This is a genomic window from Brevibacterium linens (assembly GCF_003999335.1).
In the GTDB taxonomy this organism is placed as follows: domain Bacteria; phylum Actinomycetota; class Actinomycetes; order Actinomycetales; family Brevibacteriaceae; genus Brevibacterium; species Brevibacterium linens.
In genome coordinates this window covers 2987125-3044795 of the sequence record NZ_CP026734.1, presented here as the reverse complement: position 1 = coordinate 3044795, position 57671 = coordinate 2987125, and the positions used below count along the sequence as shown (strand labels likewise).

Below are 57671 nucleotides of genomic sequence, written 5' to 3'. Positions count from 1 at the left end.
GCTGGACCGGTTCGCATCCGCCACCCACGCGGCGCTGCGCAACGGCATCAGTGACAACCTCGTCATCCATGCCTTCGCCCGGACCGCCCGCGCAGCCGGCATCGACGCGGAGCTCATCGACCCGTTCTTCGCCTCCATGCGGGCAGACCTGGAATCTGCGGACACAGGTTCCGGTCGTAGGACCGAGGCGGCGACCGCGTCGCCGGTCCGCGGCTTCGACGCGAAGGAACATGCCGAGTACGTCTTCGGGTCCGCCGAGGTCGTCGGACTCATGTGCCTCAAGGTCTTCCTCATCGATCTCGACCGCACCCCCGCCGAGGTCGCCCGGCTCGAGTACGGCGCACGGCAGCTGGGAGCGGCATTCCAGAATGTCAACTTCCTGCGCGACCTGGCCGATGATGATCAGCGCCTCGGCCGCAGCTACCTCACCTCCGGACACCGACTCACCGAGGCTGAGAAAGCCGAATGGGTAAACACGATCCGGGAGCAGCTCGACGGCGCCCAGGATGCCATCACCGGACTGCCGAAGGACGCGCGCACCGCGGTCCGCTGCGCCTGCGCGCTCTTCACCGCGCTCACCGAGAGGATCGCCTCTACTCCCGTCGCCGAGCTCTACCGACAGCGGGTGCGGGTCCCGAGCGCCGTGAAGGCTCGACTGACAGCCCACGCAGTCATGACTTCAGCCCGCGAAGGTCGGAAGTGAACCGGCGGAGCGGCTCCGGTGCCGACAGCAGCCCGCGCACCGGCATCATCGGCGGGGGAGCCGCCGGACTGGCCACAGCGATCCTCCTCGCCCGCGAAGGGCACTCGGTCGACCTGTTCGAGAAGAACACCGAACTCGGCGGACGCATCGGCGTGTTCGAGCGTGAGGGCTTCCGTTTCGACACCGGGCCCTCTTGGTATCTCATGCCCGAGGTCTTCGAACACTTCTTCGCTCTCGCCGGCACCAGCGCTGAGGCCGAACTCGACCTCCGCACGCTCGATCCCGGCTACACCGTATTCAGCCCACCGGGGCCGGTCGATGAGAGCACGGGAGCCCCGGGGCGCACGCGAGAACTGACGATCCCGCAGGGCAGGTCCCGGGTGCGGGCGACCTTCGAAAGCGTCGAGCGAGGCGCGGGAGATGCCCTCGACGACTATCTCGTCTCGGCCGAGCACACGAAGGAGCTCGCGCTCGCCCACTTCCTCTACAACCCCTTCACCTCGCCGCGGTCACTGCTCCATCGGGACATCCTCGGCGGCCTCCCGAAACTGGTCCGGCAGATGGGGACGTCGCTGGCCGGCTTCGCGGAAGCCTCGTTCGACGATCCGGTGCTGCGCCAGATCCTCCAGTACCCCGCGATCTTCCTCGGCACCGACCCGAGACGGGCACCGGCGATCTACCACCTCATGAGCACGCTCGACCTCGCCCAAGGTGTCAGTTACCCCATGGGCGGGTTCCATACGATCATCGACGCCCTGGTCCGGTTGGCCGAACGCTCCGGGGTGCGCCTGCACACGGGAGCCGATGTCACGCACATCGACACCGAGGCAGCAGGGCGAGGTCGAGCCGAGCGCGGGCCAGCCGGGCGCGGCCGAACCAGACGTCGAATCACCGGACTGAACTGGACCGACGAGGACGGACGCGCACACACGCATTCTGCCGATGTCGTCGTCTCCGCCGCTGACCTCCACCACACGGAGACGAGACTGCTCTCTCCCGAGGACCAGAGCTTCCCCGAACGCTCCTGGACGTCGGTGACGAGCGGTCCCGGCGCGGTGCTCGTCTTCCTCGGCATCGAAGGCGAACTCGAGGCGCTGCCGCACCATTCGCTGTTCTTCACCGAGGACTGGGCGGCGAACTTCGACGCGATCTTCGGGTCCAGGCAGAAGATCCCCTCGCCGGCCTCGATCTATGTCTGTCGTCCCAGCGCCACCGATCCCACTGTCGCTCCGCCCGGGCACGAGAACCTCTTCCTCCTCATCCCCGTCCCCGCCGATGCGGGACTCGGGGCCGGGGGAGACGACGGCGGAGGGGACCCGCGGATCGAGACGGCCGCCGACCGTGCGATCGACCAGATCGCTCGCTGGGCCGACATCCCAGACCTGCGCCGGCGGATCAGAGTGCGCAGAACCCAGGGCCCGACGGACTTCGCCGAAGGATTCAACTCCTGGCTCGGCGGAATGCTCGGTCCTGCGCACACACTGCGACAGAGCGCGATGTTCCGATGGCAGAACTCCTCGAAAGCAGTCGATGGGCTGTTCTATGCCGGCGCCACGACGACGCCCGGCGTCGGTGTGCCGATGTGCCTCATCAGCGCCGAGCTCGTCCTCAAACGCCTCCGCGGAGACTCCAGCCCGGGACCGCTGCCGACCTGAGCCGGTGAGGGGGGGGCTTTGAGACCAGCAGTCAGCCCCCGGCCGGTGCTCCACGCCTGTGCCTCGTTGCCCTGCGTCCGCGCAGTACGCCGAGGAGGCCCCGCCGGAGCAGACCGCGCCGAGGCGGCGACCAGATCTCGGTTCCCTCCACCCGCCAACCGGCGAGCAGTTCGTTCGCGGCCATGAATCCCGTCGTCGCCGCGCGTTCCATGAGCGCCACGGGCGCTTCGCAGGCGACGGCGTCGCCGGCGAGCACCAGTCCGGGAAACGCAGTGGTGACCCCGGGACGGTCGTTGTACGCCCGCGTGTCGGCCAGAGCGCAGTCATCGGCGATGAGCAGCTCCTGGGCGGTGATGGCGATGTCGGCTGTCTCTGGGTAGACAGCGTGGAGGTCGGACAGCAGTTGGCGTGTCACGGCTTCCCGGTCGACGTCTTCGGGCTCGAGCATCGCTCGCGCGCCGCCCCGATGCGCGGTACCGAGCGCATAGGCGTGGAGTTCGACGACGGAACCGCCGTGCTTGTGCCGCCATCTCTCCGCCCCGGCCTCGAAGCGTTCGAGGACCGAGATGTTGTCGAGCAGCACATAGCCGGTCGTGCCGAGGAAGGCCGGGCGGCTCGGATCCACCTCGTCTTGCAGCCACAGTCTCAGCACCGCGAACGGCGGGGCGTTCCGCTGCGAGGTGACGCTGCTCAGCCACCGCTCGCGAGCTCCCGTGCCCGCTGCCAGTGAGCCGGCTGCGTGTCCGAGTGCGTCGGCGTCGATCGAGTCCTCGAGTCCTGCCAGCAGCGTCCGAGTGCTCCGCGGATCGGCGGCGAGCACGAGCGCATCGCTCTCGAGCGTCCCGCCCGTCGTCTCGACGCGCCACCCGGTGCGGCCCGCTCTGTCCGGAGGGCGGAGCGCGCTGACCGCGGTATCGGTCTCGATCCGCACCCCCGCCTCGGCGAGGTATTCGCTCAGGGGCGACCACAGTGCGGTGTCGTAGTCGTCGTCGGGGACGTCGAAGAGCAGCCCTTCGGCGGAGCCAGTGAAGTATGTGTGGAACATCGCGACGAGCTCCCCGGCGGAGAAGTCCGCGGGGTGGGCGAAGAACGAGCGGGCGAAGACCTCGAGCGCGAGATGCCGCGCCCCGACCGGGAACCGCAGCCGGTCGAGGAACTGCTCGGCCGACTCTCCGTCGTAGCGTCGATAGGAGTCCGGGAAGTCGACGTCGATGAGTTCGAACGCCGTCGTCAGGTCGACGTCGGCCAGACCGCGCAGCGGGAAGGACGGGCTGGTGAGCACGAATCCCGCGAGACTGAGCGGGGGAGTCCGCGGAATCCGGGCGAAGGAGTCGCGCAGACCGTCCCGACCCACGAGCGGATAGTCCGTGACCGGGACCAGCCGGTCGAGGCCGGGATCGGTGCGTGCGAGCAGGCTGCGGAGGTTGTAGTACTGGCGGAAGAAGGCATGGAATCCGCGGCTCATAGTCCGGCCCCCGTCGAGGCTCCAGGCCCGGACCCGTCCGCCGAGGCTGGATTCGGCTTCGACCAGGTGCACAGTGGCCCCGTGCTCGGCGAGGACCGTGGCCGCGGCCAGTCCGGCGATGCCTCCGCCGACGACGGTCACCCGCTTGGGCCGCAGCAGTCGCGGACGGCCAGGGTGGGAGGGGGTGAGGATCGCGTGCCGGTCGCGGGGGCGCGGCTGGGAGGCAGGACGGCTCATGTGTTCTCCTCTCCGGTAGCGGACATTGAAACAGTCTGTCGGTTGAGGCGCCACTGCCAGAGCATGAGGACGGCGGTGATCATGGCGAAGCCGAAGCCGAAATCCTCGATCGGGATGTCCCACGGGAACCGGATGCCGCTCAGACCCTGCGGATTGTAGATGACGATGGGATCCGAAAGCTTCGTCAGCCAGCCGTCGACGAAGCACTGGAAGACCAGGCAGATGCTCAGCGCCGCCCAGTACTTCGCCCGGCGGAAGACGCCTGAGCGGAAGACGAACAGCTCGAGGCCGACGACGAGGATCATTCCGATGACGGTCATGATCGTGTATTCGGGGATACTCATCGTTCGTCACCTCCTCCGGACTCGGAGCGCCTGCCAGTGTGCTCCTGTGGCCGGGGCTGGCCGGCGGGCCGGGGCGAACTGTCTGGGCGGGGCGGACTTTCGGGCCTGACGCGCTTGCGTACAGCTGTGAGCACGGTGCCGACCGCCTCATAGCTGAGCAGGGCGCACAGAGGGATGACGATGAAGAACACGAGCTCCTCGAGCGGCAGGTTGCCGAGGTGGATGCCGGTGACGAACCGCGGGTTGTACACCCAATGGTCGCGGGCGATGGCCACGACGTCCCAGAGACAGAAGACGACGATGACGGGCACGAGCGCCCACAGCACGGTTCTCCACCGGCGGTACACCCGAGCCCGGAAGAACAGCTCCAGGGGCAGGGTGACGAGCACACAGGCCCCCATCAGGAGCAGATACTCGAAGGCGCTCACGACAGTCTCCTCTCCGGGCAGGAGCCCTCGTCGAAGGCCAGCTGGAGTCCGCGCAGCCGGTAGCCGGAGATGACGCTGTCCCAGCCGATCTCCGGCTCGGCGACCAGTCGCGGGCCGCGGCCGAGCAGGCGGTGGACGAGCGCATCGGTCTCGAACAGCGCCAGCGACTGCCCCGGGCACTTGTGCGCACCGTCGCTGAAGCTCATGCCGACAGCCGGGACGGTTGCGGCAGGGTGCCGAGCCGGGCACAGGGAATGCGGCTCGGGCCCCATCGCCTCTTCATCGGTGTTCGTCGCGCGGACGCAGACGTCGATGAGGTCCCCGGCAGGGATCGTCACGGTGCGATCCGGTGCCGTCACCTCGATGTCGGTCTGCGCGCGTCGGAACAGGTGGCCGACGACGGGTTCGAGGCGGATGATCTCCTCGAGGATCTCCAAGCGCCGCGGCCGATCGGCCGCGAGGTACTCCGACCCGAGCCTGTCATCTGAAAGCAGGTGCCAGCACGCCATAGTGATGAATTCGCGGGTGGTGACCATCCCGGCCGTGCCGTAGGTGACGCACTCGACGAGGATGTCCGTCGTGCTGTGTCCGGCCCCGATGAGATGGGACAGGACGTCGTCGCGCTCCCTGCGGCGCCGGGCCCGAATCGCCGGACGGACGTCGGCGAGGAAGAACTGAGCGATCGGGACAAGACCATTGACCGCAGCCTGCAGCCACTGCTTCCGGGTCCGCCCCCAACCGGGAGCGGCGAGGTCGACCGGCGGCTGGGTGAAGAATCCCTCGAGCCGCCGCGACATGCCCGTGATGGAGGATTCGGTCAGTCCCACGACTTCGGAGGTCACGGCCACGGAGAAGTGCAGAGCCACCTCGTCGAGACGGCACCGGCCGGCCGTGGCAATCCGGTCGACCGTGTCCTGCGCGAGAGCATCGATGCGCTCGCCGTACCTGTCGGCGATCACAGCGGGGGCGAAGAAGCGGGCGAGCTCTCGGCGCTGCGAGTCATGGGGCTCCCCGTCGGAGATGAGGATCGGGTGGCGGCGGAAGACGCCGCGAGGGATACGCTCTGCGGTGAATCCGGCCTGCGTCGTGAGGTGTCGGGCCCGCAGCACCTGGCGGGCGGCGTCGAAGGAGCGGATGCGCCAGAGGTCGGGACCGTGATCGAGAAGCACCTGCTCGACCGGGGGACCGGCCGGCTCATCGCTGGGCACCGCCCGTCGGCTCGGCCGGCACCGATCGGCCCCGCTCATGCGCACCTCAGACTGCAGGCGGAGGTGAGGTCCGCGAGTCTGCCCGCAAGCGCCTGCGGAAGCTCCGCCTCGGCGAGGAGCCCAGTGATGGTCTCGCAGTGCTCGGCGATCATCGACTCGACGTATGCCCTCGCCCCGGACTCCTCGATGACCTGCCGCAGCCGGAGGCCACCCTCGGCGTCGAGGCCCCGGTCGCCGAAGAGATGAGCGACCTGGGACCAGGCCGAATGGGCTCGGGCCGTATTGATGAGCAGGGTCTCCTTGCCTTCTCGGAGGTCGCCGAGTACGGATTTGCCCGTCTCCTGCTCGTCGCCGAAGACTCCGAGGACATCGTCTCTGAGCTGGTAGACGATGCCGATGCGGCGGCCGATGGCGCGCAGCCGCTCGACCAGGCTGGCGTCGCTTCCGGCGAGGACAGCGGCGATGGCCAGCGGGGCTTCGAACGAGTAGGAGGCGGTCTTGCATCCGATCATCGTGAGCACGTCTTCGGAGTCGGCCTCGTCGAGGTGGAGGCTCAGCCACACGTCGGACTGTTCTCCGGCGACGCTCTCGGCGATCGTCTCATCGTAGATATCGAGCACGGCGAGTCGGCGCGGGGCGTCGAGGTCGAGACGCGCGAGGAGGGACTGGGCCTCGTTGAGCATGAGGTCACCGGCGAGCAGGGACGAGGAGATTCCCCAGGTCTGTGCTGCGGCGCTCGTGGCTCCGAGGAGCATGGCCTCGGAGGAGAACTGACCGGTGATGTTCATCTCCCCTCGACGCACGGTGTCGTTGTCGATGACGTCATCGTGGATGATCAGGCCGATGTGCAGCAGCTGCATCGCGCCGGCGGCGTCGATCGCGGCTGACGTCGCCGTCCCTCCGAGATCCTCATGGGCATCAATGAGCAGGCGGGGCCTGATCATCTTTCCGCCCAGCGCCATCCTCGACAGCGCTTGCCAGAGCTGCTCGTACTGCTGAGTTCGGACTTGAGAGCGTCGCCGAGCAGCGGCGAGGACTTCGACGAGGCGGGATTCGACGGTCAGGACGCTCTCCAATTTCTTTAGCCAGGCGAGAGTTCAATCTAACACGTCAGCGGTATGCTGTCAGCGTGCCGTCCGCAGACTCGAAGGCAGCTGGCCTGACTTATTTTTCGAATGAATCGGAGTTCTCCGATCGCTCGGCCCTGTCCGAGTCCGAGGTCGCGGAGTGCACCGCGCTGATGGAGGCCCTGCGGCAGTGGCACGAGGCCGAACGCGACCTCGCCGAGGCGTCGCGGCGGTACATGCAGCTCAACGACAGTGATATGCGCACCATCCGCCTGCTCGTCCGCGCACAGCGGCAGGGGCTCATCGTCACTCCCAAGGACATCGCTGCTGCTGTGGGGATCTCCAGCGCCTCGACGACGAAGTTCGTCGATCGCCTCGTCACCGGTGGGCACCTGATCCGGGTTCCCCACCCCCACGACAGGCGCACCACCAGCATCGAGGTGACGGAGGAGACCGCGCAGGCAGCTCACGAGTCGGTGGGCCGCCAGCATGCCCGTCGCTTCGACGTGATCGCGGCCCTGAACAGGCGGGAGCGCGAGACCGTGCTGCGGTTCCTCTCTGCCATGACCGAAGCCGACCGCCCGCAGGGCCCGCTGGCTGACGACGCGAACGGCCGACCGGGAGAGCACCGGGCCTAAGGGCAAATGCGGCGCTCCTCTCGCTTCGGGCCCCACCGCTTCGACGATCATCCCTGGAGCCGACGATCAGGGGGTGGGCTGGCCGCCGTTGACGTTGAGGGTCTCACCGATCACGTAGCTCGACTCCGACGAGGTGAGGAAGACGTACGCAGGTGCGAGCTCAGTCGGCTGTCCGGCCCGGCCCAGCGGAGTGTTCTTGCCGAAGTGCGGCAGCGCCTCCTTCGGCTGTCCGTCGGAGACCTGCAGCGGGGTCCAGATCGGCCCCGGTGCCACGGAGTTCACCCGGATCCCCTTCGGGGCTAACTGAGTGGCCAGACCCTTCGTGAAGTTGTTGATCGCCGCCTTCGTCGATGCATAGTCGACGAGATGCGCGGAGGGCGAGTAGGCCTGGACGGAGGTCGTGTTGACGATCGTCGCCCCGGGTTCGAGGTACTCGAGCGCGGCTTGGGAGATCCGGAACATCGCATGGATGTTCGTCCTGAACGTGTTCTCCCACTGCTCGTCCGAGAGCTGGGTGATGTCGTCGACGGCGATCTGTCGGCCGGCGTTGTTGACCAGAGCGTCGAGTCCGCCCAGTTCTTCGGCAGCCTGTCGGACCACCTCGCGACAGGTGTTGCGGTCTGCCAGATCGCCCGGCAGCGGCACAGCTCTGCGGCCGGCTCCTCGGATGATCTCGCAGACGTGCTGGGCGTCTTCCTCCTCGGCGGGCAGATAGGACAGGGCGACGTCGGCTCCCTCTCGGGCGAAGGCGATCGCAACCGCGGCTCCGATGCCGGAGTCAGAGCCGGTGATGAGTGCCCTGCGGCCGCGGAGCCTTCCTGTGCCGGTGTAACTATCCTCACCGCGATCTGTGCCGGGGATGAGTTTCGCGTCGAGGCCCGGTTCGGCTTGATCCTGCTTCGGCGGCGTGATGTCGGGAAAGCGAGTGGTGGGGTCCTGGAAGGTCAGCTGGTCGCTCATCGTCTTCCTCCTTTATCGTTGACGGTCGTTTCCGCGGGTGTCGCAGGCAGCTATGGGAATCTCCTTACCGGTGGGTGAGTCATCGGCGCCGTTGCCGGGGCAGCGGTGCCGAGGCCCCCACGCTAGTACCGGCGTTCGCCTGTCGGAAGATCTCCTCATGCCGCTTCGGTTTCGCCGCTTCGGGGCGGTTTCAGGAATTCTGCTTCGTCTTGCGCTTGCTCTCCTGCTCGAGCGCTTCCACGAGTTCGTTCTTCGTCATCGACGAGCGTCCCGAGATGCCGAGCTTCTTCGCCTGTTCGTAAAGGTGGTCCTTCGAGGCGTTCGCGTCGACTCCGCCGGCGGTATTGCGGTCGGTGTTCTTGCCGCCGGAGCTCTGCGCGTCCGACGGGCCGGAGGAGGCCTTCGCTTCCCATTTGTCCCCGATCTTCTCATAGCTGTGCTTGAGTGCGTCGTAGGCGACCTGGTGAGCGCGCTTCTCGTCTCCGTATTGGTCGATGGCCGAGTCGTAGGCTTTGGTGAAGGTCCGCTGCGCCTTCTTGCTCGACTTCTCCAGTGTCGAGGGCAGCTCGTTCACCTTCGGTTTTCCTGTCTTCGTCGTCTTCGGCATAGTGGAACAGCTCCTTCGCGATCGGTTTGTCGTTTCGGTCAGACGGGTGTTGTGTCTCCGTCGGCGGGTCTCTGGACGGATGCATGGGGTCTCCTCCTGCAGCTTCCTCGGGCGAGTCTCCTCATCCGGTGCGCTTCTTCGCGGATGACGACTTCTTCGATTCCGATTTCTTCGACGAGGTCTTCTTTGTGCTCGCCTTCGCGCTCGACTTCTTACCCGATGACCCCTTCTTCGATGATCGAGAACTGTCCACGGACTTGCGCAGGGCCTCCATAAGGTCGATGACGTCGCCTCCGGAGTCCTCCTCGGCGTCGTCCTCGGCGAAGGTCTTCTCGACATCGAAGCTCTCGCCCGATTCGATCTTCGCGTCGATGAGTTTGCGCAGTTCGACCTGGTAATCGTCGCTGAACTCCTCGGGGGTGAAGTCCTCGGAATACGATTCCACGAGCTTCTTTGACATCTCGAGTTCTTTGCCCGAGATCTTTGCCTTCGAGTTCACGCCCCTGAAGTCGACGTCACGGAGCTCATCGGCCCAGCGCAGGGTCTGAATCATGAGGACTTTTCCGCACACTCGCAACACGGCCAGGCGCGTCCTGGTGCGCAGGGTGAGTTTGACGATCGCGGTCCGCTCCGTGTCCTCAAGCGTCTGGCGCAGCAAAAGGTAGGCTTTCGGCGTCTTCGACGTCGGCTCGAGGAAATAGGACTTCTCCAGCATGATTGGGTCGATGTCGTCACTGGGCACGAACTGGAGGACGTCGATGTCGTCGTTGTCCTCTGCGGGAAGGGCCTCGAAGTCTTCGTCGGTGAGGACGACCCGATGTTCGCCGTCGTCATAGGCCTTGTCGATGTCGTCGTATTCGACGGTCTTCCCGCACTTCTCACACCGATGCTGATTGCGGATCCGCCCGCCGTCCTTCGCGTGGACCTGGTGCATTCTCACGTCGTGGTTCTCCGTGGCCGAGTACAGCTTCACGGGCACATTCACGAGGCCGAAGGCGATGGATCCGGTCCAGATAGCTCTCATTACCCCATTGAAACGCAGGTTTCGAGCACTGGCTAGGCCCCTTGGCGATCTGCAGCGGGTCGGTGGCGACTTCTGGCCGCCGGAGACACCCAGTTGCTTCGCGTTGGACTTCACCCATAGTGATCACCTCCGGACCTACTGGTGAGGCACCGCCGTCCGGCTGCCGATTCCGTCCGTGCAGCGCAGGGGTGTTAGATTGGCGGTTCGAACGCGAACTGGTTGCCGGACAGCGGCCTTCGCAATCATCGAGTAAAGGAGTACTCATGGCAGTCATTCTCTGGATCCTCGCAGCGATCCTCGTCATCTCAGGAATCTTCGCCATCTTCAGGAAGCAGATTCTCTGGGGTGTTGTGCTCATCGTGGTCGGCTGCCTCGTCGGGCCCGGGGGAGTGAGCATCTTCACCTGAGACAGGCGGACGGGCCCGGAAGGGATAGAGTGAGCGGATGTCTGCTCTGAAAATCCCGTCCCTCCGCCATCTTGGCCGTCTGCGGCGAATCGTGCCCTGGACGGCCGCCGGCCTGGCCGCTGCAGTGCCGACGACCGTCGCGGCCTCGATGGCCATCGACCTCATCCAACAGCGAGGGCGGAAATCGCGCCCTGCGCCGCGGCCGGGCACGTTCAGCTCGACGGTCGAGCAGTCAGAGCTCGACATCTACACCGACGGCGCCACCCTCTACGACGCTATGGTCGATGCGATCGACTCCGCACGTGAGTCGATCCTCATGGAGACGTTCATCTGGAAGAACGACGAGGTGGGGCAGAGATTCATCGACGCTTTCAATGCAGCGTCCGCCCGCGGCGTAGAGATCCACCTGATCTACGACGGCTTCGCCAACCTTTCGGTCCCGGCCTCTTTCTATCGTAGGCTCTCGGCGGACATCCACGTGCTCCGGATGCCGACTCTGAGGCGCAAGTTCTGGAGAGGACCTCTGCGTCATTCGGGATTCAACCATTCGAAGATCCTCGTCATCGATGACGATGTGGCCTTCGTCGGTGGCTTCAACATCGGATCGCTCTACGCTCGCCATTGGCGCGACACCCATCTGCGCTCGATCGGGCCCGGAGCGTGGGCGCTGCGACAGTCCGTCGCGGAAGTGTGGAACGCGTTCCACGACTCGGACGAGCAGATCTCCTGGGTCCCGCCTGCGGCCTGGGAGTCGCAGCTGCGCGTCTCTGCGAACCTTCCTGTCCACCTCGTCTACCCGATCCGCAACACGTACCTCAACGCCTTTGCTCGCGCGCGGGAGCGGATCTGGCTGACGACTCCCTATTTCATTCCCGACCAGCAGCTGCTCCGCTCTCTGATCGAGGCGGCGGAGCGTGGCGTGGACGTGCGTGTCATGGTTCCCCAGCAGTCGAACCACATCCTCGGCGATTGGCTCTCCCGGGGATTCTTCGAGCAGATGATCAATTCGGAGGTCACGGTTCTGCTCTATACCGCGAGCATGATCCATTCGAAGGTCGCCACGGTCGACGGCGAATGGTCGACGGTGGGCACAGCGAACATCGATCGACTGTCACTGTCATACAACTACGAGACGAATGTCGAAGTCATCGACCCGTCGTTCGCGGCCGAGATGGAGAAGGTGTTCGAAAGCGACTCCACGCACTGCGTCGAACTCGGAGCGGGTTGGCTCAACCGCCATCGACTGGCGAAGCTTGCCGAACGTGCCCTGGTGCCGATGCGCCCCTGGCTCTGAGAAGATTTCCTCGCTCTTCGTACCTGTCTTCGTGTGCGCTCCCATCCCGGTCACTTTCAGGGTAGCGTGAACGAGAGGACCTGCCAGCAGAGAGGGCCGATGCATGGACGCATCAGGAGCATTCACCGTGGAAACGTTCACCCCCGTCGATCTTCCGCGAGAGGAGACGCCGACCACGGCCACCCCGGTCGGTCTCGCGCGGATGGAGAAGCATTTCACCGGCGAAGTCAACGGGCACTCGACGACGTTGTTCACCTTCGCTGTGGACCATTCGACCGACGTCGGCGGCTATGTCGCCATGGAGTCGTTCGCAGGGAAGCTGCACGAACGCACGGGCACCTTCAACTTCACCCATTCGGCGACGACCACCGGTGAGGACCGGGCCAACGAATCGTTCGTCATCATCCCGTCGAGCGGCACCGGAGATCTGGCCGGGATCACTGGGACCGGCGGACTGAGGAACGAAGCCGACGGCACCCATCGTGTCTGGCTGACGTACGAACTGCCCGAATAGTCCGTTCGCGTCAAGGCTCTGTCGGTGACGTTCCCGACGGTATAGTCTCGGCCCATGCTCGACGTTCTCTCCGCCGCTGCGACGCGGCTCTTCGACTCGCAGGAGCCGCAGGATGTCGCCGTCGCGACGATCATCGCGACCGAAGGGTCGGTTCCGCGCCCGGCGGGGACCTCGATGCTCGTCGATGCCGTCGGCGGAATCGTCGGCTCCCTCACCGGGGGATGTGTCGAAGGAGCCGTGCTCGAGGCGTGTCAGGACGCGCTCGCCACCGGGGACGCCTCGGTGCAGAGGTTCGGCTACAGCGATGACGATGCCTTCGCCGTCGGTCTGATGTGCGGTGGCCGCATCGATGTGCTCATCCAGCCCTTCCGGTCAGGTGATGACTGCCTGCGGCCTGACGCCGGCGGAAGCGAGCCGGCTGCCATGGTGCTGCGGCTGCCCTCCGCCGACGACGCTCGTGCCCCAGTGGCGCTCATTGCTGCCGACTCGGGAGACGAACGCAGCGTGACCGGCATCGACGATCTCACCCTCGGCCTCGACGCCCTGGTGCCGACTTCGGTGCTCGATACCGCCGCCCACCGTGTCGGAGCCCGCATCCGCAAAGGACGCACGGGACCGGTCCGTCTCGCCCCGCCCGAGGGCGGCAGCGAACCGATCGAACTGTTCGTCGAGACCCGCACCTTGCCGGCCCATCTCCTCGTCGTCGGCGCCAACGCTTTCAGTCTCGCCCTCGTCGAGGCGGCCAGGCCCTTGGGCCTGCGCATCACCGTGTGCGACCCCCGTCCGGCCTTCGCCGACCCGGCATCGTTTCCCGGCGCCGAGGTGGTCCGAGCGTGGCCGCACCGATTCCTTGCCGAGGCGGTCGAGACCGGGGACGTCGACGAGCGCAGCATGATCTGCGTCCTCAGTCACGATCCGAAGGTCGACGTCCCCACCCTGACCGCCGCGCTCGACCTCGATGTGGCGTATGTCGGGGCGATGGGCTCGCGCCGCAGCGACCGTGACCGGCGTGCGGCGCTGCGTGAAGCAGGAGTGGCGAGCCCAGCACTGGCACGGTTGCATTCGCCGATCGGTCTCCATCTGGAGACGTTCACCCCGGCCGAGGTGGCTGTGTCGATCCTCGCAGAGATCCTCGCTGTACGCGGTGGCCGCCGACAGGTCGTTCCCCTCAGCGACGAACGGGAAGATTCGCCTCTTCACTGAGGGGAAACGAGTCGCCAGTCGCTGGCAGCATCTTCGCAATCGACTTCGATATGTGAGTCGTAGCATTCTGTTGTTCCTCGTAGTGCCTGCCCCTAGCGTGCGATACGACCTCACCTTCAGGACTACAACCCATGACGAGTGCTAGGAAGCATTCATATGCGATGATCGCTCAGTCATGGGTGATGGCGGACTGTGGCCGTTTTGCCGATAAGTGCGCGAGCGAGTGCTCGAGCGTGCCAGGGCCAGACAATCAACAGTCTCTCCAAGAAGCTGACGAACACGTTCTCCTCGTTTCTCATCTCAACCGAACATGGTCTGGCCCCGGGGGATAACCCGGGGCCAGAAGGGGAAGCCGTGGACGGGCCCGCATCATTTCGTCGTCATTGTGACGTCACTGCCGCGCATCTTGCGTCGAGCACACTGGTGGAAAGACTTGCGGACGTGACCACAGGGCTGTATAGCTCATCCTGGGTGCGGAAACGTCTCACCTCCTTTCATCGAAGATGTCAGCGCCGTTGAACCGGGGAGGAGAGCGCTGACAAGCGAGGACTCGGCGGGCGATAACCTGCGTTGCTGAGAGGCCGGGCGACCGGAACAGCTGCCACGGTGCGGAGTGCCTGAAGGCCCGGCACTCGCAATGAGTCATAACCCGCGGTTCATCATCTGTGTGGTGACTCGTGTCGAGGTCGCGCAGTTCGCGGTCGCTGAGGATGATCGCCCAGAACGCAGCATCGATACCCAGCTGGACGTCTGGTGCACACGTCTGCATGGGAACACCCCACCAGTTGTAGTTAGGCGCTGATGGCTGCCGGTTCAGCAGAGCCTGAGTTGATGGCGATCTTGCGGGGTTTCGCCGACTCCGCGACCGGGATGCTGAGTGTGAGCACACCGGCGTCGTAGTTCGCCGTGATGTTGCTGGTGTCGAGGTTGTCGCCGAGGACGAGCTGACGGCTGAAGGTCCCGCGGGGCCGCTCTGCCGCGACCGAGGACTCCCCGTGGTCGGGGGCGGGCCGGTCAGCTTTGACGGTGACGACGTTGTTCTCGACGTCAAGGTCGATGTTGTCAGGATCAATCCCTGGCAGGTCGAGTTCGACGCGGAAAGTATCGCCGTCGCGCCAGGCGTCCATCGGCATCATTACGGGGCGAGCCGTTGTGCCGGTGGCTCCGAAGATTTCTCTGCTCAGGCGTTCGACTTCGCGGAATGGGTCTGTGCGCATCATAATCATTGTGAAACCTCCTTTGCTGGATGGTGGATTCGTGCAGATGATATGATCTATATCATCTGATAGACATATGATTTAGTCGATCAGAATGCGAATGTCAACATTGTTTCGGGAGGAATTTTGGGAGATGGGGAGATGGCGACTTCAGAGTCTGGTGGGCGCTTGTTCTCGATTTCGCGGGTCGCGGAGTTGACTGGTGTCGGTGTGCAGTCGTTGCGGCAGTACGAGGCTCGTGGCCTCGTGACGCCTGTGCGCAGTGAGGGTGGGACGCGGCGGTTCAGTCGCGGGGATATTGCTCGTCTGCGGCGTGTGCGGGAGCTGGTTGACGTGGGCGCGAATCTCGCTAGCATCGGAATCATTCTCGATCTCCAGGATGAGAACACCTCGCTTCGGTACGAATTGAGGAGGATGCAGTGATGGCAGACAGTGTCCGCCCCGGCGTTGAAGTGCCCGGACCGGATTGGAACGAACAGCTCGTCGACGCCGCAACGCATATCGACGACGGTTACGAAGAGGCTGAGCCTCGCTGGGGAACAATCCGCGAGGCGGATGCGGGCGATGTTGCCGATCAATCCATCGTTGTAGAGGTTGATGATGAAGACGGGTGAGAAGCCGCGCTGATCTGAGGGCGGCATCTCGGGCTAGAGGGGGAAGTTGCCCTGCTTCTTCCATCGGCCGTGCCGGCGTTCGAATGCGAACCGTTCCGCCCGCAACCGCCTCACCCGCTCCACAACGTCCGGCGCGTAACCGTATGCGGCGTCCGTATCCACGATCCCCTCGAGCACGATGGCGTACCTCTCTGCCGGAAGTTCGATTCGCTGGCACAACTCGTCTCGCCCCGCCGCAGTAGGCGCAGTCTTCTCGAGGTCGAGGATCAACCGATCATGCTCGGACAGCTCGTGTACAGTGCCGGGGACCATGGAGACCATTGTGACACAGCGGAATTCGACGCCGCGTAGCAGGTGTCAGCGGCTGCGCTGGCGATAGAGCTTCAGACGGCGAAGCTGACATGTAGGACTACCCCATAGTGATTATGCTCAGTAGACTTCGGAACCAGAACAATCTTCTATACAACTCGCTGGTCGAGTAGCGGAGGACATTTTGCTCACCACCTCATCCCAGGCTCTTCAAGTGCTGGTCGTAGCCGACCCGGGTCTGCCCAGCAGGCGAGCGGCTTCCATCCACTCCACGTTAGAGCGCTATCTGCGCGAGGCGTATGGGGTCACAACGACGCTGCACACTCGCACCGACACGGTCTATCTGACACCCGAGCGCGAGCTGGCTCTAGACGCAGTCGAAGACCTCCGCGCTGATTACCCCGACGTCAACATCATCCTCATCCTCACAGAGATCCCACGGCACACCCAGGGCGATCCTCTGATCGCCGAAGTCTACTCTGACCGCAACCTTGCGGTCGTCTCATGCCCCACACTCGGCGCGTGGGCCACCAAGCGCCGCATCATCAAAGTCATGATGAGCTCAGTGAACAAGTTGGTCCCGTGGGACCCCGAAGCCACGACGCGCAAATTTCTGCTCGGATGGTCGAACTGGTCGAACAATGAAGACTCCAGCCATCAGTCCTTGCACGCCCACACCATCACCGGAGGCCCACGCCTTATTATGGGGATGACGATTGCCAACGAACCTTGGCGCACGGCTCCGAAACTCTCAGGAGCCCTCGCAGCAGCCTCGGCAACCGGAGCTTTCGGCATCTTCTACAGTTCGATCTGGCAGATGTCGACCTACCTGTCCACCCTCCGGCTGCTCTCAATCGGCGCGCTCGCTATCGTAGTGATGGTCGCCTGGTTGATCGCCAGTCACAAACTCTGGGATCGACCGGTCAACGAACGTCTGGCCACGGTGGTCATGTACTACAACCTCTCCACGGTCCTCACACTGCTGATCACTGTGATCGCTCTCTACGCGACACTGGTCGTCCTCATTCTTCTGGGCGGCCTCGTCGTTATCGATCCGGCATTTATGACCCAACAGATTCAGCAAGAGGCGTCATTCACCAACTACCTCGATATCGCATGGCTCAGCGCAGCTATGGGTGTGGTCGCCGGCGGCATCGGTGCCAGCTTCGACACTGATGCCGACGTGCAGAAACTGACTCATGGCCAGCGGATGCGGCAACGAGTCTATACAGACAACAGCACGGATGCCGACGACACGGTGGAGAGCAGTTGACTGAGATCTGCCAAGCATGCCGCTAGTCTGCTCATTGGGGTGATGTGGAAGAGCCGGCTGAAATTGGGTATCTGCACCCACCTGAGATATAAGCGTGTTCAGAGCCATCACCTCCGACTGCCTCCTGCGTGTTCACCACACACCGAGTTCCGACGAAATGTTCTGCCTGAAAGACGTGAAATGGAAACCTTGTTCGACTCAACCTCGTCTCGGATCATCCCTACACCGTTCGAACCGTGGTGGGAAACTCCAGACTTCAGGGATGATCTCTCCGAGGTCGTCACGAGCAGTGCGTCCACTGTCGACAAGATCACCGCCCTTGCCCGTCTTCTGCAGCTCACAGGGTGTTCACCTCAGATCGATCAATGGGAAAGGCTGCTTCAACTGGCTGCGATCGACATCGGCGTCGCTCGTATGCTTGAACCCCACGTCGACGCTCTGGGCATCCTCGCCGAGGCCGGACACGAAACACCTGACCCCGATTCGGCCTGGGGCGTGTACGCGGCTGACCTGCCCACACATCGCGTGAACGTGATCGATGCCGGTTCGGAAAACCTCCTCACCGGCACGAAAGCTTGGTGCTCTTTGGCCGCGGAACTCACCCACGCGATCGTCATCGCCAGCGGCAGCGACGGGAACCGAGCCTACGCGGTGAATCTTCGGCACCCTCGTGTACGACCGCAGACAGGTGCTTGGCCGAGTCTGGGTCTCAGAGAAATCCCGAGCGGCTCAGTCGTCTTCGACCGAGCACCGGCGACGAGTGTCGGCCCCCCGAATTGGTACCTTGACCGCCCCTCTTTCGCTTGGGGCGGGATTCGCGTGGCAGCCTGCTGGTTCGGTGGAGCTTTGGGACTGGCCCGGCGTGCAGCCCAAACCCACCTGAACAGGGCTGGGCGCTCGCCGATGGGAGAGATGCAGCTCGGGCAGCTTGATGCTGAGATCTTCGCGGTCCGCACCATGTTGGCGCAAACTGCTGCTGCAGCGGATGGGGATGAGAAGTTCTCGCGAGAACACGCGTGGAGACTGGCTCTGAGAGTTCGCAACAACATATACCGCAGTGCCCAACGGATCCAGCTTCTGAGCAGGGAGCTGGCCGGTCCCGCGGTTCTGACGAGTGATGCGGCATTTGCCAAAGCTGACGCTGATCTCACCGTCTACCTCAGTCAGCATCACGGGCCTCGGGACGAAGCTGCTTTGGGCGAGAATATCTGTGCAGAGTCAGATGTCGATGAGGTTTAGCCACCAAGACCGCAGCACCGGAGAAGATGCATGGGTGCAGGCGGGTGCCCTTGACCTTCCGGCGGTTCCGGCGAGCACAATCGCCACAGGCGGAACCATCATCGTCCTTGCCGCACACCCAGACGATGAAGCGCTGGGAGCCGCTGCGCTGCTCGCACGTGCCGATGAGTGGAGCTGCCAGCTGAAAGTCCTACTCTTCAGCGCAGGCGAGAAATCGCACCCTGAGTCGCCGACGTATACCGGCGATCAGCTCAAAAGCATCCGTCTGGAGGAGTTCGATCGTGCGCTGAGCACCTTCGACAAGGCGCACTCCAGTCGTTTTCTCAATCTGCCCGACGGTCAGCTGCCCGAATATTCAAGCCAGATCAGAGACGTGATCCGACAGGAGATCGCACGATCACATGGGCCGGTGACACTCGTTGCCCCCTACAGCCGGGATGGGCACTGTGACCACGAGGCGGTGGGCGCCGCGGCGCTGGACATCGGGCGATCACATCATGCCGTAGTACTCGAATATCCCATCTGGTTCTGGCACTGGGCTGCTCCCACAGACCCACGGTGGCAGGCCTGGCAGCTCTTAGCCGACCCACAGGGTCTCGATCGAAATGCTCTGCTCGCGTGTTACCCGTCGCAGACAGAAGCGCTGTCGGATCAGCACGGGGACGAAGCGATCCTCACCAGCGCCCATTTGGAGCACTTCATCCGGAGCCACGATACTTTCGTGATCACGGATTTCAGATCCGGTGAGGCATCGCCGAGCTCTGGTCAGGAGGGAATAGGCTCGCGGATCAATGATGCGTCCACTGCGTCGGCGGTGTTCGATGATGTGCACAGAGAACGGAGCGATCCGTGGACGGTATGGGACTCTGAATACGAAATCGCCAAACGCGAGACCCTTGTGTCCCACCTCCCGTCGACCTCGTTCTCCCACATTCTCGAGATCGGTTGTTCAGTCGGCGCTTTGACTAGAGAGCTTGCCGCTTACAGCGTCAGAGTGACAGCTGTCGATGCCAGCTGCGAGGCGCTGAAAACAGCGAAACGTCTGCAGACGACCGCTGCAGCCGAAATAGCCTTCCTGCACGCCACTGTCCCATACGAATGGCCCGAAGGGCATTTCGACTGCGTCGTCCTCTCAGAGACCGGCTTCTATCTGACACGTGCACAGCTGCAACGAACGTTGGAACGCATTGATGAATCAACCCCATCGCGCTTTGTGCTCGTTCTCTGTCATTGGAAGGGTGACATCGAAGATTGGCCTCTGACCGCCGATGAAGTCCATGACGCGTGCCTGGACTACTGGCCCCGACTGCGGACCGATTTTCGCTTCGAGGCCGAGTATCGTCTCGATATCGTGACGGTGGACAAAACTGACGATTTCCTCCCTGCGGAAGCCGTTGAGTGATCACGCACTTGGGCATTGTCATCCCGGCTCACAATGAACAAGACGAGATCCTCGGCTGTCTCGACTCGGTGGCCCAAGCGTGTGCTCAGGTCCCTGATGGGCTCGCGCCATTGTCCACTCGAATCCTCGTCGTGGCCGATGCCTGTACCGACGAAACGGTGAGCCGCGTCGCAGACTTCGCCGAACAGCATCCACAAGTCACGATACTTGAGACGTCGTTCAAGAACGTGGGCAGTGCCCGGAATTTCGCCTGGAATCACTTCAAGCAGATGGTTGAAGCTGATCGTGATGTCAACTTCGACCTGACATGGATTGCGTTCACCGATGCGGACAGCAGAGTTCCCACTCACTGGCTGACGACGCATCTTGCCTTGGCGGAAGCCGGAAGCGACTGCCTAGTCGGCACAGTGTCGCCGCGACCTGATACCGGGTCGGCAGCGCTGATCGCGAAATGGCACTCTCACCACACGTTACTTGAGGACCACCCCTACGTGTTCGGCGCGAACCTGGGCATTCGAGGCTCGTATCTCAACATCATCGGCGGCATGCCTCAGCTGCCACTTGGCGAAGATGCCGCAACCGTTGCTGCAGTGCTCGGCGCGGGGGGAAACGTGAGACGCACCGATACCTGCCGGGTTCTCACCTCGGCCCGTCTGGAGGGACGCGCGGAGGGAGGCTTCAGCAGCTTTATGCAGAGCCTTCGATGAGACCCGACTCTGCTCACAGCACTTCAGGCCGCCCCCGGCCGAGTTGTTCCCGACAACCTAGAGCTAATCGCGAGAACTGACGACTGTCAGCCTGTGCAGGTCCTTTGGCACATCGACATCGGCCCCGTCGTCGAGGTCGGAGCAGTCGACGAGGTCGACGACAGCTCTGTGCGTCTCGAGCAGGTCGCGGGCACCGACGTCGCCGTGCGCGGCGGCAGCCGCCTGGCTCGTCCAGCTCTCGTCGAAGAGCACAGGGTGACCGCGGCGCAGCGACCCATTCGCATCACAGTGGCCCGCAGCGGTGATCGCACGGGGACGATGGGCGGCGATGAGACGAGCGACTTCCGCCGCACAGATTCCGGGACGGTCCACAGGTGTGACCATGACGTCGGGTCCGGGGCCGATCGCCTGCAGGCCGCGGCGCAGCGAGGAACCCATACCCGAAGACCAGTCAGGGTTGAACGCGACGGACACGCGGTCACACCCGGCCAGCAGGCGCGCGACCTGCTCGCTGCAGGCTCCGGTGACGACTGTGACGTCCCGGCAGCCACCGTCGAGCAGGGTGAGGACCATCGACTCCACCAGGGTGAGTCCATCCTCCCGCGTCAGCAGTGCCTTCGGCCCTCGGCCGAGGCGTCGCCCCGCTCCGGCGGCGAGGACGAGTCCTCTCGGGGGACCGGTGGTGGGTCGTTTGGGAGGAGTCGACCCGGTCTCGCCGCTCACGTCGGCAGGAACGCGTCGCCGAAGATCGGCAGATCGCGGACTCGGACTCCGGTGGCGTTGAAGGCTGCGTTCGCGATCGCGGCTGCGGCACCGACGATGCCGATCTCACCGACGCCGCGCGCGCCGAGGGGACCGGCCAGCGGATCCTTCTCATCGAGCCAATCTGCCTCGATGTCGGTGATGTCGGCGTTGACGGGCACGTGATACTCCGCGAGGTCGTGGTTGACTACGTGACCGAAGCGCGGGTCGAGCTCGCCCTTCTCATGCAGAGCCATCCCGACGCCCATGGTCATGCCGCCGATGAACTGTGAGCGTGCGGTGATCGGGTTGACGATCCGACCGGCGGAGAACATGCCGAACATGCGGTCGAGTCGGATCTCACCGGTGGTCGGCTGGATGCGGACCTCGGCGAAATGGGCTCCGAAAGAGTGTAGGGCGAACTTCTCCGCCGCGGGATTGGCCTCGGCTTCACCGTGGGCCTCGGCTCCGACGGCAGGATCGGCTCCGTGCTCGGAACGGAGCTCCTGGGCTGCGGAGACGATCGCCGTGCTCCAACTCGCCAAACCCGTGGATCCGCCGGCCACGGTCGCGTTCGGCAGCGCGGTGTCGCCGATTCGCAGCTCGACTTGCCCGATGGGAACGCCGAGAGCGTCCGCGGCAGTCTGAGACAGGACGGTCCACGTCCCGGTGCCCAGATCGGCGGCACCGATCGAGACCTCAAAGCCTTCGGGAGTGCGGCGGATCCGCGCGACAGAGCCCGGCTGCCTGCCTGCCGGGTAGGTCGCAGAGGCCACGCCCATGCCGATGAACCAGCCGTTCTCCCGCCGGGCGCGCGGCTGCGGATTCCGCTTCTCCCAGCCGAAACGGTCTGCTCCTTCTCGCAGACAGTCGACGAGGCGGCGCTGGTTGAACGGCAGCCCGGTGTCCGGGTCCGTGGTCGGGTCATTGCGCACCCGCAGCTCGATGGGGTCGAGGCCGGCGGCCACTGCGAGTTCGTCCATGGCGATTTCGAGTCCGACCATGCCTGAAGCCTCGCCGGGAGCACGCATCCAGGAGGGCACCGGCACGTCGAGCGGAACCACTCGCTGGGTGAGGCGGCGGTTGTCGCCTGCGTACATCATGCGGCCCGGCTTCGTCGACTCCTCGGGGAACTCCTTGGTCTGCGAGGACATGGAGATCGCATCATAAGCGAAGGCCGTGAGCGTGCCGTCGGCTCTCGCGCCCAGACGGATGTGCTGCAGGGTCGGAGCTCGATAGCCGGTGATCGAGAACATCTGCTGCCGGGTCACGGCATATTTCACGGGTCGACCCGGCACCGCCTGCGCCGCGAGGGCAGCGAGCATCATATCCGCGTGGGGGAGGCCCTTGGAGCCGAAGCCGCCGCCGACGTGCGGGGAGATGATGCGGATCTTCTCCTGCTCCACCCCGAGGATCGGCGCCAATGTCGCGCGTGCGGGGTGCACGCCCTGCGTCGAGGTCCACAGGGTCAGTTCGTCTCTGTCCCAGCGGGCGACGGTGGTATGCGGTTCCATGGGATTGTTGTGCTCCATGGGGGTGCTGTAGCGCTCATCGATGGATACGGCCGCCTCAGCGAGGGCCGTGTCGACATCGCCTGTGCGCACATCCCCGCTGCCGGACTCCGGTTCCCGGCAAGCAGGGTGATCCTCGCGCAGCTCGACGTCGTGATCGTCCTGCACATAGGTGATCTCGATGAGGCTCGCCGCGTGGCGGGCCTGTTCGGGGGTGGTGGCGATGACGGCACCGAGGTACTGGCCTCGGAATCCGATCTCGGCAGAGCGCAGGATCGCGAGCTCACCGTCATCCGTGTCCGCCAGCTTGGGGGCGTTGTCGTGGGTGAGCACATGCACCACTCCCTCCGCAGCTTCGGCTGCGGAAGGGTCGATGTGCGCTGCCCGCCCACGGGCGATCTGCGCCTGCAGCGGGTAGAGGAAGAGCGGATCGTCGAGGGGATGCTCGTAGGCGTAGGGGGCGAGGCCGCGGACCTTGGCCGGGCCGTCGAGGCGGACCTGATGGGTACCGACGGCTGTGGTCGTAAGCAGGTCACTCATGGGTGTCCTCCGTGGTCGATTCCGGCAGAGCTTCCGGGACTCCGGTGAGCTCGGCGAGCACGGTGCAGATGGCGCCGCGAGTCATCTGGACCTTGAAGCGGTTGCCGTCGAGGGGTTCCGCCGCCTCGAGCTCGACGTCGGCTGCTGCCAGGAACGTCTCGGCAGTCGGTTCCGCCCCCCGCAGCACCGCCTCGGCGGCGCGGGCACGCCAGGGTTTGTGGGCGACGCCGCCGAGGGCGATCGCGGCTTCACGGATGACCGGCGCTCGCCCTGCGGTGTCGACGTCGACTCGGGCCGCGACGGAGACGAGAGCGAAGGCGTAGGAGGCGCGGTCGCGGATCTTCCGGTACGTCGAGGCGCCGGGCCGCGGGGGAGGGAGCTCGAGTGCCGTGATGAGTTCGCCATGCTCGAGGACTGTGTCCTGCTCAGGGCGATCCCCGGGCAGCCGGTGAAGCTCGGTGACCGGGATCCGGCGCTCACCGGTCGCACCGAGGACGACGACTGTGGCATCGAGTGCGGCCAGAGCGACGGCCATATCGGAGGGATGCGTGGCCACGCAGTCCGCTGAGGCACCGAGGATCGCGTGGTAGCGGGTGTAGCCGCCGATGGCCGAGCAGCCGGCACCGGGCTCGCGTTTGTTGCAGGGGGTCGAGGTGTCCTGGAAGTACACGCACCGGGTGCGCTGCAGCAGATTCCCGCCCATCGTGGCCGCGTTGCGCAGCTGACCGGAGGCACCGGAGAGCAGGGCACGTGCGAGCATCGGGTAGTCGCGTCGGATGTGCGGGTCGGCGGCGGCGTCGCTGTTGCGCACCATCGCACCGATCCGCAGGCCCCCGTCGTCGAGTGCCTCGACCTCCGTGAGCTCGAGACGATTGATTTCGACGACGAGACCTGGTTCTGCGACGCCCAGTTTGAGATGATCGACGAGGTTCGTACCTCCGGCCAGGAACACCGCATCGGGACGATCGGTGACAGTCGTGACGGCTCCGGCGGCATCGGCGGCGCGTTCGTAGTCGAAGGGATTCATCGTGACTCCTCTGCGGCTCGGCGCACGGCCGCGACGATGTTGACATAGGCTCCGCAGCGGCAGAGGTTGCCGCTCATTCGCTCGCGGATCTCCTCCTCGGACAGCTCGACTGGTCCCTCGAGGTCTTCGGTGACCACGCTCGGTGCGTTGTCGGCGGCTTCGGCCAGCATGCCTGCGGCCGAGCACACCTGCCCCGGTGTGCAGTACCCGCACTGGAACGCGTCGTGGGCGAGGAACGCCCGATGCAGAGTGGAGAGTTCACCCTCGGGGGCCAGACCGTCGGCGGTCATGACCTCGGCACCGTCGTGGGTGAGCGCGAGCGCCAGGCAGGAGTTGAGCCGACGATCGTCGACGAGGACGGTGCAGGCCCCGCATTGGCCGTGGTCGCAGCCCTTCTTCGCGGACATCACCCCCAACCGGTCCCGCAGCGCATCGAGAAGAGTGGTTCTGGAATCCACGACCAGAGTGTGCTCCTGGCCGTCGACGGTGAGGTGCAGCGAATGTCCCATGTGAGAGCCTCCAGACAGCATTGTCGACGTCTGTCAAACCTAACCCCGTTCGGAAGCCGCGACAAGGGGGTTCACCGGCGCCGAGGGCGTTCGGGCGGCCCCGCACCCCCTGTTGCACATGATCGGCGCGAAGTACGGTGAAAGGACTATCCAGCACGAACGGTGCACATGAGGAGGCGCTCAGTGGCAGGTCACGAGCAGAAGGTCACGGTCGAGGGCCATCGACTGACATTGAGCAATCTGGACAAAGTCCTCTACCCGGAGACCGGCACGACGAAGGGTGAGATCCTCGACTACTGCGCCAGGATCGCCCCGCACCTCATCCGCCATGCCCGGGACCGGATCGCCACGCGCAAACGTTGGGTCGACGGCGTCGGCACTCCCGATGACCCCGGGGATGTGTTCTTCGAGAAGAACCTCCCGGACTCCGCACCGTCGTGGATCCGAACACGGGCGATCCGGCACTCCACCGGCACCAAACGCTATCCCCTGGTCAACGATCTCGCGACCCTGACCTATCTCACGCAGATGGCCGCGCTCGAGATCCATGTGCCGCAGTGGACGGTGAGCGCCGGAGCGAAGGACCCCGGCACAATCGACGCGGAGACCCGCTACCCCGACCGCATGGTCTTCGACCTGGACCCGGGCCCCGGGCGCGGCCTCGCCGACTGCATCGAGGTGGCCCAGCTCGTGCGCGAACTGCTCGAGGGCATGGACCTGGAGGTCTACCCGGTGACCAGCGGATCGAAAGGCGTCCACCTGTATGCACCGCTGGACGGGTCGGTGAGCTCGCAGCAGGTCTCCGATGTCGCCCATGAGCTCGCCCGCAGCCTGGAGGCCGACCACACGAAGCTCATCGTCTCTGCGATGAAGAAGACGCTGCGGGAGAACAAGGTCCTCATCGACTGGTCGCAGAACTCGGCGTCGAAGACCACGGTGGCTCCGTATTCTCTGCGCGGACGCTTCACCCCTTTGGTCGCCGCACCGCGCGCGTGGGACGAATTCGACGACCCGGCCGCAGTCGAGCAGGTGCGCTTCGAGGAGGTTCTCGACCGGGTCGATGAGGTCGGGGACCTCCTCGAGCCCCTCGCCGAGGCGGCCGGAGGAACCGCTTCGGCCCCGGAGTCCGGGGCCGAAGCGGAGTCCCAAGCCGACCCGAAGTCGGACGATGCCCCGAAAGCCGGGCGCGACCGACTGGAGGCCTACCGGTCCAAACGGGATCCGAAGCGCACGAGCGAACCCGTGCCAGCGAAACAGGGAACGAGCGGGGACGAGCTGACCTTCGTCATCCAGGAACACCATGCGAGGAGCCTCCACTGGGACTTCCGACTCGAACACGAGGGGGTATTGGTGTCCTGGGCGCTGCCGAAGGGACCGCCGACCGACCCCGGGAAGAACCACCTGGCGGTCCAGACCGAGGATCACCCCCTCGAATACGGCAGTTTCGAAGGCGCGATCCCGAAAGGGGAGTACGGGGCCGGCGACGTCGAGATCTGGGACGCAGGCACCATCGAGATCGAGAAGTGGCACGAAGGCAAGGAGATCATCGCGGTCCTCCACGGGCGCGAGGACGGCGGTCTCGGGGGAGTGCGGCGGTTCGCCCTGTTCAACACCGGGGACCACGGACCGAACAAGGAGCCCGAGAAGAACTGGATGATCCACCTCATGGAGGACGAGCCGAAGAAGCAGTCGGCGGCAGCGGACGACTCATCGAAGAAGGGTACGCCGACCGGGCGTACCTCCAAGAAGCGAGCCGCGAAGAAGGAGGCTCTGCCGGCGGATCTGGCTCCGATGCTCGCGAGCATCGGCGACATCGGCTCCCTCCGGCGGGAGGCCGAGGACTGGGCCTTCGAGATGAAATGGGACGGCATCCGTGCCCTGGCGAAGGTGGCGCCCGGTGACGGGGAGCGCACCGGCAGCATCGAGCTGACCAGTCGCAACGGTCATGACATGACGAACACGTACCCCGAGCTTCACGAACTGGTCGAGTGCATCGATGTCGACTGCATCCTCGACGGTGAGATCGTCGCCCTCGGGCAGGGCAGCAGACCGGACTTCGGACGCCTCCAGCGCAGAATGGGGCTGAGCCGGGACAGCGATATCGAACGGGAACAGCGACGCACCCCTGTCTACCTCATGCTCTTCGACGTCCTTCACGCGGACGGGACCTCGCTGCTGCGCACCCCCTATACGGAACGGCGCGCACGTCTGTTCGAACTCGTGACCGAGAGCGAGCACATCCATGTGCCCGAGGCCTTCGAGGGAAGCGTCGACGCCGCCTTCGAGTCCAGCCGCAAGCTTCGACTCGAAGGAGTGCTGGCGAAGCGGACCGACAGCGTCTATCTGCCCGGAAAGCGCACCCGCACCTGGGCCAAGCTCAAGCACGCCTGGACCCGCGATGTCATCATCGTCGGCTGGCGGACCGGAGAAGGAGAACGCTCATCCAGCTTCGCCTCGCTATTGGTCGCCGCCCATGACGACGAAGGGCTCCACTACCTCGGTCGCGTGGGCACCGGGTTCGACGAGGCGGCCCTGCGGAGTCTGCGCTCCAGCCTCGATCGCCGGTCGCGGAAGACGCCGGCGCTCACCGTGCCGGCCGACGAGTCGCGAGATGCCCACTGGGTGCGACCCGACCTCGTCGGGGAGGTCCGGTTCTCTGGCCTGACCGAGGCCGGACGCCTGCGGCACCCGGTCTGGCGCGGCCTGCGCTCCGACATCGACGCAGAGGACGTCCGAGTCTGAACCAGTCGACGCTGATTCTGCTCCGATCCTCATGGACCTTTCGTCACGCACGTGCCGAGGAGCAGAGCCACGAGGAAGGCCACGACCACCCGGTCGATGGCATTTCGATGCGGGTTACGCACTTCGGGCATGCCATTGACTCCGAATGAGCTCTGCCGTTGTCGTCCTATGCTCAACAGTAGAGGTGTGTCTGACCATCTGCTCCGTCATCGCTGACAGCAGATCGGCACGCGGCTGGCTCAAGGGCGGATTGCCCGTTCCTCGGCGCTGTGTCCGGGGGTGAGGTCTCCCAGTTGCGAAGGGCGCAGCGATGCGAAGCCGCCCGTCGTCTCGGTCGCGATCACACGTGCAGTGAGGCAGACGTGATCGCTCCCGTCGTCGAGCATCGCGATGCGTTCGACGATGAGACGGTTGGGCAGGTCCTCGAGCAGCGGCACCCCGTCCTCGGTGACGGTGAAGTCAAAACCGGCGAATTTGTCCGTCTCCATTCCGGAAAGTGATCCGAAGTGCCGTGCCGACTCGCGGTCGACGTCGGTGAGGAAGTGCACCGCGAAGCGCTCGGAACGCAGCGCCACCCGGTAGGTGTGGTTGGCCTTCGACAGCCAGAAGCAGTAGTGCTCCGGATCGATGCTCGCCTGGGAATGGAAGCCGACCAGACAGCCGGCCCGTTCACGGTCCGCCGAGGTGGTGACGACGATGAGCGGGGAATCGACCGAACTCATGAGGTCGTCGAGCCCGGAGGTGCTCATGATCGCCCCTCCGCCGCCGGCTTCGCTTCGTATCGGAGGAAGAGAGTGTCATCGGCGACCATCGTCGACTTCAGCGAGAACTGTGCGATGCCGGCTCCCGGCGGCGCGACGCTGACGGGCAGCGCATCGCCGCCCATCATCGGTGAGATCGACAGGCACAGCTCGTCGAGGCGGTCTGCGGCGACGAGCTCCCCGAGCCACCTGGGTCCGCCTTCGCACAGGACGACTTGGTAGCCGAGACCGGCAAGGGCCTGCAGAGCGGCGGCTGGTTCGACCCGCTCCTCGCCGGCGATGATGACCGTGGCCGCCTGTTCGGCGGCCGCCAGCCGCTCCGGATGGGCCTTTGCGCACGTGATGACGATGGTGCGCGCGTGCTCCGGTGCTGCGGCGAAGACCTGTGAGGACCAGTCGAGGTCGAGGCTGCGACTGACGACCGCCACGGGTGGCATCTCGGACTGTCCCCGTGTTTGACGCTGCGCTCGGGCGGACTCGCTCAGCCGCATCGGCGCGTAGCCTTCGCTGCGCACTGTCTGCGCGCCGACCATGACGACATCGGCGATCTGTCGCATCCGTCGGAACAGGTCCTGATCGGGTTCTGTCGACAGAGCACCGACGCGTCCGTGAATGGCAGCGGTTCCGTCGAGACCGGCGACCATATGACCGGTCACCCAGCATTCGTGCCGCGGCTGGGTGCGGTCGACCTCGAGATAGGGTGTCAGCGGGTCCGGGATCGGGGCACCGCGTTCGAGTGGCTCCATCTGTGCAGTCTACTGAACCTCGCCGGCACTCGCGGCGACGACTTTCCGACCATCACCCGGACCCCGCTGACTGTTCACTGACGCGAGAAAGTCAGTCCGTCCAAGCGTCGTCGGTGAAGTAGCCGTCGAGGAATCCTGGCAGGCGGTGACCGTCCTTCGCGGTCGCCAGTGTGTACGGGGCGACGTGGAAGCCGGCCTTGTCGAGTTCGCGCATCTTGTTCGTCGGCAGCTTCTTGCTCGGTCCCACCCATTCGATGCCGGCGTCCTTGATCTCTGCCGGTGATTCCTTCGGCATGGTCGACCCCATGAGATAGAGCGAGGTGTAGCCGCGATCGGCGATCGTCTTCGCCGCTTCGAAGTCGAAGGACTGAACGACGAGGGAGTGTTTGAGCCCGCGTTCGTCGAATTCGTCGAGGACGCGGTCGACCTCCTCGGTGGTGGCCCCGGGCTTGATCTCGGGCACGAGGACGACCTCGCCGCCCATTTCGTCGAGGAGTTCGTCGAGGGTGACGGTGGCGGCTTCTTCTCCGCCGGTCGGGTGCTTGATCGTGGCTGCGTCCCATTCCTCCCGGCTGAGGTCCCGGATGGGTCCGGTCGCGCCGTTGAGGGTGCGGTCGGCGGTGTCGTCGTGGATAAGGACGGGGGTGCCGTCTTCGAGGAACTGGATGTCCATTTCGGGGAGGAATCCGTCCTTCGCCGAGGCGGTGAATCCTTCCATGGATTCTTCCGGATAGACGTCGGCGCCGCCTCGGTGGGAGATCGTGGTCGGGAATTCGATGTCAGCGACCCTGTCCGGGGCGGTGAAATCGCTGGGGGAGCCGAGCCCTGGTGCGTCGCCGGCGGAGCCGAGCCCGGCGGCCGCCGCGGGAGCGAGGCCGGCGCCGAAGGTCGCCGAGGCCGCGAGGACCGCGGTGGTAAGGATGGTGAACGGGCGGGTGCGCTTGGATGCTGCTCTCTGTGTATTCACCTCCCCGACGCTATGGAGGGCAGGTGAGCTTGTGGCGAAGCGGCCGTGAACGTTCTTCGCAGAGTTGGCAAACGGCGGGGAAATCACAACCCTCGCCGAGGCGGCCGACCGGGCCCGTACGTCCGGCCGTTCACTGAACGGCCGGCACGCACGAACCGTGGGTTAGTCGTTTCCGAAGGCCTGCTTCGTGTGCGAGCGGCCGACGAAGGCCATGACGATGAGGAAGATGCCGAAGACGATCGTGTAGATCGCGATGATCCACACCAGCGCGAGCAATGCGGCTCCCGGGTTGGAGAAGACGACGATGAACATGATGACGCCGAAGATGATGTCGAGGACTCCGAGGGCCTTCGACCATCCTTTGAATGATTTGGACGCGACGCTGAGGATGCCGCGGATGAGCATTCCCGACGCCATCATCAGCAGGATGACGGTGCCGCCCATGACGGCGAAGGTCAGCGGTACGATCATGATGATGACGCCGCCGATGACGTAGGCGATGCCTGCGGCCAGCTCCCAACCCCATGACAGGTTCTGTTTGCGGGCCTGCAGGGCGTGGGTGATCTCGAAGACGCCGTCGACGATGAGCCAGGCGCCGACCCAGATTCCGAGTGCTACTGCCATTGCGGCGGGTGCGACGAGGAGGAGGATGCCGAAGAGGACGGCGAGGATGCCGCGGATCAGCACCGCCCAAAAGGCGCCTTTGCCGAGCTCGGTCATCAGCGAACGGACCGCGCCTGTGGGATTCGTGGGATTCTGTGGTGTAGCCATGTCTCCTCCTTCTGAGATGTCTTCGGGTTATTTTCAGTATAGTCCTGTGCTGCGGTGGGAGAAGGGTGCGGTGGGTGGCATGTCCGTGAAGATCACTGAATTACAATCGAGTGTGCGCTGGTAATCAGGCGACCAATCGTTAGTGTTTCTGCTGTGAGCAGCATTCCTGAAAAATCCCCGGCGCGGTCCCCTCCCCACAGGTTTCCCCACCGCGGAGTCCTGCCTGAAGGCAGATACTTCACTCTGACGTGGGCGATCGGCTATGACTACGGCGGGATGACCACAGTCGCCCTGGAACGCAGCTCGGCCTTCGCCCGGCTCGACAACCGCCGGGTTGAGATTCTGACGCTGAGTCCGGAAATGAAGGGTCGGGACCGTGAGCGCGAACTCCACGAGGCGGGAACCCTCGATCGCAAGGTGAAGATCCGCAATCTGTGGCAGGACCTCACCTCGTAGTCCGACCGAAACCTTCGACGAATGGTCGGCACGATCGACCCCGATCCGTCAGCAGTCGATGACGTCTTGAATCGGAGCGGACGGGATTGGACTGAGCTGAGGGAAGATTCCGAGGGCCACCTGCTCCAGGCCGACAGGTATCACGATCGTGGGCATCTGCTTGTCATCGATCGCCAGGACATGAAGGAGCGAGGCCGCCGAGGCGGACGCCGGATCACCCTGTTTGACCATGACCAGAAGGTGATTGCCCAATGGGGCTCTGCTCGTGAGTTCTACCAGGCCTGACTCTATGTCGTCATCGGGGACAAGCCTTCGTACCTCATCTGCGACTCGGCCTTCGTCGGCACTTTCATCCACGAATTTCGGCGCGACAATGTGATTCTTTGTATGGTCAACCACAATCATTTTCTTGCTGATGCGGATGATGAGCCCACTGGAGTACTGGCTGAAGACAAATTCGGCTACCTCCTTCATCTGGACAATTTCGACTTGGCGACCACACTCACCGATTCGCAGCGAGTCGCAATGGAGAGGCTGAACCTGTCGGCGGGAAAACTCACAACGGTGTCGAACCTGACCGATGACCTGCATGGAGACCCGTACCGACCGCGGGCCCGCCACAAGGGCTCCATGATCGCTCGTCTTGAAGGTGCGAAATCAAACTTTCTCGCCAGCTCGTTCAGCCTCTTGACCAGTCGATACGAGGGGCAAGGGCTGGTGGTGCTGGAGAGTATGTCGGCAGGCTGCATTCCTATCTGTTACGAGGTGGACTTTGGCCCGGCAGACATCATCGAGAACGGTGTCAATGGCTTTCTCGTCGACCCGGGCGACGTCGACGGACTGGCTGACGCGATCTCGACATTCCTTTCTCTGTCTGAAGACGAGGTTTCGGCGATGCGCCGAAATGCCGTATCCCGGGCAGCAGACTTCTTCGAACGTCGCATTATCCGACGGTGGGGAGAGGCACTGGCCTCACAGTCGTTTGCTCCGATCTTCCGCGCCGAGGACGCGCGCGCCGAGGCCCAATCTGCCGAAGTGACTGCAAACGGAATTGCCATCACTCTGAGAGTCTCTGACCTGAGGGAGAGCACCCTCACCCAGACGTTCGTCTCCTGGAAGTCGCGGGCTGGCACCTTCTATGGGCGAGTCGAAGCTCGCCGGAGTGGACAGCTGATCACGGCCGAGATTCCGTATTCTCGGATCGAGCATATGACGGGAGAATACGTTGACTTCTCCCTTGACCTCGTCTTTGACAGAGGGTTTGAATGAGTGCGGATCGCCTGTGGCGAAGACTCCGTTATCAGAACTTCAGACCAGGTGCATCTCTATTCGACCAAGCACGGGAACTTCAGTGGCCGCCTTGTCCGAACGGATCTCACATCCACTTCTTGACTCGGAAGACGACGTAGAGAACGACTCCCAACCCAAGCATGAGCCCCAACGCCATCGGATAGCCGAAAGTCCAGTGGAGTTCGGGCATATCGTCGAAGTTCATGCCGTAGATCGCTCCGACGACGGTGGGGGCGAAGAGGATCGCTGCCCAGCCGGAGATCTTCTTCATGTCCTCGTTCTGCCGCTGCGCGACGAGGGTGGAATTGACGTTGAGGATCTGCGACAGGGCTTCTCGCAGCTCGCCCGCCTCGGCGAGGACTCGCGTGAGGTGGTCGGTGACATCATCGAGGTAGGCGCGAAGGTCGTCGGGAATCGCGTACTTGGCTTCCCCGTTCCCGAGCGCCTGCGTCAGTCGGTTGAGGTGGGTGGAGTTGTGGAGGACATCGATCACTTCCTGGCTGAGGAGATAGATGCGCTCGGCAGCGGCAGTGTCCCCGCTGAAGACCTGCCGCTCGATCCCGTCCTTGTCATCCTGCAGTCCGTCGAGGACGGGGAAGTATCCATCGACCACGGTGTCGAGCAGGCGGAACATGAGCGCCTTTGGTCCGAGTGCGAGAAGTTCGCGGTCTTTCGCCCAGCTGCGCCTCTCGTTCGTGAAGTACTCCTGGACTCCGCTGGTGTCCGCCGGAATCGGTGTGCCGTCGATGAATCGGTCTCCCTGACAGATGATGACGAGCACATCATCTTTCATCAGCAAGTGGAACTCGTTGAACTCGACTTCCTCTTTCGCGTCGATGTAGACCGCTGATTTGAGGACGACGAAGAGCACATCACCGTAACGTTCGACCTTGGCCCGCTGGTTCGCATGGAAGATGTCATCGACGAGAACCGGATGCAGGTCCCACGTCGAGGCGACCTCCGCGAACAGCCCGGGAGCGGGCCTGGGGATGACGATCTGCGTGATCGAGCCGGGAACCGACGAGCCGGAGCCGTCCGGGTCATGTGCAGACAGCGCGTCGGCAAAGGACCGGACGACGTTCATCTCCTGCGGTTCGCTGTCGATGATGCGGCGGCTGAACAGCGTCGGTGCCTCGGTGGACTTCGCTTCTGACCCCACCGCCGGTCGCTTGCGCAGTGACGGTCGTTCGGGCTTGTCTCTGCGGACTCTTGACATTGTGCTCCCTTTCCTCTGACAGCTCTTCAACGGTACTGCACATATAGGTCGGCCTCAGGACGCAGCAAGTGGGAGGCGAAATACTTTATCGTCGAATCCTCAGACCGGGTGCGGTGCCTGCGCCAAATCTCTGACTGCGCCCGTGCGCAGATGGGGTTAGAGTGGCAACCGGTTCGTCGCGGACCGGTTGCCCACCACGAGGAGCATGAGAGGACGGAGCCGTAGACCATGCCACGCATATTCCTCCGCCTTTGGCGCCGCTACCGGGATACAGCACTCTTCCTGAAGATGACGGCCGGGTTCGTCCTCGGACTCATCGTTGCCTTCGTCTTCGGAGAGGAGGCGCAGGTGCTGTCACCGATCGGTGACATCCTGCTCAACCTCCTCCAGCTGATCGTCATCCCGATCATCATGGTGACGCTGATCGACGCGGTCAACAGCACGCGCCCCGGAAACCTCGTCAGGGTCGCCTTCAAGACCTTCGCCTTCTACATCCTCACGACGATCGCCGCCGTCGTCATCAGTCTGTCCCTGGCCCTTCTGGTCAAACCGGGGACCGGTCTCCAGCGCCCTGAGAAGGGCGCAGAGACACCCGAGGCCCCCTCATTCGTCGACCAGCTCGTCGGCATATTCCCCGAGAACGTCTTCAAGGCTCTGGTCGACGGCAACATCCTCGCTCTGATCTTCGTGGCCTTGATCGTCGGCCTCACGATGGCAGGTATGCGCCGCTCGTCCGATTCGACGATCTCCGGCTTCGGGAAGCTCGTGTACGACCTCGTACTCGCGGCCAAGGAGATGACGTTCCGCATCCTTGGAGGGATACTCCAATTTGCACCGTTCGGTATCGCAGCCCTGGTGGCGAGCGATATCGGCAGCCAAGGAATCGATGCCCTGGCGGCACTGGGCAAACTGACCGGCGTCGTCTATGCCGGTCTGGCAGCGCAGATCCTCCTCGTCTATATTCCGCTGCTGCTGCTCAACCGGATTCCGGTCGGCGGATTCTTCCGCGTCGCCGGTGCGCCGATGGCCACGGCGTTCACGACTCAGAGCAGCTCAGGGACGATCCCTGTGTCGCTGGAGGCGACGAGGAAAGCAAACATCCGCCAAGAGGTCGCTGGCTTCGTCATCCCATTGGGTGCGACCATCAACATGGACGGAGCGGTCATCCGTCTGGGGGCGTCCGTGGTGCTGGCTGCCAATATCGTCGGCCATGACATGTCCGTGCTCGAACTCGGCGCGATCGTCCTCACGGCCACGTTCGTCTCGATCGGCACCGCAGGAGTCCCCGGCGCCGGACTCATCGGCTTGACGATCCTGCTGCAGCAAGCCGGTCTCCCGCTTGAGACCGTCGCTCTGGTCGCCGGTGCCGACGTTCTGCTCGGAATGGGGGCGACGATGCTCAATATCACCGGCGACCTCGTCGGAGTCCACCTCATCGACAAGAGTGAGAAGCGGATCAGCGAGGGCAGCCGAGAATTGTAGCCCTTTCACTCGAATCACGGGAGGGGTGGCGAAGGCTTCGTCACTCTGAAAGCCTGAGGGCACGGTCCGCACACGTGCTCACCCGACGATACGGCGAGGCCCTGGACCGTGGAGTGAACTGCATCGATACAGCCAACCTCTGCTCGGCCGGGGACGCGGAAAGAGTCCTCGGCGAGATCATGGGCGACAAACGCGATGAAGTCATCCTCACCTCAGATACGAATCACAGATGAAGGAGAAACACCGATGACCACACGTGACGAACTCCGTGCAGAGAAGGCCCTGCAGGGGATGGAATTCCCCGCTTCGAAGACCGAGCTCATCGACTATGCAACCGAACGCTCGGCCACGGCGAAGACACTTCAGGCCTTGCAAGCTCTGCCGGATCGGCAGTTCGAGAACAAGGACGATGTCGTCGAGGCAGTGCCGCAGGAGCCCGAAGGCGACGCTCCCGGAGGGGTGCACCGATGAGATCGGCCGGTGCACTGACGACGTGACAGAAGACAGCGAATCGGAAGAAGGTGTTCGAACATGCGCAGTGATGAGTTCCTCAAAAACGTCACCGAAACCGGCGGGCCCGGCGATCCTGAAAGCGCTGCCGTCGTGACCCGGACGGTATTGGATAACCTGGGGAAACGGCTCAAAGGCGGAGAGGCGGCGGATCTGGCCGCCCAGCTTCCTGCCGAACTGCAGGAGCCGCTCCAACGGCACGGCTCGGAGGCGCCGCTGACCGACGACGTCGATGAGTTCCTCCGTCGTCTGGCTGACCAGCTGGGCGAGGGGATCGATCCTGATACCGCCCGTGCCTACGCACGTGCCGTGATCTCGACGCTTGACGCCGCGGTCTCAGAGGGCGAGGTCGATGATCTCCGCTCACAGCTGCCCGCAGGCTTCGCACCGCTGTTCGAAGGCTGATCTGTGCTTCGCCCCTCACCCTGGTGAAGGCACGGTCTTCGCCGGAGTGAGGGGCGATCTGTCTCCGGCGTCATGGCCGCCCCTGGAGCCGGCGGCGCGAACACCGTCGAGATGAATGAATCCCTGGGCCCACTGGCAGCGCACAGTGCGTGAACCCCATCCGACTTTCGAGGGCTGCGAATACGCGAGTATGGACAGTCTTCGGACTCTCCGGCCACCAGCACGACATCATTGCGCAGGTCGTCAATGAACTCATCGACATGCTGCCGGATCCGCCTCGGGCATCCTTCAGCAGCGAACCCGACCTCGACGAGGTTGAGCCCCTCGCTCCGGGCGACGACTTCGGGGCGTAGCCCCCAAGCGAGAAGAGCGCGAGGTGCGTGGTGCGTGCTGTGAGGATGCTCTTGGCGAAGCCGACCACACCGCGTGAGAGCTGACCACGATCAAGCAGGAACGGAGGTCGAGTTCAGGTCGGACACAGATGGGCATGCACAATAGTCTCCATGACCTTCCTACCGGCAGATCTGCCGCACACCGCTGTTCGCGGTGCCAATTTCGCGCAGTCGGTCGCCAAACTCGTGGCTCAGAGACTGCGGGAACGCTTCCGTGAATCGCGACTGCCAGACGAATTCTCTCCGCAGGACGATGACGTTTTCGTTGCAGCCGGCTACTTCGCTGGTGACCTCACCTCGGTTTACCAGCTCGAGCAGTGGCTCTGGCCCTTCAAGCAGCTCGAAGCGCGGCTCAAGGAAGCCGGTCATGGGGATCAGCCTTTCGGGATCATTGTCCGCAATGCCCCGGTTGCTGAGTACCTTAAGAGCATCACCTCGTTCCCGGTGCGGTTCTCACGCCTGACCAGCGGCCTCGACAAGTTCATGCAGTCGCCGAGTCTCCGTGCCGTCTTCTATGTCAACCAGGGAACCAGCAATTTCCAAGCGCTGCGCTACCCCGAGCCCGCTCACGTGCACCTCAGCCACGGCGAGAGCGAGAAGATTTCGATGATTTCCAACCAGCTCAAGGGGTACGACTATGTCTTCACAGCCGGCCGGGCTGCAAGGGAACGCGTCCAGCAGGCTCTTTACGGAATGAGCGACGATCGCATGTTCGACGTCGGACGACCGCAGCTCGACCGCCCCCGTTCGGTTCCGCACGAGTGGAAGAGATTCAAAGAGGCGTCCCCGGATGGGCAAGCCGTATTCTATGCGCCCACGTGGGAGGGTGACTCTCCGTCGATGGCGTACGGCACCATCGCCTACAACGGAACGCAGCTCGTCACTTCGCTGCTGGAAGCCGGATACCGAGTGATCTTCCGCCCGCACCCGCGCACCGGGGTGATGTGCCACGAATTTGAGAAGGCTGTCGAAGACGTGGCGGAGATCGTCGAGTCCGATCCGCGTGGGTTCCTCGACGAGAGTCCAGACGTGTCTTGGCAGTTGGACGAGGCCGATCTCGCAGTGGTCGAGATGACCTCCGTCGCTTTCGACTGGCTCTCCTCCGGGAAACCCCTCGTGATGGTCCAGCCTCACGAACCCGAGGCAGAGGTGCTCGAAGGCGGCCTGATGGATCTGTGTCCGACAGTCGGATCCACCGGTGAAGCCGATGTCGTCGACGTCATCGACGAGGCAGTCGCGCAAGCCGGGTCTGTTGAGGCGATCGCCCAGCTCTATCTCGGTGACACGAGCCCAGGGGCGCAGATCGCCCGTTTCATCCGGTCAAGCGAGCAGGTGATCGCCCAGCGGGTCGAGGAGCATCGGTTAAAGCACCTCGTGTGAAGCATTTGATAATTTCTTAACTTAAAGTTACAGAATGGTAAAATAACGCCGGACCAATTCCGCGGCCCACCACCTGGGCTCCGATCACTGGACGGAAACAGCAATGCGACGAGTCATTACGTACGGAACCTTCGACCTGCTCCACTACGGGCATATTCGCCTGCTCCAGCGGTGCAAGGAACAGGGCGATTATTTGGTGGTGGCCCTGTCGAGTGACGAATTCAATGCTGGCAAGGGCAAGAAGTCGTACTTCAGCTACGAAGAGCGCAAGCACATGCTTGAAGCGATTCGCTACGTCGACCTCGTCATTCCTGAAGACAACTGGGAACAGAAGTCGACCGACGTCGACAAGTACCACATCGACACGTTCGTCATGGGCGACGACTGGGAAGGCGAGTTCGACTTCCTCAAAGACAAGTGCGAGGTCGTCTACCTTCCCCGCACGCCGGAGATCTCGACCACTCGAATCAAAAGCGAGCTGGGTAAGTCCTGACCGAAGGGGCGCGGACTTCGCGCTATCGTGGCTGGAGACCAACCATGGACCAGAGAGGAACGGACGTGCCCGAAAAGTCTCCGGCGAAACATCCGTCGCTGGCGGAGCTTCGGGCCAAGGCCCAGCCGATAGAAGTCCGCAGCCGCAAAAACGCGGAGCACTGGACCGCGCAGCTCTATCTCCGGCACATCTCGATCTACTTCACCATGTTGCTCGTTCGGACCCGGATCAGCGCCAACGGCGTCACCGGGCTGATGATCCTGTCAGGTTGGTGCATCGCCGTAAGCCTGCTGATCCCCGGCATCTGGGGTGCAGTCCTTGCCGTGTTCTTCGCCCAATTGCAGATGTACATCGACTGCTGTGACGGTGAGGTCGCCCGCTGGCGCGGAACGAGCGGTGCCAAAGGCGTCTTTCTCGACAAGGTCGGCCACTATACGACCGAAGGTCTTGTCGCGGTTGCCCTCGGAATACGAGCGGTGGGGGAGTGGAGCAACCTCATAGACGACCCGGCCGGTTCGTACCCGCTTCTCCTCGCCGGGACCGTCTTAGCAGCTTTGGTCCTGTTGAACAAGGCACTCAACGACATGGTCCATGTCTCCCGCGCGTTCAACGGACTCGACAAACTCGCGGATTCGAAGGAAGCCACCGCCGTCAACCCGGGCCTCGTCGCCACTCTCAAGCGTATCGCCCGCTTCGTGCCCTTCCACCGCATCTTCCACTCGGTGGAGATGTCTCTGATGGCTCTGCTCTCGAGCATTGTGACTGCGATTGCTGTGGCAGGTGGGGCCGAACCGCTATTAGGGGAACGGTTGCTCGTTCTCATCATGGTGCCGCTGTGCCTGCTGTCGGTCATCGGACACTTCCTGTCGATCATGGCATCAAGGAGGCTGTCATGAGCGATAACTCGAAGATCCTCTCCCAGCGGTTCGAAGACAATCGTCGCTACACGTTCGGCGTCGTCGTGCTCAGCCAGGGAAAACGACTCGACGACCTCAACCGCGGTTTCGAATCACTGCTGGCGCAGAAAGGCGTCGATCTCGACATCGTCTGTGTTGGAAATGGATGGGAGCCAGAAGGCATACCGGACCAAGTCAAGAAGTTGGGGCTGCCGGAGAACCTGGGCATCCCTGCCGGGCGCAACGCCGGAGTCCCTCACGTCGACGGTGAGTTCCTGTTCTTCCTTGACGATGACGCATGGCTGCCGGACGACACGTCGCTGATGCGCATGGCGCAACTGATGCGTACGAAGCCGCAGATCGGACTAATCCAGCCAAGGGTCGAGGAACCCGGTGGGCCCGATGCGCCGAAACGGTGGATTCCCAGACTCAAGAAGGGGAGCGCCGACCACTCATCGAACGTGTTCTCGGTGTGGGAAGGCGCAGTCTGCATGCAACGCCGAGCGTTCGACGAGTGCGGCGGATGGCCGGCACCATTCTGGTACGCGCATGAGGGAATTGAGCTCGCGTGGAGGGTCTGGGACGCCGGCTACATCGTCTGGTACATGGGCGATCTCGCCGTCGCCCACCCGGTGATCGACCCGAGACGCCACGACGAATACTTCTACATGAACGCCAGAAACCGCGTCTGGTTGGCCCGACGGAACCTGCCCTGGCCTTTCAGCTGGGCGTACGTCGGTTCATGGACATTGATGCAGTTCATCAAGTGGGCCAATAAGCCTCACCAACTCAAAGCGTGGATGGAAGGATGGCGGGCCGGCTGGCGTCTCGACCCCTGGGGCCAAGACGAAGACCGGCAGAAGCTGTCAAGAAGAGGTGTACTTCGAATGTCCCGGCACGGACGCCCCCCGATCGTGTGAACGCCAGGATTATCTGCCCGGCGCGCGAGAGATCACACCGACAACAAAGAGGGGACCGCGGTCGGGTCCGACCTCACCGACTGAGAAACCGAGTGGAGCCGCTTCATGTCGTCATCAGCGTCCGTTGCTGAAAGCTCTCCCCACGCGAACAGCGCACCTCAGCCCTCCGGCTTCCGCTCCGATATCCAGGGGCTGCGTGCACTGGCCGTAGGGATCGTGCTGCTGTACCACCTGTGGCCGACCACATTCGACGGCGGATTCGTCGGAGTCGACATCTTCTTCGTCATCTCCGGCTTCCTCATCACCAGCCACCTCATCAAGTCCCCTCCGCGCAGCTGGGGCGATGTGGCAAAGTTCTGGGCGCGACGAGTCCGGCGGCTGCTGCCGGCGTCACTGCTCGTCCTCTTCCTCGTCGGAATCGCAACCTTCCTCGTTGCTCCACAATCTGTCTGGGCCGATACCGGACGCCAGATCCTCTCCGCAGGGCTCTACGTCGTCAACTGGGACTTCGCCGTATCCAGCGTCGACTACCTGGCTGCGGACGATGCTCCCTCCCCGGTGCAGCATTTCTGGTCACTGTCCGTCGAGGAACAGTTCTACTTCGTCTGGCCGATGATCATCGGTCTGGCGTTCCTCGTCGGGGCGAAGCTCGGCCGATCCAAGAAGATCGTCGGTTTCACCGTTCTCGGAATCTTCCTCGCCTCACTCATCTTCTCCATCGTCTACACGGCCGACGAACCGGCGATGGCCTACTTCATCACCCCGACCAGGATGTGGGAGCTGGCCATGGGCGGGCTGGTTGCCGTCTTCGTCATCTACGTTCGACCTGAGCGCCTCCCGTTCAGCTCTCTGCTCGGGTGGGTCGGACTCGCCGGAATTGTTGCCGCCACCTTCCTCATCCGCGCAGACATGCCGTTCCCCGGCTACATTGCGCTGGTCCCGGTGCTCTCGACGGCACTCGTCATCCTCGCTGACTCGCGGGGCCGGACCTCCGTGCTTCCGCTGCTGTCATTGCGGCCCGTTCGTTTCCTCGGCGATATCTCGTACTCCGTCTATCTCTGGCATTGGCCGCTCATCGTTCTCGTGCCCTATCTTTCGGCCAAACTGGGACGCTCGGAGAGCCTCGGCGTACTGGACAATATCGCGATCATTCTGGTCTCGATCATTGCCGCGTGGGCGTCGACGACGTGGGTCGAGAACCGGTTCCGCAAGTCGTCGTTCTTCAGCAGTTCGAAGAAGACCTTTGCGTTTGCAGCACTTGCCATGGCTCTCGTCGCGGCTCTGGGGCTCAGCCAGATGGTCGTCGCCAACACCATCGTCGAGCAGAACGAGGACAAGCTGCAGGCCCAGCTGGATGACCCCGATTCCTGCCTCGGCGCAGGCATTCTCCTTCCCAGTGCAGAGGACAACCCCAACTGCGAAGACAAGGATTCGCTGCAGATGGAACCCGCTGCGGCGAAGAAGGACAAGTCCAAAGCCTATGCCGATGGCTGTTGGGCCAGCGCACCATATGCGAGCAAACCGGAATGCACCTACGGAGACGGGTCGAAGCATGTCGCACTCGTCGGAAACTCGCATGCCGGACATTGGCTGCCGACGCTCGAGAGATTGGCCGACGAGCGTGATCTGACGATCACCACGTTCCTCGCCTCGAACTGCAGCATTTCGACCCTGCCTCAGGACCTGTCGACGCCCGAGGAAACAAAGGGATGTCAGGATTACGCCGATTGGGTCTCGAAGAGAACGACCGAAGGCGGCTTCGACGCAGTGATCACCTCGGAACGGCAATCCACTCCGCTGGAAGGCATGGACTGGGAAGAAACCGAGAAGAAGGCACCCGCAGGGCACCATGAGATCCTGCAGCGCTGGGTCGATGCTGATTTGGACGTTGTGGTCATTCGGGACACCCCATACCCCGGTGGAGCCGATATCACCGTGCCGGATTGCGTCGCCAAGCACGAAGACGACCTCGAGCAGTGCTCCGGAACCCCGGAGTCGTGGCATTGGATGGACCCGCTGGCCGCCTCGGCGAGGAGTATGGACTCGAAGCGGCTGTCGATCATCTACCCGCAGGACTGGTTCTGCCCTGAGGGGCGCTGCGAGCCGGTCATCGGCGGAGTCATCACTTATTTCGATACCGCCCATATCACCGCGACCTATGCGCAGACACTTGCCCCGCAATTCGACGCGAGCCTGCGCAGGTCCGGCTTGGACACCTTTGATTGAGCGCCGAGGGGAGCCCGCCGACCGGTTCATCGAACTGACAGTCAAGTCCGATATCGTGAGCCTGATTGATCCCGAAAAACTTACTTAAGCCCACGACCGTTCACCGAAATCTCTGCAAAGGACGAAACGAGTGACAACTGGACGAAATGCCGCGGACCGGTACCTCAGCAAGGGAAGAGAACTGGTGAAACCAGTTGTCCACGGGATCGCCCGTCGTGCTCTGCCGGTGGTCGAACGGGCTTCCGGGACGAGATACGTGCGAGAACGTGCGGAAGGCGAAACAGGAACCGGAAAGTCGTCCGGGAAGCCCAAGAAGATCGCGACCGCGACCGCCCGGGCCTACCGGAAACTGGCAACAGGATTGCGCGGAGCGACAGCAGAGGGCATCGACGGATGGACCGTTGCGCCGTCGACCCGAGAGGTCGACACCAAAGCACGGCAGCTGGCACGCCTCAAGGCGCACGCGGCATTGTCGGAAGCACTGACTCAGGGATCGTCGTTCGGCCCCGCAGCCGTGCAGGTCGGCCGGTCACTTGTCGCTGCCGGGCATCTGGCTGACACCGTCTCGATCGGGCTCAACCTCCGCAGCAATCCCTCCACCGAGGAAGCCGGTAGGGTTCTCCTAGGCATGGCCTACCAGCGGTCATCGGACTCCGAGGTTGCCTGGGCGCAGTTTGAGAAAATCGACGACCGGGACATCATCGTCTCTGCCGCCGAGGAGTACTACCCGACTGCGATCGACACGCTGGGTGACGACGGTCTGCCGCTCCTGGACCGGGCGAACGAGATAGGCGAAACCGACCGCTGGAGTGCGAAAGCCGTGCTGCGCACCGCTGAATCGGCCTTCTGCATCGGAGCCTTTGACCACGTCCGTTCGCTCGTCGAATCACGTCTGAACCAGATGGAAGACGAGACTGATTCGGCGGTGCGTTACGAGCTCAATCGCATGCGCGACTGGCTCCCGGGAGGAAAGCACCTCGAGGCTCTGCCGACGACAGCCGGAAAGCGCAACTTCGGTGTCCTCAGTTACGATCAGCCGGGGATCCGGTCACGCAACATCGGCGACTACATCCAGACGATTGCCTCGATTGGTCACCTCCTCCGGTATGAGAACCTCACGTTCTCCGGCGACGAAGGACTGACAGCACTCTTCAAGAAGTTCCGCAAGTCAGTCAAAGAGGAACGAAAGTACGCGGGGCCGGATGGCGAACTCAATCTGGTCGAGGTCTATCGCGACGGTAACGTCTACCAGGACATCCCGGAGGACACCTGGTACATCGCCTTCGGTTGGTACATGCACGACATCTTCGGTAAGTCGTTCAATATTCCGTTCCACCCGAATCTGCGCCCGATCCTATTGTCCGTGTTCGTGCGCTACCCCGAGATGCTCACATCAGAAGCCATCGCCTATCTCAAGAAGTACGGACCGGTCGGTTGCCGTGACTGGCAGTCCGTCGCCGTGCTGCGCGCAGTCGGTGTGCCCGCATTCTTCTCCGGCTGCCTGACGACGACCGTCGACACTCTCTTCCCCGCAGCCTCACCTGACCGTCGCTCGGGAACGCTGCGCGTCGACTGGACGAAGGACAACAAAGGTCCGAAGAAGAAGCAGACGGTTACCGCGATCCGCGACAAGTCGTTCCCGGAGAACCTCGAACTCGCACGCAACTGGGTCGCTGACTACGCCTACAAGTACAAGCACGTCCTCACATCCCGCCTGCACGCGAATCTGCCGGCACGATCGGTCGGGGCCGACGTCGACTTCGAACCCAAGAACAAGTCCGATTCCCGGTTCGGCGGACTCATCGGCATCGATGCGGCCGAGTTCGATGCCATCCGCAATGGAATCCTCGACAAACTCGCTGTGTTGCTGCCCCTTATCGCGACGGGCGCATCCGAAGACGAGATCTACGCAAAGTGGGTCGAGATCACAGCAGACGAGATGGCATTCGCTGACGAATATCTGGCATCGGCCCAACTGCCCGTCGCGGACAGCGAGACCGTTGCCTCGGCACTGAGCGGGATCGAACGACCCGCTCCCGACGCACAGGTCACCGACATCGTCATGACCGTTGAGAAGGGCGAGGCGCCCTTGGTCGGACAGGCTCTCCGCACTATCGAGACCCACGCGGGAGCCGCCTACCGCGTGTGGCTGCCGAACGGTGCGTTGACCTCAGCCGAAGTCGACGAGATCCGCAGCGAGCTCAGCCAGGGAAGCATCGACATCCTCCCGTCTGTGGCATTGGGCGAGGAGAAGAACACGCCTGATGTGCTGGCGGCAGTTCTGCCTGCGCTGTTCGCAGACCACGAGCGACTCATCGTCGTCCCCGCAGCCGCCGAGGTGTCCGCGGACATCACCGAGCTCTCGACCGTCGACTTCAAGGACACGCTGCTGGCTGCGAAACATGATGTCAGAAAGAGCCGATCCAGCGGTCTCACACTGATGCGACGGATCGCGACCACATTCGGTGACGATCACAAGGGTGCCCTCGACTTCGTCTTCGCCAGCCACGCGGGGATGAGCGAAGATTTCGTGCCGTTCGACCCGCAGATTGCCGTGCTCAATCTGACCGAGCTGCGCAGCGAAGGAGTCGTCGAACGAGTCCTCGGTCTCGTGCAGCATAACGGTCTCAGCTATATCGACGCGATGCAGATGATCGTGAAAGGCCGGTATGCCGACCTTGGCGACGACTGGAACATCCATGCCCAGTGGGAAGCAGCGGACGCTCCCAAGATCGTCAATTGGCGCCGCCAGGCTCGCCACTTCGGCCATATGGCGCTGACGCGCTGACTGTCCGACCGTCGTCGATGAGCATTGAGGAAAGGTACCACTTATGAGGTTGCGAGCCCAATCGACCCCAGACGGCAGTGGCAGAGACGTTGAACCAGTCGGTCCCGCATTCGGGACCGACGCAGTCCACGTATACAACGTACTGTGGGGCATCCCGGAATCCATGGGCGGCATGACGACGGCTGCGCTGCGTCGGATTCGGAGCTTCCAGAAATATGGAAGCCCGTTATCGCAGACCATTCTCGCGTTCAGTCCGCGCATGGACACCGATGAGATCAGGGACCGGCTGATCGCACAGGGGAAGATGCGAGACGATGTCGAGCTCGTCAACATCTGGCAGGATCTTCGCGGACGAAGCGAAGCCGGGCTGGCCCGCCTTGAGGGAGAACCCCCGAGGATGCCGATCCCCGACGAGGACGGCGAGCTCGAGAACATCACCCCCTTCTACGACGTGTTCCGCAACTCGCGTACCGGTCGAGTCATCCGGCGCAACTATTTGCGAGGCGACGGAAGTCTGCTGCTCGCTGACATCGAGGTTCCGAAACTGGGCCGACGGTTCATCCTGCATTCTCCGTCGGGGGAGCCGATGGTCGAGTGGCGCCGGCCGCGCGATTTCTACAATGCGTGGATCACAGCGACCGTGACGAAGTCGCCGGCAGTCGTCATCGTCGATGACAAGAAGGTCAGCGAATTCATCCACGAAATCTCGGACCGCGACTTCGCACTCATCCTCTTCCTCCACGGAAGCCATCTCAGCCACCCATGGAACGGTAATCACGGGCAGCCCCTGAGGGCCCGTACAGATACGATGCGCAACTTCGACCGATTCGACATCGTCGGAGTGCAGACACAGCAGCAGGCCGAAGCTATTCGCGCCATGGGCTTCTCTGGCGAGAACATCAGACTGCTGACAGGGGAACTCCCGCAAGGATCAGTCGTCTCTGATCCGCCGATGGAGAGAGACATGGGGAATGCCGTAATGGTCGCGAACCTCATCGACCTCAAACGCATCGAACATCCGATCCGCGCAATCGCGAAGCTGCGTGACCGTGGCGTCGCAGTCTCTCTGACCGTGCTTGGGGAGGGACCCGCGAGACCAAAACTGGAAGCTCTCGTCGATGAGCTCGACCTCAGCGACCGCGTCAAACTTCCGGGGTACGTCAATGATGTGCATGAACGATTGACGTCGGCGTCGTTCTCCACGCTCACCAGCACAAGCGAGGGGCTGCCTCTGTCCCTGCTGGAAGCGATGGGCGCCGGGTGTGTCCCCATCGTCTACGACATCACCTACGGTCCGCGAGACCTCATCGACCAGGGTGTTAACGGCTTCATCACTCCGTGGAGCGATATTGACGCACTGGCCGACCAGATCGACGCCTTCCTCACATTGGACGAGGACCGCGTTGAGGGCATGCGTCGGGAGGCACGGAAGACCGTCGAACGCTACCTTCCTGAAGCGGGTTACCAGCGTTGGCAGGACGCGCTGGAAGAAGTGGCGGTGGTGAACCTGCCCGATGACCGTGACGAGAAATCGGCACCGTCGATCGCCGCCAGGAAGCTCACTTGCGAGGCGACAACTCAGGGTTGCCGCATCGAGATCGAACTCGACCGGATCCATCCGGCGATTGCTGAGAGCCTGGAGCTGGTCGTTGCGGGCCGGAAGCTCAGCACCTTCTTCGTCAGCAGCAGTACGCAGATCTCAACCCGCAGATTCGGCAACAAAGTCGTTCTTACCTTCGACGTCGACTACGCGGGCTTCTCGGAGTCTCCCGACGAGACTTTCGACGTGTTCCTGCGCAGAGCCCACGACATGTGGACAGCCAAGCGGAGAATCAAGGCACCGAGGCGGTTCCGTGCTGTGCAAGCAGGGGACAGAGAATGGTATTCGACGAAGCATGGGAACCTGTCGGTCCGTCCACACTCGTGAGCTGAGATTGGGACCTCAGTCGTCGCTGGACTCCGCGTTGGTGCTCTCTGAGTGGAACTTTCTCAGTTCGACGGTGCGATCGGCGATGAGATCGGAGACGGCAGCGGTGAACAGGGCGGTCGACGTCCCTTTCTCACCTTCTCCGAAGTAGTGTCGCCTGAGTTCCTGCCTGGCAGCGGCGGCCGTGTCATCGGAGAACATCTCCAGCAACATCGATTCCACTCTGTCGACCGTCGTCTCGTCGATGATCGGGGTTGCTCGGCTGATGGGGGCTTCGGCATTGAGCTTGTTCGTGTCGGTGCGGCGGTCAGTCAGCGCCAAGGGCTTGTGCGGTTCGAGGTAGAGGTAGTCGAGTCCGACACTGGAGATGTCGGTGACAAGCAGGTCAACCGTGTAGAACATGGCGAGGATGTCGCCCTGCATGAGCACCTGGTGCTGTTGCGTCGGGTCGTCGATGGCTTCGTTCGCGTGGTCGATGAGTGCGAGGATACGCGTGTTCGCCTCCGTCATAGCGGGGTCGTTGGAAGCTTCGACCCGGGGATGAGGCTTATAGATGAGTCGGGCGTTCGGGACCCTCAACGCGGCCTCGACGATCTGGGGGCCGTAGAGGTCGACCGAGGTGTAATTGTTCGACTCGTTCTCACCTTCCCACGTCGGCGCGTACATGATCGTCCGTGCTGACGACGGCTCGAGCTCCGGCGGCCTGTCGATGTCCAGCTGCGGGCGACCGACTTTGACCAGCGCCGATTCGTCGAAATCGATGAGCGCTCTGCGATGTCGTTCGATCGCAGCATCGCCGGCGACGAACACCTTGTCGTAGGATTTCGCCTGATTGGACACCATACTCAGCTTGTCAGACTCACCGTGATTGACATGAACGTGAACCATCGGGGCGAAGGCCAGGGACTGGAAGTTCGTCACACCGTTATTGACGTAGAGCGCCAGCTTGAAATCGTTGGCATGGTAGAAGGTGTGGAGAGGGTCGAAGCGCCGTTTGAACACGACAGGTAGGTGGGTGGACTCGAGGGCTTGGAGCAGTGCCGATCCCTTGCGCAGGACAAGAACGACCCGGTGCTTTTTGTGGAGTTCTTCGAGGACGGGAAGCCACTGTTCGAGTTGATAGAACTTGGAACTGCGATCTCCGAAGTAGACGACCACTTCACCCTTGGCGTAGCTGCCATCGTATTCGTCTTCGAGCCGGTTCCAGCGTTCGGTGCCTCTGATCCACTTGCTCGTCGTTTTCCAAGCAGCCGATCGTACCGCCCACTGAGCGGTCTTGCGGATCAGATGTTTCACAGTGAGCCTTTCGCCGGTTATCGATGTGGTCATGTCACACCCAGATGTAGCGCCTTCATCAATGCTACGGACAAAGATCGGGACAGGCATACCCGTCTCTAGATAGGGCACGATTCGGAAACCTGGTGAACGTACTATGTGCCCAGCAACAAAAGGCGACTGATGCAGAACAGTTTTCGATGCATCTGACTTGGATTGTTCACTGACAAGTCTGGAATGACCGGCCTCACACCGCCGTCAGAGGGTCTCAATACGACGGGGTTCGCTTGGAATTGAACCGTGGCGAAAAAAGTCCACGCTCGCCCTGAGACAGAGGACTGTCGGCGATCACCGAGATTCCATCGCGAAATGGTTCCACCATGCCGACATCGATGGCGACAGTGAAGCGCGTAGGGCTAAGGACGAATCCGCAGAGGTGTGAGAGTTCCCTGGCTCGGTCGCGCTCACTGGAATGCGAAACGGAGTCTTGCGCCGTTACATGGGTAACTGGCCGGGGAACGGGTAGTCTGTCCCGCGCTAGCCCTGCTACTGCTCGCAAGCTGAAGCGACGTCGTGCAAAAGCATCAGGACAGAACGCACGTTGAGGACCGATCGCTTAGCAGCGCCGGTCGTTGAGCTCCACGAAGATCGCACCCTCGAACCCGAGCCGCGTCGCCGTCCCGTCGAGCCAGACTTCACCGTCCCGCTCGAACAGGAGGCGAGAGCGCACCTGCACCGGTGGGCGATTCTGGAACGACGGGCGGGCACCGGCATCGTTGTGGATCTTCTGCCAGTACCGCCAGGTCGCTGTGCTGTAGTCCTCAGATTCGATCATGAACTCTATTATGCATCCGATACTCTGTTGCTATGCACTCGACGATGAGCCCAACATGAGCACGTGCGCAGTAGTGTGATGCGACCGGGACGCGGTGGCGCGTGGACTGTGCAAGCACTGCTATGCTCGGTATCGGGTGTGCGTTAGCCCTATAGCTTCCGTGCGTGGTTGCGCGAGCGCTGAGGACAAAGAGCGGCTTCGTAACGAGATCGCCCGACGGCCTGAGGCCGTCGAGAGTATCGCCGACACTGCAGTTGCGGTCGGTGTGAGCATGTCGACCGCGAGCCGGTGGCTGCGCGAATGGGGTGTCGGGAAGATGCGAGGGCGGCGAACCTGTGGCAGCTGTGGACGCGAGACGACATCGACTTCGCGACCGGACGCACCGACCTCACGGTTGCGGAACTGGCCGAAGCGTTGGGACGTTCGGTGTCGAGCATCGAGGAGTGTCTGCGGAAGTACGGAACGATCACGACGAATGGAACCGTTCTCAGACGCGCTTAGATAGCGCGCAATGTCTGCAGATAAAGTTTGAGTTTCTACCTGCGCGTACTCATCCGGGGAACGTAACATGCCGGTAAGGTAGCAACGGCCGTTCGCAATCGTAGTTACTTCCTGGAGATTGAATGTTCCGCAAACCATCCCCCATTCTTCCTGACGTGCCGATTTACACTTTCGAGTGGGGGTTCGGGGACCAGTTCGGTGGTATTACCAACTCCGCCATCGAGCGGACAAACGCTTTCGCTGGGCATGGGAACCGGCGGATGGTCTTCCTGACGGCGGATCCGAACCTGGATCCCAAACAGCGCGCCGCGCAATTTCATGCGGAGGGCCGCTTCTCAAAGCTCGTCTCAATCAGAAATGTGTGGCACGAGCTGAGGGAGATGCCAGACAGGAGGCTTCGCAAGTATCCGTGCCAGATCACTTCGCCACAGGGAGAACTTCACGGCCCATTCCTTGAACCAAAGAATGGCGCGTATCGTGCTGAACGTACTAATCGTGTAGGGAAAGTCGTCCGCACGGACCACTTCCGAAGTGACGGTTCAATCGTCGTCAGCGACCAGCACGACCTTCGAATTGATGGGAGACCGACCCGCCGGATCACCCTATTTACGTCCAAAGGAGAACCAGTCGGCCAATGGACGAACCTCTCCGAGTTCTATTTTTCGTGGCTCGACGCAGTGATAGGCAGTGATCTATCCGTACTGATTACGGACACGCGAGGTATCGGCAGCCGAACTCGGTGGTACGACCGAGACAACGTCGTCAAGGTTCAGATGTTGCATACCTTCCACCTCGATCCAGAGCGAACCAAGACTGATGGTCCTCTCAATCCGAAATGGAAAAATATTGTCATCAACTCGGACAGGTGGGATGTACTCGGGGTTCTGACCGAGGATCAAAGAGAAGACATCGCTAGAGCGCAACTAGATCCCGGCAATCTCAAAATTCTGTCGAACATGTACCAGGGCGAAGTCCTTGACGAGATTCGCCCGCGACCAAAATCACTCGGGATACAGGTCAGTCGCCTCGCCGAGGAGAAGCGCGTAGATCACACGATTAAGGCGATAGCCATGTCTGCTTCCGCGTCGATTGATGTCTACGGGTTTGCGCACAGAGAAGAATATGAGCAGGAGTTGCGAGACCTCATAGAATTCAGTGACGCTGGCGACCGAGTCGTGTTGAGAGGTTACGATCGGCGGGCCCGTGAGCGTTTCATAGATGCCTCATTTAGTTTGCTCCCGAGTCTCTTCGAGGGCCAAGGAATAGTCCTTCTCGAAAGCATGGCTGCCGGTTGTATCCCGATTGCTTATGACGTGAGGTACGGTCCGTCTTCAATCATTGAGCATGGTGTAGACGGGTTCCTGGTTCCGGGAGGCGATGTGAAGGCACTGGCCGGGATGATCGATCACGTAACTAAACTTGATGACGAAACTCTTGCGATGATGCGCAGAAACGCGGTCAATAAAGCGAAAGATTATCTTCCCAAGAAGATCGTGGGCGACTGGGGCAAAGTCCTGCAGGAAGCTATCGATTCCAAGCCTGCCCCGGTGGCCTCGAAAGGCTACGCGCAAGCAGTGCGGGCTACAGTCGGCACGGACAGTATTCACATGAGAGTCGAAGTCACCAATCTTTCAGAACTTGATGAGTGGGCTGCGTTTACATGGAAGTCGCGTATCTCGGACCTCTACGGACGGATTCCGGCTGAGAGAATTGAAGGAGAAAGGTCGACTTTGGTTCAGGGCAACATTCCTATTAGCCGCCTCGAAAGCGACGAGGACAACGTGTTTGATCTCTTCGTTGATGTCCGCAGAGGAGGCTATCCCATACGGTTACGGATACAAGCAGCTGCCCTCAGCCTGCCCTCCGTCGCTGCGCGGGTGGAGCCTTATGCAACGTCGAATGCTAACTTGAGCTTGCGATACCACGTTCCGTTCCTCGAGCGTTAAAATAAGCCCGGCCTCACGGAGCACTTGCTGGGGCATTAAAATTTTGCATGGATTTGCAAGAACTTAGATCAATAGAAATAGATAATCATATTAGACTAAAATTAAAAACGATAGTGGTCAGGGGACGCTGTAATGGCAAATACTCAACGTTCGGAATTGGTTATGGATAATAGAAGTGTGAATTCACCGGATGTGACAGTCATTGTTCCTGTCTACAATTGTGAAAAATATATTGAAGAATCCCTTCGCTCGGTAGTTGCGCAGACACTTGATTCCAATAGAATTGAATTAATTGTTGTTAACGACGGTTCTACGGATTCAAGTCTCACTATATTGAGTGAATTGGATAAAGAAATTGACAACATGACTCTGCTGTCGATAGAGAACAGCGGGTCGGCGGCTTTTCCCAGGAACACCGCGCTGGATCGTGCGACAGGGCGATACGTGTTTTTCCTCGATGCCGATGACAAGCTTGAACCTGACACTCTTGAGCGCGTGGTCACCGTTGCCGATCAGTCAGAATCGGGAGTGGTCCTATGTAAACTTGGACTCTATGGCGACGGCGATAGGGGAACTCCGGTACCCACGCGAGCGTTCAAGCGATCGCAATTCGGAGTCGACTTCATCGATTCGAAAGCGTACACAACGCTTGGACCTATGAAATTGTTTCGACGTAAAATTTTGGAAAATAACCATATTAGATTTCCTTTGGGCTATCTTATAGGTGAAGATCAGCCGTTTGTCTTAGCTTCCTATCTAAATAGTCCTAATGTTTCTATTCTCAGCGACAAGATATACTACTGGCTACGCGCTCGAAATGACGGCACAAACGCGACCAGTCAAAAGCAGAATGCTCTTGACAGCTTGGCAAAAAACTTGAACGTGATAGATTTGCTAGGCAACTATCCTCAACTCACAGAAGAGCGTCGCAACCTCCTTCTCGAGCGCTCCACCATCGGAAAGTATGGACTCAGAAGCACTTTTGGAGCGATGTTCACTGACGGTACTTCTCGGATCGAGCGCCGCGAAATGGTGAATAGCGCAAGCAGAGGTCTCAAACCACTTTGGACGGACGGGCTGCGAAAGCGTGCGGATGCCCAAGGGCAAATTCTGCTTGATCTAGTTGTCAGGGGCGACGTGGCCAGTCTCGAGCATGTGAGCCGGGAGTTGCACGAAAGCACCGACCTTCCGCTCGACTTCGACCCAGAGAGTGCTTCATTGTGCTATAAGCCTCTGGACGGGTCGTTGGTGACTAACATCAGAGTAAAGCCGCAGTTTCAACTGACTAAAGCGGAAGGTGAGCGCGACCTAGTGTGTGTCGCGGGGCAAATGTTTGTGCCTGGCCTGGACCGCGCTGCGGACGAGACCTTGGTAGTTTGGCGGCATCGGGAGAAAGGTGTTGAACGCATAGGAGATAGTCCTATTGCTCGAAGTGTCGGCTCTGTTTCTTCAGGCGGGTCCGCGGTGCTGTCCACAGTCGATCTAAAATCGCTCAATATTTCCGGAGAGTGGGACTCCTTTGTGGAGGCCAGGTGGGGAGGTTCGACATTTCGGACGAGAATCGGAACATCGCTCAATCCGTCTTTAGACACTGGTGGCCAGTTATTCGGTGACCCAACTTATGGGGTCATGTACTTTACGAAATTTGGAAACCTGTCCGTAGATATGGGTCCGACACGACCAATTCCAGAGCTAGCTTTAGGTGTGAAGCCCAAAATCGTTTCGGTAATGGATGTCGGTCGCCTTTCGGTTATTGCCATAAGTGGCGAGAATCGAAATATCGAAAGTGTCAATATTCGTAGTTCTAAGACAGGGAAGAGTCGTCCTGTGGAATTTCAGAAATTCACACCAAGGGTGGCCGGAATTGCGATTCCAAAATCAAAACTTAAAGGTGGTTTCGAGCTAGTCCTGAAAATCGAACGTAGTGCTGCAGATCTGGTGCTCGACTTAAGCGACTGGGTGGGTTAGCCCGGATCGCCCGAGATAGAGCGGTATGTGGAGTGAAGCTGGTGCCGAAGCGAATAGGCCTCGAGCGCAATGCCCAGGTGTTGTGTCTGGTTTTTGCGTAAACGCCTTTCGGACAACGTGAGTGAAATGTGTCGGTTGCAGGAATGCGCGAATTTGGACGCATTCGAATGGCTATCTGGGCCTGGACTCAATGTCGCGAACTCGGTTGCTGCAATCGATCGAGCGCGTTCGGTCCAACATCCGCTGCGAACCAATAGTAGGTTGCCCGATTTTCAGTGTAGCGAATCGGGTACTGGTGGCTAGCAGGGCTGGGAGTGGCGTGCAATGTTCTCAGACTGTTCGTCCTGGGCAAGGTGAGTTTCAATGTCGACGATGCACTGACGTTGCGCACCACCTCGGTAAACGGTTGTAGGGAGGGTGCATTCGGTAGCAGCTGTGGACTGAGACAGGACATACAAAGCTCTGAGATCGATTGTCACCGAAGCGGTGAGATTCAGTGTCCACGATGTCACGAGGTTACACACCACTTCGTTACACAGGTGCTACCGAAAGCTGCCTCTGTGCAAACGGTTGTTGCCGCGCTTCTGGGCAACCATCTTGTCAGTATGGCTGGCGGATGAATGTCCGGTGAATTCCGCGCTGGTAGAGTGTTTAAGGCTGTTGGTGCGACTGCGGACAGCCAGAGTCGAGTCAGCTGGGAGTAGATCTTTGGATAGAGTACGCAATATTGCGGTCATCCTCGCGGGGGGAGTCGGCACCAGAATCGGTCTTGACACGCCCAAGCAACTGATCAAGATTGCGGGGCGTCCGATCATGGAACATACGCTGGCCGTCTTTGATGAGCATCCGCTGATCGACGAAATCATCGTCCTTATGGCGCGTGGGCATCTTGACAAAGTCCACGAGATCGTGCGGAAGAACCAGTTCAAGAAAGTGAGTTCGGTTCTTGAAGGTTCGGGGACGCGTAACGACACGACTCAGGTGGCACTCAACGCGATCGCGGAAAAATATGAAGATTGCAACGTCATCCTGCATGACGCAGTTCGGCCATTGCTTGCGCCCTCAATCATCAACGACGTCGTTCTCGCTTTGGAGTCGAACGAAGCTGTCGATGTTGCCATACCGTCGGCAGATACGATCATTGAGGTCGAGCAGGGAACCGGTGCGTATCCCGTGATCAAGGATGTGCCTCCACGCGCTAATCTGCGTCGCGGTCAGACTCCCCAGGCCTTCAAGCTCTCGGCGATTCAGCGTGCCTATGAGCTTGCGAACCAGGACGAGAACTTTGAGGCCACTGACGACTGTACGGTCGTGCTCAGATATACTCCGGACGTTCCCGTTGCGGTCGTCACGGGTGATGACAGCAATATGAAAGTCACCGAGCCGATTGATATCTACATTGCGGACAAGCTGTTCCAGTTACCGGCGCGAAATGAGCATGCGGCGACAGAAGAAAAGCTGAAGGCCGCTCTCTCCGGCAAGACAATGGCCGTCTTCGGCGGTTCATACGGCATAGGCGCAGATATTGCTGCCTTGGCAAGCGAGCTCGGGGCGACCGTGAAGTCGTTCTCTCGATCGATGACCAAGACTCACATCAATAGCCGCGATGATCTTGTTGCTGCTCGAGAAGAGGTCCTGAAAGAAACAGGTCGTATCGACTATGTCGTCAATACGGCAGGCGTGCTGCCTCTTGCTCGTCTGGAAGACACGAGTGACGATACGATCTATGAGGCGACCGAGATCAACTACATTGGCCCGATCTTGCTGGCGCAGACCTTTTACCCGGAACTGGTCAAGACCCAAGGATCACTCTTGCTCTTCACTTCGAGTTCCTACACGCGCGGCCGTGGGAGCTACAGCCTTTACAGCTCCGCGAAGGCAGCGACGGTGAATCTCACTCAAGCTTTGGCAGACGAGTGGGCTAACGAAAAAGTTCGGGTCAACTGCGTAAATCCCGAAAGAACTGGTACCCCGATGAGAACCAAAGCTTTCGGTGAGGAAGACCCCGATTCGCTCTTGGAGTCGAAGACCGTGGCCAGAGCCTCGCTCGAGGTGATGGTGGCCAATAAGACGGGACACGTGATCGACGTCCGCCGCGAGGACCCACTCGCAGGCTATGCAGACCATCTCGACTGACAACATTCAAGTAGAAGGCAAATCCGGCGGCAGGAGATTTCGGACTCATTGCCCTGGGACGTCTCCGGCCGAGAACAGAGAACCAGGCAGGGTAGAACACAGTGGCAGATACCGAATCCGCGTCATCGCCGGAACTTCAGGCTGACAACGGACCGGCCAGGGCTTTCCTGAGAGGCACGCTGGCCTCGCTCGCATCGTACGGAGCTTTGGCATTGCTGGCGCTGGCTATCGTATTCATTGCACTGGCGAACGGTGCGTCATCTCTGTTCGCCGCCGGCGTCCTGGCAGTCACCGCATGGGATACGTTCCGGCTTTGGAAGAAGCGCTCGCGATTGGGCCACCGTGCGGTCGTCAGAGTGTTGCTGGTATTCGCAGTCGGTACAGCGTTTGCTACGACGAGCTCCGATGATGGATTGCTGGGCGCTATTGCCGGAGTCGCAGTCGCTGGCCCCATTTTCTTCGAAAGTCTGCTGGCAAAAGGAACCAACAAAAAAGAGACGTTCGTCGCCGGGCTTCCAGGCGTGCGCACCTACCCTCCATTGAAAGGTTACGACAGGCCGCTGCTGACCGCGAGTGAGAGCGTCATCTTCGTGGGTGCGGTAATTGCCTGGAGTGGCATTGGGCCCTTGCCATGGTTATTGGTGGCTTTGGCCCTTGACGCTCTCTATCTGATTTTGGCTGGCGCCGCTTACATCAGGATTCGCAAGAACGCGGACGCAAAATCAGGCCTGCACGACGCCATCAGAGCGTACGAACCAGAGTTCTACGTCTACACTTCGCGACCGGACGACGCGTCATACCAAGTGATGATGTGGTTGCCCTATCTGAAGCGCACCGGGATGCGACTCGCTATCATCACACGAAACAATGTGCCGGCAAAAGCACTCGCAGAGCTGACAGACGTCCCAATCATCACTTGCCCGAAATCGGCAGACCTTGAGAAGACGTTGGTTCCTTCACTGGGCGCTGTGTTCTACGTCAACGCGTCGTCTCGCAACGGTGAGATGATCCGTCACCAGGAATACACGCACGTGTACCTAGGACATGGAGACTCGGACAAGCCGCCGTCGTACAACCCGACTCATGCAATGTATGATCGCATCTTTGCCGCGGGCCAGGCAGCCACAGAGCGGTATGCTGCGCACGGAGTGACGATCTCGAGTGAGAAATTCGAGATTGTGGGACGACCGCAGCTGGAGACAGTCGATGTGACGACCGCGTTGCCCGCGTCCGGGTGCTCAACGGTGCTCTATGCCCCGACCTGGCGCGGACACGTCGATGAGACGATGCTCCACTCGCTGCCGGTTGCTCCGCAGATGATTGCCGAACTGGTGAAACGTGGAAAGACTGTGGTCTTCCGCCCTCACCCCTTCAGCTACGAATTCGCAGAGGATGCGGAAACCATTCGGCAGATCCAGGAGATCCTCGACGACGACCGGGCACGGAGCGGTCGTCAGCACGTGTTCGGTGAAGCGGCTGAAAAGAGCTTGGACGTCATCGAATGTATGAATCTGTCCGACGCTATGATCTCCGACGTTTCGAGTGTGGTGTCCGACTACTTGTATTCCGGCAAACCGTTTGCAATGACTGCGGTGAGTGCTCAGGGCGAGGACTTCATTGAAGAGTATCCCATCGCCCGTGCCTCCTATGTCCTCAACGGAGACCTCAGCAACCTCGATGAGGTGCTTGACGCGATCCTGGCGGCTGACCCTGATCGGCAAAATCGACTGCAGTATCGAAGCTTCTACTTGGGTGACTTTCCTGACGAGGGATACGCTGAGAATTTCGTTTCGACGGCG

General features: G+C 62.0%; 55 protein-coding genes and 1 pseudogene (2 of these 56 only partly in view). 34 read left to right on the top strand and 22 right to left on the bottom strand.

From position 1 onward, the window contains the following. Positions 1-703: the 3' portion of a phytoene/squalene synthase family protein gene (locus CXR29_RS17720; protein ID WP_101595567.1), read on the top strand. 230 nt of this gene lie to the left of the window's left edge; 703 of the gene's 933 nt are visible here — the last part of the coding sequence; the start codon falls outside the window, past its left edge; the stop codon is at positions 701-703. Then, complete coding sequence (gene crtI, locus CXR29_RS13760; RefSeq protein WP_127364835.1) at positions 700-2358, top strand: phytoene desaturase family protein; 1659 nt, start codon at positions 700-702, stop codon at positions 2356-2358. The genes CXR29_RS17720 and crtI overlap by 4 nt, the downstream gene beginning before the upstream one ends. Before the next feature lie 31 nt (positions 2359-2389). Here crtI and CXR29_RS13755 read toward each other — a convergent pair whose 3' ends face one another. From CXR29_RS13755 to CXR29_RS13735, 5 genes are read right to left on the bottom strand one after another with little or no spacing between them, the layout of a single operon-like run. After that, on the bottom strand, positions 2390-4060 hold the full coding sequence (locus tag CXR29_RS13755; protein WP_127364834.1) for an FAD-dependent oxidoreductase: 1671 nt from the start codon (positions 4058-4060) through the stop codon (positions 2390-2392). Beyond that, on the bottom strand, positions 4057-4404 hold the full coding sequence (locus CXR29_RS13750) for a lycopene cyclase domain-containing protein (RefSeq protein ID WP_127364833.1): 348 nt from the start codon (positions 4402-4404) through the stop codon (positions 4057-4059). The genes CXR29_RS13755 and CXR29_RS13750 overlap by 4 nt, the downstream gene beginning before the upstream one ends. Further along, on the bottom strand, positions 4401-4832 hold the full coding sequence (locus CXR29_RS13745; protein WP_127364832.1) for a lycopene cyclase domain-containing protein: 432 nt from the start codon (positions 4830-4832) through the stop codon (positions 4401-4403). Before CXR29_RS13745 ends, CXR29_RS13750 begins: the two co-directional genes overlap by 4 nt. Further along, a complete protein-coding gene (locus CXR29_RS13740) occupies positions 4829-6079 on the bottom strand; it encodes a cytochrome P450 (RefSeq protein ID WP_127364831.1) in 1251 nt (416 codons plus the stop codon). The genes CXR29_RS13745 and CXR29_RS13740 overlap by 4 nt, the downstream gene beginning before the upstream one ends. Then, positions 6076-7116 carry a polyprenyl synthetase family protein gene (locus CXR29_RS13735; protein ID WP_127364830.1) on the bottom strand — a complete coding sequence of 347 codons (1041 nt, stop codon included), beginning with the start codon at positions 7114-7116 and terminating at the stop codon, positions 6076-6078. Before CXR29_RS13735 ends, CXR29_RS13740 begins: the two co-directional genes overlap by 4 nt. Positions 7117-7169: 53 nt before the next feature. Here CXR29_RS13735 and CXR29_RS13730 point away from each other — a divergent pair, with 53 nt between their 5' ends. After that, a complete protein-coding gene (locus CXR29_RS13730) occupies positions 7170-7745 on the top strand; it encodes a MarR family winged helix-turn-helix transcriptional regulator (RefSeq protein WP_241241464.1) in 576 nt (191 codons plus the stop codon). Between the two features lie 66 nt (positions 7746-7811). On the opposite strand, the gene CXR29_RS13725 is transcribed toward CXR29_RS13730, so the two are convergent. From CXR29_RS13725 to ku, 3 genes are all read right to left on the bottom strand, one after another. Next, positions 7812-8705, bottom strand: coding sequence for an SDR family oxidoreductase (locus tag CXR29_RS13725; protein WP_127364829.1), 894 nt, complete (start codon positions 8703-8705; stop codon positions 7812-7814). A 190-nt stretch (positions 8706-8895) separates the two neighbouring features. Then, positions 8896-9312, bottom strand: a complete 417-nt coding sequence (locus tag CXR29_RS13720; protein ID WP_127364828.1) for a ChaB family protein — start codon at positions 9310-9312, stop codon at positions 8896-8898. A 121-nt stretch (positions 9313-9433) separates the two neighbouring features. After that, a complete protein-coding gene (ku, locus tag CXR29_RS13715) occupies positions 9434-10336 on the bottom strand; it encodes a non-homologous end joining protein Ku (protein ID WP_127364827.1) in 903 nt (300 codons plus the stop codon). 263 nt (positions 10337-10599) lie between these two features. Here ku and CXR29_RS17355 point away from each other — a divergent pair, with 263 nt between their 5' ends. From CXR29_RS17355 to CXR29_RS13700, 4 genes are all read left to right on the top strand, one after another. Beyond that, positions 10600-10743 (top strand): GPGG-motif small membrane protein, encoded by a 144-nt coding sequence (locus CXR29_RS17355; protein WP_164742832.1) that lies wholly within the window; start codon positions 10600-10602, stop codon positions 10741-10743. A 37-nt stretch (positions 10744-10780) separates the two neighbouring features. Beyond that, positions 10781-12037 carry a phospholipase D-like domain-containing protein gene (locus tag CXR29_RS13710; RefSeq protein WP_206516219.1) on the top strand — a complete coding sequence of 419 codons (1257 nt, stop codon included), beginning with the start codon at positions 10781-10783 and terminating at the stop codon, positions 12035-12037. A 103-nt stretch (positions 12038-12140) separates the two neighbouring features. Then, positions 12141-12551: a DUF3224 domain-containing protein gene (locus CXR29_RS13705; protein WP_127364826.1), complete on the top strand. Its 411-nt coding sequence runs from the start codon at positions 12141-12143 to the stop codon at positions 12549-12551. Between the two features lie 54 nt (positions 12552-12605). Continuing rightward, positions 12606-13754, top strand: a complete 1149-nt coding sequence (locus tag CXR29_RS13700; RefSeq protein WP_127364825.1) for an XdhC family protein — start codon at positions 12606-12608, stop codon at positions 13752-13754. 791 nt (positions 13755-14545) lie between these two features. Here CXR29_RS13700 and CXR29_RS13695 read toward each other — a convergent pair. Further along, positions 14546-14977 (bottom strand): Hsp20/alpha crystallin family protein, encoded by a 432-nt coding sequence (locus tag CXR29_RS13695; protein ID WP_101555761.1) that lies wholly within the window; start codon positions 14975-14977, stop codon positions 14546-14548. A gap of 135 nt (positions 14978-15112) precedes the next feature. Between CXR29_RS13695 and CXR29_RS13690 the strand changes: the two genes are divergently transcribed. Both CXR29_RS13690 and CXR29_RS13685 read left to right on the top strand, forming a co-directional pair. Further along, complete coding sequence (locus tag CXR29_RS13690; protein ID WP_101555741.1) at positions 15113-15394, top strand: MerR family transcriptional regulator; 282 nt, start codon at positions 15113-15115, stop codon at positions 15392-15394. After that, the gene (locus tag CXR29_RS13685; RefSeq protein ID WP_127364824.1) at positions 15394-15585 is read left to right on the top strand and encodes a hypothetical protein; all 192 of its coding nucleotides are present in this window, start codon (positions 15394-15396) and stop codon (positions 15583-15585) included. The genes CXR29_RS13690 and CXR29_RS13685 overlap by 1 nt, the downstream gene beginning before the upstream one ends. Positions 15586-15618: 33 nt before the next feature. Here CXR29_RS13685 and CXR29_RS13680 read toward each other — a convergent pair whose 3' ends face one another. Then, the gene (locus tag CXR29_RS13680) at positions 15619-15897 is read right to left on the bottom strand and encodes a DUF3263 domain-containing protein (protein WP_127364823.1); all 279 of its coding nucleotides are present in this window, start codon (positions 15895-15897) and stop codon (positions 15619-15621) included. Positions 15898-16108: 211 nt separating this feature from the next. Between CXR29_RS13680 and CXR29_RS13675 the strand changes: the two genes are divergently transcribed. The 4 genes from CXR29_RS13675 to CXR29_RS13660 all read left to right on the top strand — a co-directional run bounded on the left by CXR29_RS13675 (position 16109) and on the right by CXR29_RS13660 (position 20515). Beyond that, the gene (locus tag CXR29_RS13675; RefSeq protein ID WP_241241463.1) at positions 16109-17167 is read left to right on the top strand and encodes a hypothetical protein; all 1059 of its coding nucleotides are present in this window, start codon (positions 16109-16111) and stop codon (positions 17165-17167) included. A 180-nt stretch (positions 17168-17347) separates the two neighbouring features. Beyond that, positions 17348-18406 (top strand): hypothetical protein, encoded by a 1059-nt coding sequence (locus tag CXR29_RS13670; RefSeq protein WP_127364822.1) that lies wholly within the window; start codon positions 17348-17350, stop codon positions 18404-18406. Further along, entirely contained in the window at positions 18378-19808 is a 1431-nt protein-coding gene (locus CXR29_RS13665; protein ID WP_241241462.1) for a PIG-L family deacetylase, read from the top strand. Before CXR29_RS13670 ends, CXR29_RS13665 begins: the two co-directional genes overlap by 29 nt. Continuing rightward, entirely contained in the window at positions 19805-20515 is a 711-nt protein-coding gene (locus tag CXR29_RS13660; protein WP_101543496.1) for a glycosyltransferase family 2 protein, read from the top strand. Before CXR29_RS13665 ends, CXR29_RS13660 begins: the two co-directional genes overlap by 4 nt. Positions 20516-20578: 63 nt before the next feature. Here CXR29_RS13660 and CXR29_RS13655 read toward each other — a convergent pair whose 3' ends face one another. The 4 genes from CXR29_RS13655 to CXR29_RS13640 are packed head-to-tail and all read right to left on the bottom strand — an operon-like array spanning position 20579 to position 24843. Beyond that, positions 20579-21238 (bottom strand): nucleotidyltransferase family protein, encoded by a 660-nt coding sequence (locus tag CXR29_RS13655; protein ID WP_127364821.1) that lies wholly within the window; start codon positions 21236-21238, stop codon positions 20579-20581. Beyond that, entirely contained in the window at positions 21235-23307 is a 2073-nt protein-coding gene (locus tag CXR29_RS13650) for a xanthine dehydrogenase family protein molybdopterin-binding subunit (RefSeq protein ID WP_127364820.1), read from the bottom strand. The genes CXR29_RS13655 and CXR29_RS13650 overlap by 4 nt, the downstream gene beginning before the upstream one ends. Continuing rightward, positions 23300-24334: an FAD binding domain-containing protein gene (locus CXR29_RS13645; RefSeq protein ID WP_127364819.1), complete on the bottom strand. Its 1035-nt coding sequence runs from the start codon at positions 24332-24334 to the stop codon at positions 23300-23302. Before CXR29_RS13645 ends, CXR29_RS13650 begins: the two co-directional genes overlap by 8 nt. Beyond that, positions 24331-24843, bottom strand: a complete 513-nt coding sequence (locus CXR29_RS13640; protein WP_127364818.1) for a (2Fe-2S)-binding protein — start codon at positions 24841-24843, stop codon at positions 24331-24333. The genes CXR29_RS13645 and CXR29_RS13640 overlap by 4 nt, the downstream gene beginning before the upstream one ends. Positions 24844-25026: 183 nt before the next feature. Between CXR29_RS13640 and CXR29_RS13635 the strand changes: the two genes are divergently transcribed. After that, complete coding sequence (locus tag CXR29_RS13635) at positions 25027-27585, top strand: ATP-dependent DNA ligase (RefSeq protein ID WP_127364817.1); 2559 nt, start codon at positions 25027-25029, stop codon at positions 27583-27585. Between the two features lie 239 nt (positions 27586-27824). Here the strand turns inward: CXR29_RS13635 and CXR29_RS13630 are convergent, their stop codons facing one another. From CXR29_RS13630 to CXR29_RS13615, 4 genes are all read right to left on the bottom strand, one after another. Continuing rightward, on the bottom strand, positions 27825-28334 hold the full coding sequence (locus CXR29_RS13630; RefSeq protein ID WP_127364816.1) for a flavin reductase family protein: 510 nt from the start codon (positions 28332-28334) through the stop codon (positions 27825-27827). Next, a complete protein-coding gene (locus CXR29_RS13625) occupies positions 28331-29092 on the bottom strand; it encodes a pyrimidine reductase family protein (RefSeq protein WP_127364815.1) in 762 nt (253 codons plus the stop codon). The genes CXR29_RS13630 and CXR29_RS13625 overlap by 4 nt, the downstream gene beginning before the upstream one ends. A gap of 91 nt (positions 29093-29183) precedes the next feature. Continuing rightward, a complete protein-coding gene (locus CXR29_RS13620; RefSeq protein ID WP_127364814.1) occupies positions 29184-30059 on the bottom strand; it encodes a glycerophosphodiester phosphodiesterase in 876 nt (291 codons plus the stop codon). Positions 30060-30221: 162 nt separating this feature from the next. Further along, the gene (locus CXR29_RS13615) at positions 30222-30830 is read right to left on the bottom strand and encodes an HdeD family acid-resistance protein (RefSeq protein ID WP_127364813.1); all 609 of its coding nucleotides are present in this window, start codon (positions 30828-30830) and stop codon (positions 30222-30224) included. Positions 30831-30983: 153 nt separating this feature from the next. On the opposite strand from CXR29_RS13615, the gene CXR29_RS13610 reads away from it, so the two are divergent. After that, positions 30984-31286 carry a hypothetical protein gene (locus tag CXR29_RS13610; protein ID WP_127364812.1) on the top strand — a complete coding sequence of 101 codons (303 nt, stop codon included), beginning with the start codon at positions 30984-30986 and terminating at the stop codon, positions 31284-31286. 48 nt (positions 31287-31334) lie between these two features. Here the strand turns inward: CXR29_RS13610 and CXR29_RS17350 are convergent, their stop codons facing one another. Continuing rightward, positions 31335-31760, bottom strand: a complete 426-nt coding sequence (locus CXR29_RS17350) for a hypothetical protein (protein WP_164742830.1) — start codon at positions 31758-31760, stop codon at positions 31335-31337. Between the two features lie 15 nt (positions 31761-31775). Between CXR29_RS17350 and CXR29_RS13600 the strand changes: the two genes are divergently transcribed. Then, positions 31776-32555 (top strand): glycosyltransferase, encoded by a 780-nt coding sequence (locus CXR29_RS13600; protein WP_164742829.1) that lies wholly within the window; start codon positions 31776-31778, stop codon positions 32553-32555. 106 nt (positions 32556-32661) lie between these two features. Here CXR29_RS13600 and CXR29_RS13595 read toward each other — a convergent pair whose 3' ends face one another. Next, positions 32662-33792, bottom strand: coding sequence for a magnesium and cobalt transport protein CorA (locus tag CXR29_RS13595; protein WP_127364809.1), 1131 nt, complete (start codon positions 33790-33792; stop codon positions 32662-32664). Between the two features lie 228 nt (positions 33793-34020). On the opposite strand from CXR29_RS13595, the gene CXR29_RS13590 reads away from it, so the two are divergent. From CXR29_RS13590 to CXR29_RS13535, 12 genes are all read left to right on the top strand, one after another. Continuing rightward, positions 34021-35274: a dicarboxylate/amino acid:cation symporter gene (locus CXR29_RS13590; RefSeq protein ID WP_127364808.1), complete on the top strand. Its 1254-nt coding sequence runs from the start codon at positions 34021-34023 to the stop codon at positions 35272-35274. Positions 35275-35348: 74 nt separating this feature from the next. Beyond that, the gene (locus CXR29_RS13585; RefSeq protein ID WP_241241461.1) at positions 35349-35507 is read left to right on the top strand and encodes an aldo/keto reductase; all 159 of its coding nucleotides are present in this window, start codon (positions 35349-35351) and stop codon (positions 35505-35507) included. A gap of 13 nt (positions 35508-35520) precedes the next feature. Beyond that, positions 35521-35745, top strand: coding sequence for a DUF2795 domain-containing protein (locus tag CXR29_RS13580; RefSeq protein ID WP_127364806.1), 225 nt, complete (start codon positions 35521-35523; stop codon positions 35743-35745). Between the two features lie 60 nt (positions 35746-35805). Further along, positions 35806-36189, top strand: coding sequence for a DUF2267 domain-containing protein (locus CXR29_RS13575; RefSeq protein ID WP_127364805.1), 384 nt, complete (start codon positions 35806-35808; stop codon positions 36187-36189). 149 nt (positions 36190-36338) lie between these two features. Next, entirely contained in the window at positions 36339-36542 is a 204-nt protein-coding gene (locus CXR29_RS13570; protein ID WP_127364804.1) for a hypothetical protein, read from the top strand. Positions 36543-36692: 150 nt separating this feature from the next. After that, positions 36693-37961, top strand: coding sequence for a CDP-glycerol glycerophosphotransferase family protein (locus CXR29_RS13565; RefSeq protein ID WP_127364803.1), 1269 nt, complete (start codon positions 36693-36695; stop codon positions 37959-37961). Between the two features lie 103 nt (positions 37962-38064). Then, entirely contained in the window at positions 38065-38454 is a 390-nt protein-coding gene (gene tagD / locus CXR29_RS13560; protein WP_127364802.1) for a glycerol-3-phosphate cytidylyltransferase, read from the top strand. Between the two features lie 65 nt (positions 38455-38519). Next, on the top strand, positions 38520-39350 hold the full coding sequence (locus CXR29_RS13555; RefSeq protein WP_241241460.1) for a CDP-alcohol phosphatidyltransferase family protein: 831 nt from the start codon (positions 38520-38522) through the stop codon (positions 39348-39350). Then, on the top strand, positions 39347-40270 hold the full coding sequence (locus tag CXR29_RS13550) for a glycosyltransferase family 2 protein (RefSeq protein ID WP_127364800.1): 924 nt from the start codon (positions 39347-39349) through the stop codon (positions 40268-40270). The genes CXR29_RS13555 and CXR29_RS13550 overlap by 4 nt, the downstream gene beginning before the upstream one ends. Before the next feature lie 105 nt (positions 40271-40375). Continuing rightward, positions 40376-42496, top strand: coding sequence for an acyltransferase family protein (locus CXR29_RS13545; protein ID WP_127364799.1), 2121 nt, complete (start codon positions 40376-40378; stop codon positions 42494-42496). Positions 42497-42680: 184 nt separating this feature from the next. Then, a complete protein-coding gene (locus CXR29_RS13540; RefSeq protein ID WP_127364798.1) occupies positions 42681-45284 on the top strand; it encodes a glycosyltransferase family protein in 2604 nt (867 codons plus the stop codon). A gap of 259 nt (positions 45285-45543) precedes the next feature. Further along, positions 45544-47211, top strand: coding sequence for a glycosyltransferase (locus CXR29_RS13535; RefSeq protein WP_164742828.1), 1668 nt, complete (start codon positions 45544-45546; stop codon positions 47209-47211). A 15-nt stretch (positions 47212-47226) separates the two neighbouring features. Here the strand turns inward: CXR29_RS13535 and CXR29_RS13530 are convergent, their stop codons facing one another. Then, positions 47227-48507 (bottom strand): CDP-glycerol glycerophosphotransferase family protein, encoded by a 1281-nt coding sequence (locus CXR29_RS13530; RefSeq protein WP_241241459.1) that lies wholly within the window; start codon positions 48505-48507, stop codon positions 47227-47229. A gap of 595 nt (positions 48508-49102) precedes the next feature. Beyond that, positions 49103-49321 (bottom strand): hypothetical protein, encoded by a 219-nt coding sequence (locus tag CXR29_RS13525; protein ID WP_127364796.1) that lies wholly within the window; start codon positions 49319-49321, stop codon positions 49103-49105. A 94-nt stretch (positions 49322-49415) separates the two neighbouring features. Between CXR29_RS13525 and CXR29_RS18060 the strand changes: the two are divergent. From CXR29_RS18060 to CXR29_RS13500, 6 genes and pseudogenes are all read left to right on the top strand, one after another. Then, positions 49416-49571: pseudogene (locus CXR29_RS18060) on the top strand (hypothetical protein); the annotation flags it as partial. Between the two features lie 50 nt (positions 49572-49621). Next, on the top strand, positions 49622-49822 hold the full coding sequence (locus tag CXR29_RS13520; RefSeq protein WP_127364795.1) for a hypothetical protein: 201 nt from the start codon (positions 49622-49624) through the stop codon (positions 49820-49822). Between the two features lie 122 nt (positions 49823-49944). Then, on the top strand, positions 49945-51768 hold the full coding sequence (locus tag CXR29_RS13515) for a glycosyltransferase (protein WP_127364794.1): 1824 nt from the start codon (positions 49945-49947) through the stop codon (positions 51766-51768). Between the two features lie 177 nt (positions 51769-51945). Continuing rightward, positions 51946-53736: a glycosyltransferase family 2 protein gene (locus CXR29_RS13510; RefSeq protein WP_164742827.1), complete on the top strand. Its 1791-nt coding sequence runs from the start codon at positions 51946-51948 to the stop codon at positions 53734-53736. A 708-nt stretch (positions 53737-54444) separates the two neighbouring features. Beyond that, a complete protein-coding gene (locus CXR29_RS13505; RefSeq protein ID WP_127364792.1) occupies positions 54445-55872 on the top strand; it encodes a bifunctional cytidylyltransferase/SDR family oxidoreductase in 1428 nt (475 codons plus the stop codon). A gap of 101 nt (positions 55873-55973) precedes the next feature. Continuing rightward, positions 55974-57671, top strand: the 5' end (the start) of a protein-coding gene (locus CXR29_RS13500; RefSeq protein WP_127364791.1) for a CDP-glycerol glycerophosphotransferase family protein. 1938 nt of this gene lie beyond the right edge of the window; the window shows 1698 of its 3636 coding nt (coding positions 1-1698); its start codon is at positions 55974-55976; the stop codon falls past the right edge of the window.

Bases quoted from the DNA above. Each gene is read 5' to 3' on its own strand.
- CXR29_RS13755 (WP_127364834.1), bottom strand. From the start codon at position 4,060: ATGAGCCGTCCTGCCTCCCAGCCGCGCCCCCGCGACCGGCACGCGATC.
- CXR29_RS13750 (WP_127364833.1), bottom strand. From the start codon at position 4,404: ATGAGTATCCCCGAATACACGATCATGACCGTCATCGGAATGATCCTC.
- CXR29_RS13740 (WP_127364831.1), bottom strand. From the start codon at position 6,079: ATGAGCGGGGCCGATCGGTGCCGGCCGAGCCGACGGGCGGTGCCCAGC.
- CXR29_RS13725 (WP_127364829.1), bottom strand. From the start codon at position 8,705: ATGAGCGACCAGCTGACCTTCCAGGACCCCACCACTCGCTTTCCCGAC.
- CXR29_RS13720 (WP_127364828.1), bottom strand. From the start codon at position 9,312: ATGCCGAAGACGACGAAGACAGGAAAACCGAAGGTGAACGAGCTGCCC.
- ku (WP_127364827.1), bottom strand. From the start codon at position 10,336: ATGAGAGCTATCTGGACCGGATCCATCGCCTTCGGCCTCGTGAATGTG.
- CXR29_RS17355 (WP_164742832.1), top strand. From the start codon at position 10,600: ATGGCAGTCATTCTCTGGATCCTCGCAGCGATCCTCGTCATCTCAGGA.
- CXR29_RS13710 (WP_206516219.1), top strand. From the start codon at position 10,781: ATGTCTGCTCTGAAAATCCCGTCCCTCCGCCATCTTGGCCGTCTGCGG.
- CXR29_RS13705 (WP_127364826.1), top strand. From the start codon at position 12,141: ATGGACGCATCAGGAGCATTCACCGTGGAAACGTTCACCCCCGTCGAT.
- CXR29_RS13700 (WP_127364825.1), top strand. From the start codon at position 12,606: ATGCTCGACGTTCTCTCCGCCGCTGCGACGCGGCTCTTCGACTCGCAG.
- CXR29_RS13690 (WP_101555741.1), top strand. From the start codon at position 15,113: ATGGCGACTTCAGAGTCTGGTGGGCGCTTGTTCTCGATTTCGCGGGTC.
- CXR29_RS13685 (WP_127364824.1), top strand. From the start codon at position 15,394: ATGGCAGACAGTGTCCGCCCCGGCGTTGAAGTGCCCGGACCGGATTGG.
- CXR29_RS13680 (WP_127364823.1), bottom strand. From the start codon at position 15,897: ATGGTCCCCGGCACTGTACACGAGCTGTCCGAGCATGATCGGTTGATC.
- CXR29_RS13670 (WP_127364822.1), top strand. From the start codon at position 17,348: ATGGAAACCTTGTTCGACTCAACCTCGTCTCGGATCATCCCTACACCG.
- CXR29_RS13650 (WP_127364820.1), bottom strand. From the start codon at position 23,307: ATGAGTGACCTGCTTACGACCACAGCCGTCGGTACCCATCAGGTCCGC.
- CXR29_RS13645 (WP_127364819.1), bottom strand. From the start codon at position 24,334: ATGAATCCCTTCGACTACGAACGCGCCGCCGATGCCGCCGGAGCCGTC.
- CXR29_RS13640 (WP_127364818.1), bottom strand. From the start codon at position 24,843: ATGGGACATTCGCTGCACCTCACCGTCGACGGCCAGGAGCACACTCTG.
- CXR29_RS13630 (WP_127364816.1), bottom strand. From the start codon at position 28,334: ATGAGCACCTCCGGGCTCGACGACCTCATGAGTTCGGTCGATTCCCCG.
- CXR29_RS13625 (WP_127364815.1), bottom strand. From the start codon at position 29,092: ATGGAGCCACTCGAACGCGGTGCCCCGATCCCGGACCCGCTGACACCC.
- CXR29_RS13615 (WP_127364813.1), bottom strand. From the start codon at position 30,830: ATGGCTACACCACAGAATCCCACGAATCCCACAGGCGCGGTCCGTTCG.
- CXR29_RS17350 (WP_164742830.1), bottom strand. From the start codon at position 31,760: ATGAAGGAGGTAGCCGAATTTGTCTTCAGCCAGTACTCCAGTGGGCTC.
- CXR29_RS13595 (WP_127364809.1), bottom strand. From the start codon at position 33,792: ATGTCAAGAGTCCGCAGAGACAAGCCCGAACGACCGTCACTGCGCAAG.
- CXR29_RS13590 (WP_127364808.1), top strand. From the start codon at position 34,021: ATGCCACGCATATTCCTCCGCCTTTGGCGCCGCTACCGGGATACAGCA.
- CXR29_RS13580 (WP_127364806.1), top strand. From the start codon at position 35,521: ATGACCACACGTGACGAACTCCGTGCAGAGAAGGCCCTGCAGGGGATG.
- CXR29_RS13575 (WP_127364805.1), top strand. From the start codon at position 35,806: ATGCGCAGTGATGAGTTCCTCAAAAACGTCACCGAAACCGGCGGGCCC.
- CXR29_RS13565 (WP_127364803.1), top strand. From the start codon at position 36,693: ATGACCTTCCTACCGGCAGATCTGCCGCACACCGCTGTTCGCGGTGCC.
- tagD (WP_127364802.1), top strand. From the start codon at position 38,065: ATGCGACGAGTCATTACGTACGGAACCTTCGACCTGCTCCACTACGGG.
- CXR29_RS13550 (WP_127364800.1), top strand. From the start codon at position 39,347: ATGAGCGATAACTCGAAGATCCTCTCCCAGCGGTTCGAAGACAATCGT.
- CXR29_RS13545 (WP_127364799.1), top strand. From the start codon at position 40,376: ATGTCGTCATCAGCGTCCGTTGCTGAAAGCTCTCCCCACGCGAACAGC.
- CXR29_RS13535 (WP_164742828.1), top strand. From the start codon at position 45,544: ATGGACACCGATGAGATCAGGGACCGGCTGATCGCACAGGGGAAGATG.
- CXR29_RS13525 (WP_127364796.1), bottom strand. From the start codon at position 49,321: ATGATCGAATCTGAGGACTACAGCACAGCGACCTGGCGGTACTGGCAG.
- CXR29_RS13520 (WP_127364795.1), top strand. From the start codon at position 49,622: ATGGGGTGTCGGGAAGATGCGAGGGCGGCGAACCTGTGGCAGCTGTGG.
- CXR29_RS13515 (WP_127364794.1), top strand. From the start codon at position 49,945: ATGTTCCGCAAACCATCCCCCATTCTTCCTGACGTGCCGATTTACACT.